The 57,671-nt window shown below is 39.1% G+C and carries 34 protein-coding genes, 2 pseudogenes and 1 riboswitch (1 of these 37 cut by a window edge); of the genes and pseudogenes, 18 read left to right on the top strand and 18 right to left on the bottom strand.

Going from position 1 to position 57,671, the window contains the following annotated elements; all coding sequences use genetic code 11:
- From lnt to I2F31_RS06745, 5 genes are all read left to right on the top strand, one after another.
- On the top strand, positions 1-966 hold the 3' portion of the coding sequence (gene lnt, locus I2F31_RS06765) for an apolipoprotein N-acyltransferase (RefSeq protein ID WP_195773643.1). 573 nt of this gene lie to the left of the window's left edge; only the last 966 of its 1,539 coding nucleotides appear in the window; its start codon lies off the left edge, out of view; it ends in the stop codon at positions 964-966.
- Between the two features lie 71 nt (positions 967-1,037).
- Positions 1,038-3,257, top strand: a complete 2,220-nt coding sequence (locus I2F31_RS06760) for a primosomal protein N' (protein WP_195773644.1) — start codon at positions 1,038-1,040, stop codon at positions 3,255-3,257.
- Positions 3,258-3,338: 81 nt separating this feature from the next.
- Positions 3,339-5,039 (top strand): ATP-binding cassette domain-containing protein, encoded by a 1,701-nt coding sequence (locus tag I2F31_RS06755; protein ID WP_195769444.1) that lies wholly within the window; start codon positions 3,339-3,341, stop codon positions 5,037-5,039.
- A 476-nt stretch (positions 5,040-5,515) separates the two neighbouring features.
- Positions 5,516-6,844, top strand: a complete 1,329-nt coding sequence (locus I2F31_RS06750; RefSeq protein WP_195769445.1) for a glycoside hydrolase family 68 protein — start codon at positions 5,516-5,518, stop codon at positions 6,842-6,844.
- A gap of 29 nt (positions 6,845-6,873) precedes the next feature.
- A complete protein-coding gene (locus I2F31_RS06745; protein ID WP_195769446.1) occupies positions 6,874-7,179 on the top strand; it encodes a phage holin, lambda family in 306 nt (101 codons plus the stop codon).
- A gap of 40 nt (positions 7,180-7,219) precedes the next feature.
- Here I2F31_RS06745 and I2F31_RS06740 read toward each other — a convergent pair whose 3' ends face one another.
- The gene (locus I2F31_RS06740; RefSeq protein ID WP_195769447.1) at positions 7,220-7,885 is read right to left on the bottom strand and encodes a LexA family protein; all 666 of its coding nucleotides are present in this window, start codon (positions 7,883-7,885) and stop codon (positions 7,220-7,222) included.
- A gap of 238 nt (positions 7,886-8,123) precedes the next feature.
- Here I2F31_RS06740 and I2F31_RS06735 point away from each other — a divergent pair, with 238 nt between their 5' ends.
- The 7 genes from I2F31_RS06735 to I2F31_RS06705 all read left to right on the top strand — a co-directional run bounded on the left by I2F31_RS06735 (position 8,124) and on the right by I2F31_RS06705 (position 15,951).
- On the top strand, positions 8,124-8,321 hold the full coding sequence (locus tag I2F31_RS06735) for an ogr/Delta-like zinc finger family protein (RefSeq protein ID WP_195769448.1): 198 nt from the start codon (positions 8,124-8,126) through the stop codon (positions 8,319-8,321).
- 500 nt (positions 8,322-8,821) lie between these two features.
- Positions 8,822-10,660, top strand: a complete 1,839-nt coding sequence (locus tag I2F31_RS06730) for a monovalent cation:proton antiporter-2 (CPA2) family protein (protein ID WP_195769449.1) — start codon at positions 8,822-8,824, stop codon at positions 10,658-10,660.
- A gap of 53 nt (positions 10,661-10,713) precedes the next feature.
- On the top strand, positions 10,714-11,586 hold the full coding sequence (gene hslO / locus I2F31_RS06725) for an Hsp33 family molecular chaperone HslO (RefSeq protein WP_195769450.1): 873 nt from the start codon (positions 10,714-10,716) through the stop codon (positions 11,584-11,586).
- A gap of 177 nt (positions 11,587-11,763) precedes the next feature.
- On the top strand, positions 11,764-12,525 hold the full coding sequence (locus tag I2F31_RS06720; protein WP_195769451.1) for a MipA/OmpV family protein: 762 nt from the start codon (positions 11,764-11,766) through the stop codon (positions 12,523-12,525).
- 82 nt (positions 12,526-12,607) lie between these two features.
- Positions 12,608-13,987 carry an aspartate aminotransferase family protein gene (locus I2F31_RS06715; RefSeq protein WP_195769452.1) on the top strand — a complete coding sequence of 460 codons (1,380 nt, stop codon included), beginning with the start codon at positions 12,608-12,610 and terminating at the stop codon, positions 13,985-13,987.
- A 9-nt stretch (positions 13,988-13,996) separates the two neighbouring features.
- Complete coding sequence (locus tag I2F31_RS06710) at positions 13,997-15,058, top strand: GNAT family N-acetyltransferase (protein ID WP_195773645.1); 1,062 nt, start codon at positions 13,997-13,999, stop codon at positions 15,056-15,058.
- Positions 15,059-15,069: 11 nt separating this feature from the next.
- Positions 15,070-15,951 carry a hypothetical protein gene (locus I2F31_RS06705; RefSeq protein WP_195769454.1) on the top strand — a complete coding sequence of 294 codons (882 nt, stop codon included), beginning with the start codon at positions 15,070-15,072 and terminating at the stop codon, positions 15,949-15,951.
- A 1-nt stretch (position 15,952) separates the two neighbouring features.
- Here I2F31_RS06705 and I2F31_RS06700 read toward each other — a convergent pair whose 3' ends face one another.
- From I2F31_RS06700 to I2F31_RS06685, 4 genes are read right to left on the bottom strand one after another with little or no spacing between them, the layout of a single operon-like run.
- Positions 15,953-16,342, bottom strand: coding sequence for a DMT family transporter (locus tag I2F31_RS06700; RefSeq protein WP_195769455.1), 390 nt, complete (start codon positions 16,340-16,342; stop codon positions 15,953-15,955).
- Positions 16,339-16,698 (bottom strand): EamA family transporter, encoded by a 360-nt coding sequence (locus I2F31_RS06695; RefSeq protein ID WP_195769456.1) that lies wholly within the window; start codon positions 16,696-16,698, stop codon positions 16,339-16,341. Before I2F31_RS06695 ends, I2F31_RS06700 begins: the two co-directional genes overlap by 4 nt.
- 9 nt (positions 16,699-16,707) lie before the next feature.
- The gene (locus tag I2F31_RS06690) at positions 16,708-17,526 is read right to left on the bottom strand and encodes an alpha/beta hydrolase (RefSeq protein WP_195769457.1); all 819 of its coding nucleotides are present in this window, start codon (positions 17,524-17,526) and stop codon (positions 16,708-16,710) included.
- Positions 17,523-18,224, bottom strand: coding sequence for an MtnX-like HAD-IB family phosphatase (locus tag I2F31_RS06685; protein WP_195769458.1), 702 nt, complete (start codon positions 18,222-18,224; stop codon positions 17,523-17,525). Before I2F31_RS06685 ends, I2F31_RS06690 begins: the two co-directional genes overlap by 4 nt.
- 230 nt (positions 18,225-18,454) lie before the next feature.
- On the opposite strand from I2F31_RS06685, the gene I2F31_RS06680 reads away from it, so the two are divergent.
- A complete protein-coding gene (locus tag I2F31_RS06680) occupies positions 18,455-19,213 on the top strand; it encodes a transporter substrate-binding domain-containing protein (RefSeq protein WP_195769459.1) in 759 nt (252 codons plus the stop codon).
- A 46-nt stretch (positions 19,214-19,259) separates the two neighbouring features.
- Here the strand turns inward: I2F31_RS06680 and I2F31_RS06675 are convergent, their stop codons facing one another.
- Positions 19,260-20,108 carry a Cof-type HAD-IIB family hydrolase gene (locus tag I2F31_RS06675; protein ID WP_195769460.1) on the bottom strand — a complete coding sequence of 283 codons (849 nt, stop codon included), beginning with the start codon at positions 20,106-20,108 and terminating at the stop codon, positions 19,260-19,262.
- Positions 20,109-20,394: 286 nt separating this feature from the next.
- On the opposite strand from I2F31_RS06675, the gene I2F31_RS06670 reads away from it, so the two are divergent.
- Entirely contained in the window at positions 20,395-22,578 is a 2,184-nt protein-coding gene (locus I2F31_RS06670) for a TonB-dependent siderophore receptor (RefSeq protein WP_195773647.1), read from the top strand.
- A gap of 32 nt (positions 22,579-22,610) precedes the next feature.
- On the opposite strand, the pseudogene I2F31_RS06665 reads toward I2F31_RS06670, so the two are convergent.
- From I2F31_RS06665 to I2F31_RS06650, 4 genes and pseudogenes are all read right to left on the bottom strand, one after another.
- Positions 22,611-23,840, bottom strand: a pseudogene (locus I2F31_RS06665) (magnesium transporter CorA family protein).
- An 88-nt stretch (positions 23,841-23,928) separates the two neighbouring features.
- Positions 23,929-26,016, bottom strand: coding sequence for a polyribonucleotide nucleotidyltransferase (gene pnp / locus I2F31_RS06660; protein WP_195769480.1), 2,088 nt, complete (start codon positions 26,014-26,016; stop codon positions 23,929-23,931).
- Between the two features lie 246 nt (positions 26,017-26,262).
- Positions 26,263-26,532, bottom strand: coding sequence for a 30S ribosomal protein S15 (gene rpsO / locus I2F31_RS06655; protein ID WP_092746390.1), 270 nt, complete (start codon positions 26,530-26,532; stop codon positions 26,263-26,265).
- A gap of 191 nt (positions 26,533-26,723) precedes the next feature.
- Positions 26,724-27,080 (bottom strand): DOPA 4,5-dioxygenase family protein, encoded by a 357-nt coding sequence (locus I2F31_RS06650; protein ID WP_195773648.1) that lies wholly within the window; start codon positions 27,078-27,080, stop codon positions 26,724-26,726.
- 746 nt (positions 27,081-27,826) lie between these two features.
- Positions 27,827-27,950: riboswitch (TPP riboswitch) on the top strand.
- Positions 27,951-28,048: 98 nt separating this feature from the next.
- Between I2F31_RS06650 and thiC the strand changes: the two are divergent.
- A pseudogene (gene thiC / locus I2F31_RS06645) lies at positions 28,049-29,833 on the top strand (phosphomethylpyrimidine synthase ThiC); the annotation flags it as partial.
- Between the two features lie 304 nt (positions 29,834-30,137).
- Here thiC and recD read toward each other — a convergent pair.
- From recD to nadA, 6 genes are all read right to left on the bottom strand, one after another.
- Positions 30,138-31,904 (bottom strand): exodeoxyribonuclease V subunit alpha, encoded by a 1,767-nt coding sequence (recD, locus tag I2F31_RS06640; protein ID WP_323127565.1) that lies wholly within the window; start codon positions 31,902-31,904, stop codon positions 30,138-30,140.
- A 96-nt stretch (positions 31,905-32,000) separates the two neighbouring features.
- Entirely contained in the window at positions 32,001-35,678 is a 3,678-nt protein-coding gene (locus I2F31_RS06635; protein WP_195773650.1) for a UvrD-helicase domain-containing protein, read from the bottom strand.
- Positions 35,671-39,339: an exodeoxyribonuclease V subunit gamma gene (locus I2F31_RS06630; RefSeq protein ID WP_195769465.1), complete on the bottom strand. Its 3,669-nt coding sequence runs from the start codon at positions 39,337-39,339 to the stop codon at positions 35,671-35,673. The genes I2F31_RS06635 and I2F31_RS06630 overlap by 8 nt, the downstream gene beginning before the upstream one ends.
- A gap of 267 nt (positions 39,340-39,606) precedes the next feature.
- Positions 39,607-40,317 (bottom strand): hypothetical protein, encoded by a 711-nt coding sequence (locus tag I2F31_RS06625; RefSeq protein WP_195769466.1) that lies wholly within the window; start codon positions 40,315-40,317, stop codon positions 39,607-39,609.
- A gap of 79 nt (positions 40,318-40,396) precedes the next feature.
- On the bottom strand, positions 40,397-41,917 hold the full coding sequence (gene nadB, locus I2F31_RS06620; protein WP_195773652.1) for an L-aspartate oxidase: 1,521 nt from the start codon (positions 41,915-41,917) through the stop codon (positions 40,397-40,399).
- Complete coding sequence (gene nadA, locus I2F31_RS06615; RefSeq protein WP_228285129.1) at positions 41,901-43,052, bottom strand: quinolinate synthase NadA; 1,152 nt, start codon at positions 43,050-43,052, stop codon at positions 41,901-41,903. Before nadA ends, nadB begins: the two co-directional genes overlap by 17 nt.
- A 282-nt stretch (positions 43,053-43,334) precedes the next feature.
- On the opposite strand from nadA, the gene I2F31_RS06610 reads away from it, so the two are divergent.
- The 3 genes from I2F31_RS06610 to I2F31_RS06600 all read left to right on the top strand — a co-directional run bounded on the left by I2F31_RS06610 (position 43,335) and on the right by I2F31_RS06600 (position 47,468).
- Positions 43,335-44,255, top strand: coding sequence for an NUDIX hydrolase (locus I2F31_RS06610; protein WP_195769469.1), 921 nt, complete (start codon positions 43,335-43,337; stop codon positions 44,253-44,255).
- A gap of 63 nt (positions 44,256-44,318) precedes the next feature.
- On the top strand, positions 44,319-45,167 hold the full coding sequence (nadC, locus tag I2F31_RS06605) for a carboxylating nicotinate-nucleotide diphosphorylase (protein WP_195773653.1): 849 nt from the start codon (positions 44,319-44,321) through the stop codon (positions 45,165-45,167).
- A gap of 219 nt (positions 45,168-45,386) precedes the next feature.
- A complete protein-coding gene (locus I2F31_RS06600) occupies positions 45,387-47,468 on the top strand; it encodes a TonB-dependent siderophore receptor (RefSeq protein WP_195773655.1) in 2,082 nt (693 codons plus the stop codon).
- A 169-nt stretch (positions 47,469-47,637) separates the two neighbouring features.
- On the opposite strand, the gene I2F31_RS13310 is transcribed toward I2F31_RS06600, so the two are convergent.
- Positions 47,638-56,751 (bottom strand): calcium-binding protein, encoded by a 9,114-nt coding sequence (locus tag I2F31_RS13310; RefSeq protein WP_266096541.1) that lies wholly within the window; start codon positions 56,749-56,751, stop codon positions 47,638-47,640.
- Between the two features lie 15 nt (positions 56,752-56,766).
- A partial coding sequence (locus I2F31_RS06540; RefSeq protein WP_213014828.1) for a hypothetical protein occupies positions 56,767-57,671 on the bottom strand: 905 nt, incomplete at its 5' end.

Raw genomic sequence — 57,671 nt, 5'->3', positions numbered from 1 at the left:
CTTATTCCAATCGTACTTGTAGTGCTTGGAGCATGGGGAGCAAGCCTACTGAATTTTGTCACTCCCAAAACAGAAAAACCACTGTCTGTGTCTTTAATACAAGGCAATATTCCACAAGACTTAAAATGGCAAGAAGCCTACCAATATAAGACCTTAGACATTTACAGTGCATTGAGTGCATCAGAATGGGGGCGTGATTTAGTCCTTTGGCCTGAATCATCTATTCCAATGTTACAAACATCGGTACAACCTTTTCTAGACCAAGTAAGCGAGCATGCCAAGCAAACGGGCTCGGCATGGGGTGCAGGCATGTTGTATTACGATGAAAAAGCATCTGAACATGCCAATAAATGGTTACTCTACAATGTACTCATGCTTACAGGTCAAGATGCCTCGGGCTTATACAAAAAACAACGCCTTGTACCTTTTGGTGAATACGTTCCTTTTGCAGGGCTACTCAAATGGGTACTGCCTGCATTGCAAAATGACCCAAGTGGTGGCGGACTTTCCGCAGGACAAGCCCCTCAACCACATTTAAATATTAAACATCATGCACTCGGTGTTGCCATTTGTTATGAAGTGGCTTACCCCAACTTAACCCGTTTAAATGCAATCGGCAGTGACTACATGGTGACTATTTCTAATGATGCATGGTTTACAGGTACTGCGGGGCCTTGGCAACACTTACAAATGGTACAAATGCGTGCCAAAGAAAATGGCCGTTGGTTCATGCGTGCCACCAATACCGGCGTCACCGCATTTATCAATCAACATGGTCAAATTGTGGCTCAAGCACCACAAGACCAAGCCTTAGTTCTACGCCATGATGTCCCTGCATTTACAGGACAAACCTTATATAGTCGTTTAGGTGACTATCCTGTCTTATTGTTTTGTGCTGTTTTATTGTTATTGGGCTTACATTATCGCCCACGTACCATTGATGTCTCTTTTAAATCAAGATGTTAATTGAACCAGCTCATGGCTTAAACACACGCCATGAGCACCCCCAATAAAACATACTGTTGGTTGATCTACAGATGAATAACCCACTGCCTTTTCGTATTCGTGTTGCTGTACCTGTCCCAATTCACGAATATTTTGATTACGAAGTATCTGCACAACAATATGCCGATATTCAAGCAGGCATGCGGGTCACTGTACCTTTTGGTCGCCAAACCTGTGTAGCCATTGTGATAGAAAAAGTGGCCTTAGATGTTCCACCATCAACACAATTTAAACTCAAAAAAATTATACAAATACTCGATGAACAACCGTTAATTGATCCACATATTCTCCAATTACTCACGTGGTCAGCCCAGTATTATATGTATCCGCTGGGCGAGGTCATACAAAGTGCCTTACCCACACGGCTTAGACAAGGTCATCATTACGATTGTGTCACCACGCAATGGCAACTGACTCCATTAGCCCATGAAGAAAATACACTCAAACAACTCAAACGCTCAGAGAAACAACGCCTTGCGGTTGAGTACATACAAACACACCCTCACGGCGTACTTGAAACTGAACTGAACCTACACGGTATAAGTACGGCCACGCTAAAAGCATTAGAAAAAAAACAATTAGTACAACAAAATGAAGTCCAGATTGACTTTAGCCGTAAGCCTGTCGGGTTAGCAGAAAAACAACTCACCGCCAACACAGAGCAATTACAAGCCCTTGAACAAATTGTACCTACACTGCAAAACTATGCAGGCTATTTACTTGATGGCATTACAGGCAGTGGTAAAACTGAAGTGTACTTACAAGTCATGTGGCAGGTATTAAAGCAAAATAAGCAAGTATTGGTTTTAGTCCCCGAAATTGGCTTAACTCCGCAAACAATTGCTAGATTTCGAGCACGGTTTGATTGCCATATTGCCTTATTACACTCAGGGCTAAATGACACAAAACGCTTACATGCGTGGCAACAAGCTCAAACAGGGCAAGCAGGTATTATTTTAGGTACACGCTCAGCGTTATATACCCCAATACCCGACTTAGGGCTGATTATCTTAGATGAAGAACATGACCTTTCATTTAAGCAACAAGAAGGCTTTCGCTACCACGCCAGAGATGTCGCACTGTATAGAGGCTATTTAGCCAAGTGCCCTGTGATTTTAGGGTCAGCAACCCCTAGTATAGACAGCTTTGCTTTAGCCAAACAAGGCAAGCTCAAGCACATTATGCTCAACCAAAGAGCAGGCCATGCTCGCATGCCCAAAATGCAGATTTTAGACTTAAAAATTGCCCCTAAACAGCATGGTTTAAGTCTAATCCTGATTGAAAAAATCAAAGCGACATTACAGCAAGGTCAACAAGTTTTGGTTTTTTTAAATCGGCGTGGCTATGCCCCTGTACTGATGTGTGAGTCCTGTGCATGGCAAGCCAACTGCCCCCGCTGTGATGCACATTTTACCTTGCACACCCAACCGTACCAACACTTACACTGCCACCACTGTGGTCTGATACAAACCTTGCCAAAACAATGTCCTGCCTGCCAACACCCCACCCTTAAACCGATTGGCTTAGGCACAGTTAAAATTGAAGAAGGCTTAAAAGAGCTTTTTCCTGAGCATGATGTATTACGAGTAGATAAGGACAGCACCCGCCACGTAGGCAGTTTAGAAAAAATATATGCACAAATTCATGCAGAAAAACCCCTCATTTTACTCGGCACGCAAATGCTGGCCAAAGGGCATCATTTTCCACATGTGAGTTTAGTGGCCATTTTAGATATAGATGCAGGCCTACTCAGTGTTGACTTTAGAGCCCCCGAACGTACTGCACAGCTCATCACTCAAGTGGCGGGACGTGCAGGGCGTGGCGACTATCACGGCGAAGTGATCTTGCAAACACTTCGGCCAGAACACCCTATACTGCACACATTGCTTGAACACGGCTACCGTACGTTTGCCGAGCAAACCCTCAAAGAGCGAGAAACCGCCTGCTTACCACCCTATCGCTACAGTATTTTAATTCGCAGCGATGCTAAAAATGAACAACACAATCTAGCGTTTCTCAGCCAAAATGCCAAACTATTGACTGACAATGCACAGCAAAGCGTAGATGTTTGGGGGCCAATACCCGCACCCATGCAACGTAAGGCAGGAAAATACCACGCACACATGCTATTACTTGCAAGTAGTCGAGTGCAGTTACACCACTACGTCAAACATTGGTGGCAATATGTGCGTGCAACCGCACCTTCAGATATTCGATTGTCTATTGATGTTGACCCACAAGAGTTTGGGTAAAATTGACTTTATTGGTATGTCTGTCATATAACTAACAACTGCCTCAAACAGACCATAGAAATATACAATAAAGGCGAGTCCATGAATAATAAACACCTGAATATTTATCAATTTTTCTGGTCACTGTCTAAACAAAGATTCACTCGAGCAAAACCCGCTTTTGCTTTATTACTTGTCATTATTATTGCGTCATCTGCTTTAAGTAGCCTTGTACCATATTTAATGAAAGACATTGTAAATTATAATGAAAGCACTCAAACCAATACACCATCCTACCTGAGTATGTTGTACCTACTCGTTATTGCATATGCAGTTGCATGGCTTATGGAACAATTAACTGAATGGACTAAAAACCTCTTATCTGCATATATTTTAGCTAACTTTGAATCAGCACTGATTTATAGCACTTTAGAACATTTCTTTCAGCTCACCTACAATGAACAAAAAAAGCTAAATGTAGGTATATTTAACTCAGATGTTCAGCGAGGAACGTCCGCTTTTGGCCAAGTGAACTACACATTTTTTCTGAGTATTTTACCCATTTTGGCACAGCTTATTTTTATGTGCATGGTTTTAGCAACCAGTATTAATACAATATTTAGCTTCGCTTTTCTTATCAGCATAAGCATTATTTTTTATGTAACCTATAGACTTAATAAAGCGTCCTCAAATGCATTCAAGCAAATATATGAGTCTAAAAACCAAGTTAATAAATTTTTTATTGAAAAAATAAGTATGCCCTATGAGATTAAAGTCAATCATTCAGAACAACATGAGCTAAACAAGTTTGATCTTTTAGTAAATACCTTTCGTTCAAAAACATTTCAAAGCAACAGCAAAATCAGCTTCATTATGATGCGCCAAGTGCTCTTTATTGGCATATTTCTATTATCGTTTATGCTTGTATCGGCATATCTTTTTCAAAATAAAGCCATTAATTCAGGTATTTTTGTTTTAGTCAGCACTTATATTATTCAACTCACCACGCCTTTTATACTTATATCTCAAACCATTATGCGATTAAATGGCAATTTAATTTCACTTGAAAAGTTATATGGCTATTTCCAATGTCCTAAAGATCATCCATTAAAAGCAGATCAAGATACCTTTGATCACACCATGCACCACCCTACTGTCTTCGAGTTTTCAAATGCAACCATTACGCTAGGTGATCAAACATTAACCACATTTAACCACCAGATTTTAGGTCAAAAAACATATGCTGTTATTGGCAAAACAGGCTCAGGCAAAACCTCTTTTATTAACTATTTACTAGGCATAGAAAAAATACATGCTGGGCATTTAAGTTATAAAGGCATTGATATATCTCAAGCTCATACACATAAAACCTATCAAGACATTGCCTTTGTGAGCCAAGATCCTAAACTCATTTCTGGAAGTTTCAGAGAAAATTTGGTCTACAACTCCACCCATAAAATCACTGATGATGACATCATAGCTTTCTTAAAGAGTTTTAATTTAGCCCACCTTCTAGCTGACAACCACATCACACTTGATGATTCAATTGACCTGATCAGCAACAATTTTTCAGGTGGTGAGCTACAAAGAATAAATATTATTCGAGCACTGCTCAAAAAGCCAAAAACCCTTATTCTTGATGAACCCACATCTGCCTTAGATCAATCTATGGCAATCAAAACCATTGAGATATTAAAACAAAATGTGAGTACCATCATTATTATCACCCATGCAAAAGATTGTATTAACTTGTGCGATGAAATCATTAATATCGAAGACATGAAAAATACTCATGCAATCTAAAGCCTCAAACAGGCTTACATTGATATTCCCATTTTTAATTTAACTGGCGTACTTCTACGGTTTAAAATACAAGTGGCCACTAAATTTGGCAAGACGAGGAGACTTTCACGGAAAAGCGATCTTACAAACGCTTCGGCCACCCCCATACATACACGGCTATACAGCATCTTTACGTCACCAATGATGAATAACGAGGTGCTACAATCAACATGGTAATATTTTCACCTACACAGCCATAAAATTGATAAATCACTGTATTCAAACCGATCAAAAAATTTAAATAAAATGATGCTATCAACACCAAAAAACAGCATAAAAAGCAATTTTTCGTATAAACATGTTGTGCCATAAATGGCACATCCAAATTGAATTTTTATTTTCCACATCTTGTTCTATTGTCTAAATGTGGCTTCGCAAACAACCTTAAACACTGCGATTTCACAAATAACTTATTGAACTATAGAAGGAAAATCAAGATGACAAACTTAAACTACCAATCAACCATTTGGACACGTGCAGATGCTTTAAAAGTACATGAAAACGATCCAACCACAACCCAACCGTTAGTTTCACCCAACTTTCCAGTCATGAGTAATGACGTATTCATTTGGGATACCATGCCACTACGTACCCTCGATGGTACGATTGTTTCTGTTAATGGGTGGTCTGTAATTTTCACACTCACTGCAAAACGTAGCCCAGAGGTATTTATTGCCAAAGATGGTACATACGATATTACAGCCGACTGGAATGACCGCCACGGTCGTGCACGTATTTGCTTTTGGTATTGTAAAGATGGTAAAAGCTGGATTTACGGTGGCCGTGTCATGAAAGAAGGGGTATCACCAACCTCACGTGAATGGGCAGGAACACCTATTTTACTCAATGATCAGGGTGATATTGATTTGTACTATACCTGTGTAACACCAGGTGCAACCATTGCCAAAGTTCGCGGTCGTATCGTAACAACAGACAAAGGGGTAAGTGTTGAAGGCTTCAATACAGTAAAATCACTCTTTCCAGCAGATGGTAAATATTACCAAACTGAAGCACAAAACCCTTATTGGAACTTTCGTGACCCATGCCCATTTATTGACCCCAATGATGGACGCTTATATATGGTCTTTGAAGGCAATGTTGCAGGGGATCGAGGCTCTCATAAAGTGGGCTCGGCTGAAATGGGCAGTACACCACCAGGCTATGACCAAGTTGGCGGTGCACGTTATCAAACAGGATGTATTGGTTTAGCCGTTGCGACTGATTTAACTGGTGATAACTGGAAAATTTTACCACCACTGGTGACGGCTGTTGGTGTAAATGACCAGACTGAACGCCCCCATTATGTATTTAAAAATGGGAAATACTACCTCTTTACCATTAGCCATAAATACACATATGCTGATGGATTGACTGGACCTGATGGTGTCTACGGTTTTGTCAGTGAAAGCCTTACAGGCCCATATCGCCCAATGAATAGCTCTGGTTTAGTGCTTGGAAATCCATCATCACAGCCTTACCAGACCTACTCACATTATGTTATGCCCAATGGTTTAGTCACCTCATTTATTGATTCTGTGCCTGTACCTACACCTAATCCCAAAGACTTACAGTATCGTATTGGTGGGACAGAAGCTCCAACTGTACGAATTGAGTTAAAAGGAGATACTTCATTTGTCATCGAAACACTAGACTATGGCTATATCCCTGCAATGCGTGATATTAAGTTAAGAAAGCGACGTAGTGGTCTAAGTAGTATTCTTGACGATATTCTTAACCTTAATTTAACTCAAAAAGAAGCGGCCTAATTGCTTTTGAGTCTAAAAGGGGGATATCTATGCTACTTCATGAACTATCGATTGTAGAAATCATTAAAACATGGTGGCAAGGTGATATGACATTTTATGGTGTCCTGATGTCTATAGTCATGGCTATACTTCGTATGATATATACAGGAGCTTCATGGACCATAACCATTTGCGAAGGCTTGCTGTGCGGTGCACTGACCCTTACCGCAGTATCAACAATGAATTACTTTAATGTACCATCTGACCTTACGGTTGCGATCGGTGGTTTTATTGGATTCATTGGGGTAAAAAAGCTTACCGTCTATATTCATCGTTTTTTAGATAAAAAGTTATAAACACTTTTACCTGTAAAGCTGGTTTGTTCTCAAGCCAGCTTTATCTTAAATTTTGAATATGCCGCACCACTACACCAATAATTCTAATTTTATGTTGAATCGAATTAATCTTTGCAAAGTCAGGGTTTAACGGAATCAATTCAAACAATTCACGACCGTATTCATCATAGCTGATCACTCGGTACTTTTTAAACGTCACTTCGTAATCACTATTTTCTGCAATGACAAAATCGCCAGGTTTAGCGCATAAATTAGGGTCAATAATAATGTGATCCCCTTCTGAAAACCGAGGGAGCATACTCTTCCCAACAATTTGAACACTAAAAATATCTTCAGGTAAACTGCCCTTATAATCACTATAAGTAAACCCTAGAATATTACTGCCATCATAAATGACTTCACGAAACTTCCCTGCTTGTACAAAATCCAATACTGGTATTTTGCTTAGGCCGTTATGATTATAACTCACATTATTATATGCATTTTTAACGTCAGGTACTGCACTATCCTCTTTTCCAGTTAATAACCATTCAATAGATACATTCAAAAGCTCAGCAATTGCATTTAGACTTTCTAATTTCGGTTGGTTTTCGCCACGTAGCCATTTGGTAACAGCAACGCTAGATTTACCTGTTGCCCTAGAAATATCAGCTTGTTTCAACTTCATTTCATTGAGCTTTTGCTGTATGCGCTCATGTAACAACATATTTAGTATCCTAGATTAACAATTGCTATCTTCTACAAGAAAAATTAACTTTAATTATATTAAACCAAATTATTGAAACTTAAGTTAGATAGTGATACCCTAAAATCTCAAATAAACCAACTTAAGTTAACTAAAGTGTTCAAATAGAGGACCGTTTTTCGATATAAAAACATTTGGTTCAAAAAAGTTAGATAAAAACACCTAAATAGCTCATATAAATAATATAGGATTTTTTGTTATGATGAAATGTCCCGTTTGCCATCATACCTCTTATACACGTACAAGTCGCTACCTATCGGCACAAACCAAAGAGGTATATTACCAGTGCCAAAATATGAGCTGCTCTACTACATTTAAAACCATTGAAAGTGTAGATAAAATCATCTCAGAGCCACTATTAAAAAAACAAACACGCATTCTTGAAACAAGCCAATGAATACCTATGTGGCATAGTTATTAATCTTAGATATGCCAAAGTGGCAAAATATATGGCAATGTAAAATGAGTTATGCAAAAAGTTATCGCAGGGAGATCAGCCTTCTGGCGTTACCATGAACATACTATTCGCTCTAACATTTTTTATAAATGAAAGACTCAAATTATGTGGGCTACAACGTGCTAAATCACTTCAAATTAGAGCCAGTATAGTTTGAGCAATAAGAGCTGTATTACGACAATTTCATAATGGAATGCTTTTCATAAAAAATAGTAAATACTAGCCAATACATTCGGTTAATTTTCGGGTGTATTACCCATATACTTGTGTCTATTTTTACTTAACCAGTCGACTGTTACGATCTAAAACATAATGTTGAATAAATACTTACAAAAGTTTCAACTTAACACCCCAATCATATCTATGTGACTATCTTATCTGCACACTTTCATTTTAAAATAACAATGACTCACATTTGCACGTAGTACACAGGCGGCATCATGTCTTTACTCCTCCAAATTACACTGTTTCTCGCAGCCAGCTTACTGATTGTGCCTTGTGCAAAACACTTCGGAATTTCTACCGTATTAGGCTATCTCATTACAGGGATTATGCTTGGGCCAAGCGTACTCAACATTGCACACGATGCCAATGCAATCATGCAACTGGGTGACTTTGGTGTCATTTTTTTAATGTTCCTGATTGGCCTAGAGCTCAGACCACAGCGACTTTGGAAACTCAGACAAGCCATTTTTATGATGGGAAGCTTACAAGTCACCATCACAGGTTTGGTATTGATGCTGATCATTTGGCTTGTATTCAAACAAAGTATTGCAGCCAGCTTTTGTATTGGCTTTGCACTCGCACTGTCTTCTACCGCATTTGTCTTACAGCTTCTTAATGAAAAACAACAGCTCAACACCAGTTATGGGCAAAATGCATTTTCCGTTTTACTCTTTCAAGACATTGCAGCGATTCCGCTATTAGCAGTTATTCCATTACTGGCAGGGACATCCAGTACCCATCATGGCATTGCTTATTTTGCAGCCATTATCGCGGTATTTAGTGGCTTATTCTTATTTAGTCGTTTTGTCATGCGTCCCTTCTTCCGCTTTGTTGCACGCAGTGGCGCAAGTGAATTACTGACTGCAGTTGCCCTCTTTATTGTCTTATCTACTGTATTACTCATGGATATTTTAGGCATTAGCACCACATTAGGCGCTTTTCTAACAGGGGTTTTATTGGCAGATTCAGAGTTTCGCCACGAATTAGAATCCAATATTGCACCTTTTAAAGGACTACTGTTAGGGCTATTTTTCATGACCGTGGGCATGACCACAGAACTTTCTGTCCTCTTTAGTCACCCATTTCTAATCATTGGCTGTGCCATTGCCTTACTGCTGATTAAAGCCACTGTCATGCTATTGATTGCACGGCGTTATAAAAACAGTTGGAAAAATAGTCTTTTATTGGGAACATGTCTTGCTCAAGGCGGTGAATTTGCCTTTGTGGTGTTTAGCGTTGCCCAAAGCAAAGACATTCTGTCAAATGCCATCACCCAACCTGTCACGCTCATTGTGACTTTATCTATGGTACTGACGCCCATTTTGTTTTGGCTCGTTTCACGCTACGTTATTCCTCGCTTTGACACCACATCAAATACAGCATTTGATGACATTCCCGAACACAATGCACCCATGATCATTGCAGGATTTGGTCGTGTTGGACAAATTGTTGCCCGTATTGCTCGACTACAGCACATTCCATTTACCGCCATCGACTCAAGCTTGCAACAAATTCAATTCGTTCGCCAATATGGTGGTACGCTCTACTATGGCAATGTCACACAGCCTGAGCTACTGCGTGCCGCAGGTATTGAGCATGTGAAAATTTTTGTGCTGGCCATAGACAATGTCGAAGACTCAATCCACACAGCAAGACACATTTGCCTACACTACCCACACATTAAACTCTTAGTCCGTGCTCGAGATCGTTACCACGTTCATTTACTCAAAGAAATTGGCGTGGTACACATTTGGCGTGAAACCTATTTATCGGCATTGGGTATGGCCTATCGAGCCTTACGAGAACTGGGTATTGATGAAACCGACGCCTATCAACACATTGAACTCTTTCGTGACTATGATGAAAAACTGCTCACAGAACAGCAAAGCATTGACCAAGATGAACAAAAAGTTTTTGAAACCCATAAAAATGCACTTGCAGAGCTAGAGCATTTGTTTGAACGAGACAGTGCCGTCACAGATGAAACATCATCGGTGAATTTAAAACGCAGTTGCAATACATCACGAGTAGATGTGTCAACAAAGGATCAATAGTCACTTGTGTTTTTACACAATGCCACCATCTACCGCTTAGATTGGAGAAAAATATGTCAAACTTACGTCAACGATTTTATATCGAAAACTGTCCTGTTCGTGGTGAAGTGGTACAACTGACAGACACGCTAGAAACCATTTTAAAACAACGTGATTACCCGCAAGCCATTGAAGTGCTCTTGGGTGAAATGCTCAGTGCAACAGCTCTTTTAGCAAGTACTTTAAAAATAAAAGGCAACATTAGCCTACAAATACAAGCACAAGGTACATTTAAATGGGCAATGGCAGAGTGTAATCATTTAGGACAAGTCCGAGCATTAGCAGACTTTGAAGCAGATGAACGTTTTGCTCAAGCAACAGATAGCAGTACCGTATTTGCAACACTGCAACAACCGATATTATTTATTAATATTGACCCTGAATTTGGTGAGCGTTATCAAGGAATTATTGCCCTTGACCAACCCACATTAGCAGGTTGCCTCATGCAGTACTACGCACTCTCTGCTCAAATTCCAACACATATTGTGTTAGCAAGTGATGAAAAAGCATCGGGTGGTTTACTCATTCAACTTCTGCCACGCACAGAAGAAGAGAAAGAGCATATCGATGACGATCTATGGCCTCGCCTGATTATGCTCACAGATACCCTTAAAGCAGATGAGCTCAAACAACTCGATGCACAAGAAATTCTTTACCGTTTATACAATGAAGAAGAGGTTCGCTTGCCTGAAGTCGAACAACTTGAGTTTTCATGCACTTGCTCACAGCAAAAGTGTAAAAATGCACTGATACAGATTGGTGAAGATGCAGTCAAAGATACCCTAAGTGTGCAAAATCCAATTGAAATGGACTGTCAATTTTGTAATGCCAAATATACTTTTAATGCCGAAGAAGCATTGGCTTTATTTGGTCAGCACTTAAGCTAAACTCAGTCACAAGACACATCATGGCTTAGCTTAAGACTAAAGTCATGATGTATTCTTTGGCTAACATATTAAAATAACAACAAAATATTTATATTTTTTTAAGATTGACCTAATAATGAAACATTAAATTTATATATAACTAGAAGTATATGCTAAAAATATGGTTAACACCCCTATATGCTAGATTATGTAAACCGCTTTAAATATACATTTGCGACTACAGCTGTGATGATGGTTTTGACAATCACCAGCGATGCACATGCCGACCCATCGCCAACATTACAAATTGGCGTAGCAGGTGCTATTGACATACAAGCGTATAAAAACAATAACTTTCCAGTGACCACTTTTCCAAGCATTTTCTTTGATTCAAAACACTTTTATATTGATGGCGATGAAGTTGGGGTATATGCCTTACATACAGAAAAACACCAACTCAAACTTAACCTATATTACGACAGCACCGAATTTAAACCCTCAGACACACTCAGTCAGCTGAATAAGAGACGCCCTGCACTGATGGCAGGAGGCAGTTATACATATATTAGCCCTTATGGTGGCTTTCAAATTTTAGCTGAAAAAGATGTGCAGTCTCGTCGGCATGGCTCATTTGCAACCCTCGCCTACCTTGCTGAAGCACACTACAAACAATGGACATTTTCACCAGAGCTTGGTGTGCAATGGAACGACCAACACTACAATAATTACTACTATGGCGTGAGTCACGCCGAAGCCGAACGTAGCCAAATTCAAGAGTATCGCCCTAAGCAGAGCATACAACCGTACTTTAGCCTAGATATTGGCTACCAAATTAACCCACATTGGACACTCTACACGAGCCACCAAGTCACACGCTTGTCGAGGCAACAGCAACAGAGTCCTATGGTCGACAAAGTGGCTGATGTGAGTAATACCCTAGGCATTTTGTACCGATTTTAAACACAACTTCTCTTTAATCATTTTATCATGTTTAAACACAATAAAAGATTAAAGACCTTTAAAGCACGATAAGGATTTACTTATGGCGATTAACGAAAAACAGCTCCTTTTGGACGAAGCAAAATACTGCTCACATGGTGACACAGTACACTATGTAGAACCGCCAAAAATCTTTACTAACTGCGAAGGCAGCTATTTATATGACGACCAAGATACACCATATCTTGACCTACAAATGTGGTATTCAGCGGTAAACTTTGGTTATAAAAACCCACGTTTAAGCAATCGTTTAATTGAACAAATTAACACATTGCCACAAGTGGCAAGCCAATACTTACACCCAACAAAAATTGAACTTAGTAAAGTCATTGCTGAAGATATTTTCAAAAAAACAGGTGAAGTTGGTCGTATCCACTACAACGTGGGTGGCTCACAAGCCATTGAAGACTCACTCAAAGTGATTCGTAACTTCTGTGGCGGTAAAAGCCGTATGTTTGCATTTGAAGGCGGTTATCATGGCCGTACTTTAGGTGCATCGTCAATTACATCAAGCTATCGCTACCGTCGTCGCTATGGTCACTTTGGTGAACGTGCACACTTCATTCCATTCCCGTACCCATTCCGTCGTCCAAAAGGTATGACCGCTGAAGAATACGGCGACAAATGCGTTGCAGAATTTGCCCGTTTATTTGAAACTGAATACCACGGTGTATGGGATCCAAAAGTAGGTGAAAGTGAATTTGCCGCATTCTACATGGAAACCATTCAAGGTACAGGCGGTTATGTTATTCCACCACAAAACTTCTTTAAAGGCCTGAAAAAAGTCCTCGATGACCACGGTATTTTATTAGTGGTTGATGAAGTACAAATGGGCTTTTACCGTACAGGTAAGCTGTGGTCTTGGGAACACTTCGGCATTACACCAGATATCACTGTATTTGGTAAAGCACTCACCAATGGTTTAAACCCATTGGCAGGTATTTGGGCAAAAGAAGCACTGATTAACCCAACGACTTTCCCTGTCGGTTCAACGCACTCAACATTTGCCTCGAACCCACTCGGTACTGCGGTAGGTCTAGAACTGATGACTATGTTGGCTGAAAAAGACTACGAAGCACAAATCATGGAAAGTGGTGCATACTTCCTAGAAGGCTTAAAAACACTCCAAAAACAACATGTTGAAATTGGTGATGTTGATGGTTTAGGCTTAGCATTACGTGCAGAAATCTGTCAAGCCGATGGTTTCACACCGAACAAAGAATTACTCGACAAAATGGTAGACATTGGTTTGTCTGGTACTTTAGAGTATCAAGGTCAAAAATGTGGTCTTGTACTCGATGTAGGTGGTTACTACAAAAACGTGATTACATTTGCACCATCACTTGAAATTAGCCGTGCAGAAATCGACCAAGCATTGGTGCTTTTAGACCAGCTCTTGACTCGTGCTAAAAAGGAAATGTAAAACCGACTTATGGACAATGGTTTTAATCATCTAGAGCCTAACTGTCTGGTGGATGCTTTTTTACAGCATCCACCACAAACTTTTAAGGCACGTACACTCGATGCATCTTTTTATGCATTTAGCACCCAATTTAACTTACTCACCACGCTCGATGCACCGCTACGTAAGAAAATCCAATCTTTGATTGGCTATCAGCACTGGCAACGACTGGTTCATTTCCCAACCCAATTTATTGGCACAACCGTTACCGAATATACCCCTCTACCCACACAGCACACACCTAAACAACTACTAGAGCAAATACAGCCGTACTGTAAACAACACAGTCTTACCATCATTAAAGACTTACCCATTCAGTCGCCACTCCTGCCCGAACAAGACAACCTATTTAGCAAACAGCTCATTCAAGAAGCACAAAAACAAGGCTTTTTAGCAGTAGAAGGGCAAGCTTTGGCCTATGTAAAAATAGACTTTAATGACCAAGATGACTTTTTAAGCCGATTTTCCAAAAGCAGACGCAAAAACTTTAAAAGAAAACTCAAGCATTTAGAAGAATTACGCGTTGATGTCAAACATACAGGCGATGACTACTTTAACAGCACAGACACCCTTAAACAGCTCTATGCGCTATATCTAGAAGTCTATCAACAAAGCGATATTCACTTTGACTTACTCAGCCTTGAGTTTTTTACCACCATTTTGCAACAAGCAAGCCAAAATGGTCGTGTGTTTATGTACTGGAAAGAGCAGACTTTAGTCGGTTATAACATCTGTTATATCTATAACAATGCTTTAATTGACAAATATATTGGTCTCAACTATTCCCTTGCACTCGATTACAACTTATATTTTATTAGTTGGTTTGTAAATTTAGACTATGCCAAAACCCATGCACTCGACGTATACGTTGCAGGTTGGACAGACCCTGAGGTCAAAGCACAGTTAGGGGCACAATTTACATTTACACAACACCTTGTATGGGTAAAATCGCCCATGCTTCGTTTTATACTAAAGAAATTCAGACATTTATTTGAGTCAGATGCCCATTGGCATCAGCAGCAAGAAACATAGGGCAAACGACCGTGACACGACCACCTGTTATTTTAAATTTTGATGACTCATCTGCTCAGCCCAATTCTTGGCAACGTATTGCACTGCAATCATGGCAAGAAAAAATTCGTTTTGGTTGCAAATGGCACGACTTTAAACAATTAGAAGCACATTTAAACACCCAACTACCCGCACCTGATCAACAAGGCTGTGCTTTACTGGGCAGTGGCGACTACCACCATCTAAGCTATTTACTACTCTCTCGTTTAAAGCAAGATGAACCAATTCACCTGGTGGTCTGTGACAATCACCCCGACAACATGCGCTACCCTTTTGGGATACATTGCGGCTCATGGGTGTATTGGGCAAGCCAACTACCACAGGTTGCACGTATAGATGTCTTAGGCATTAGTTCTAATGACATCAGTTTAAGCCATGCATGGGAAAACCATTGGTCACCGCTTAAAAAAGGTAAATTACATTATTGGAGTGTGCAGCAAAATGCCAGTTGGCTAAAACGCATTGGTGCAAAGCATGCAGCACATCATTTTGATTTCCCCGATGCACTCATGGCTGAATTTTTAACCACCTTACAAGCAGTTAATCTACCCATTTATTTATCGATTGATAAAGACATTTTATCTAAAGATGTGGTGCAAACCAATTGGGATCAGGGGCAATTTTTAGAACAACACCTACACACGCTTATTGATGCATGCCAAGGGCGTTTAATGGGTGCCGACATTACTGGAGATATTTCTTTATACCAGTATAAACAATGGTTTAAAGCATTTTTAAGCAAACTAGATGCACAAGAAACCATGCCCGAAGAACAGCTCACTATTTGGCAAGATCAGCAACAAGCCCTAAATACTCGCCTAATTGAACGTATAAATACCGCTTGGCGTACTTAAACTATTGTTGCTGTTGTTTATAAATTTTTGCCTCACCTTTGGCAAGAAATAACACACCAATGACAATCAGAGCCATACCACACACTTTAAATGCAGTTAATGGCTCATTAAACAACCATACTGAAAGTAAAGTCACGCTCACCAGCTCAATGTGCGATGCTGCTACTGCTGGGCCAATCGGTGCTTTTTCTAGTAAGGTCATCCAAGTAAAAAATGAACCAATATAGCCAATCAAAGCGCCATAAATCCACACATTACCAAAGACACGGAGTAACCATGGCACATCAAAAGTAAGTGGCATGGCATGGTTTGATGCGAGCTTAAAACTGACTTGAGCCAATGTATCAAATAACATCAACACAGAAAAACCAACCAAATAAAACAATCTCATAAGCCTAACCCAATCACTGCAACCCCTGCACTAATGAATAACACGCCAATCAACCGCTCTTTGGTCAGTTGTTCTTTAAAAAACAGTCGCCCTGCAATCATAATCACAACAATATTAATGCAACCAAGCATCACACCATCAGACAAAGGTACTAGCGACAAAAACGCAAGCCAGACCACAAACTCAACCACATAGCAGGCAATGCCTAGCCACAGCATGGGCATTTTCGCAAAAGCGAGCCAACGTGCTTTACCTTCATAAGCTAAGCCTTTAATCGCCAAAGCTTTGAAGGCCAACTGCCCGACAGTGTCTACAGCAATGGTAAACATCCAAACCATGACCACTAATGCATTCATATTGATATCCTAAACATTGGCTGGCGTATACTGCTCCATAAATGACAAGGAGTCTGTCACCACTTGCTCACGATCGTTATCAATAGTAATCATGTGATAGCTTTTTTTCAGCCAAACCAACTGCTTCGGCCCTTGTACTTGGTCATAAATCAGTTGGCTATTTCTACGGTGTGCCACATCATCATCATATGCATGAATGAGTAAACAGGGTGCAGTAATACGAGATAAGTGACTTCTCACCACTTTAGACAAACATTGTAATTGATATAATGAGTGAAATGGATTACCAGGCAGTCCTGCTTCGCTGCTATCGCCATGTTGCATAGAGTGCACAATGCGTTGTCTGAGTTTTTCGTTATAAATACCAAACGGCTCGGCTTCATCAAACGTGGTCTTTCTAAATAAGTTTAAGTGATAGCTTAATGGAAGTAACCACGGTGCGACGAACTTTGACCACCAAGGAATACCCCAGCCATCATATTTAAATGTGGGACTATAACTCATTACACCACTCACACGATGCTCACTGGCGTAATTCAGTGCAAGCAATGCCCCCATAGAAAGCCCTCCCACAAAAATATGGTCAACATGTTGCTTGAGTTGCTCAGCTGCATCACAGACACTTTTGTACCAATCTTGCCACGTGGTATTCACTAAATCCTCAACAGTACCACAATGCCCCGCAAGCTGTAGTGCCATTACAGTATAGCCTTTTTGATGAAAACGGCGTGCAAGACCACGCATTTCATTGGGTGTACCTGTCAAACCATGAATCAGTAAGATTCCTGTACGGTTTCCCTCTAGTAAAAAAGCGTGATCTGCTATCATAAACTGACCTTTGTCATCCCCTGTAACTGTACAAACTGCCCAAGCGAGGCACTAATTTCATCAAAACGACTAAATGCCACATGGCTAATTTTATTTTTTTGGCAATGTTTTAACAGTGATGTTTTGGCATATACATAATCTGCACGCTCAGATAAACAAAAATCTGAACGTCCATCGCCAATTAAAATGGTTTTATATTGTTGGTGCTGTTTAGACACTTTACACTTACACGTTCCCGACTGGGCATTACAACTTTTACTGGCATTTGGAAAGGCCAACTGCCAACGGTTTTCACTCACTTGCTGGAGTTGATTGGCAATCACAGGCACATGCATTAAATTATATTTTGCCAAAATATAACGAATCACTTGGTCTAAACCATCACTAACAATGGTCAGAGGTATACCATAATATTTCGTGAGCTTCACAAATTCTATAAAGCTTTCATCAATTTTTATATTTTGTACAAAAGCTTCTAGGTCTTTCTTACTGACATTCAAAAGTGCAATTTGGCGTTGCATACATTCTTTAGAGCCAATTTTTCCTTGCTCCCACAGCTCCTCTATCTCTTGCCAACCGTCATCGGCAAAAGTTTCAAGCAAAACATCTGTGGTATCTTGCAAACTAATCGTACCATCGAAATCACAAAGTATTTTCCAGTTGTTTTTTCGATACTGTTCAACATTCATCAAAAGCATATTATCGGCTCTACAGATTTCTTAGAAGCGACCTAAGCACTTTTTAGTAATTTAGGCTTTTATAGTATAAAGATGATTTATTAAGGTATGCTTATACTTTATAAAATATATAAATGAATTAACAAAAAATTTCAGCGGATACGTCAAATAACGTCAATCTAATGGTCTGAAAATTGCTTTCACCTAGCACATATTAAATTTTATTCAATACGTCATTCAAGAGTACCTCTATGAAAAAAATCATTTCACTTTGTTGCATCGCCTTTGCCACAACCCAACTACATGCCGAATCCCGCTTACAAAGTGTCATTAATAAGGGCACACTCGATGTTTGCACCACAGGTGATTACAAACCATATAGCTTTTTAAAAGCAGATGGCCAATATGAAGGCATTGATATTTCTATGGCAGAGTCCTTAGCGAAAAGCTTAGGTGTGAGAACTAACTACGTAAAATCGACGTGGAAAACCCTCACGCCAGACTTAGTTTCAGGAAAATGTGACATTGCTATGGGGGGTATTTCCGTGACCCTGACTAGACAACGCCAAGTGTTTTTTGCCAACCGTATAGATGTCGATGGCAAAGTACCACTCGTACGCTGTAATGACGTAAAGAAATATCAAACTGTTGAACAAATCAACAAGCCTTCTGTCCGTGTGATTGAGCCTGCAGGAGGTACAAATGAAGCCTTTGCGAAGAAGTACTTACCCGAAAGTAACTTAACACTGAGCCAAGATAACTTGGGTATTTTCCAACAATTGGTCGATAAAAAAGCGGATGTAATGGTTACCGAAGCCTCTGAAGCACTGTATCAGAAAAAGCACTACCCAAGCCTATGTGCGGTCAATACTCAAAAACCGTTACAGTATGGCGAAAAGTCATATATGCTCCCAACTGATGACATCACTTGGAAACTATATGTAGATCAATGGCTTCACCTTGCCAAAGAAACTGGAGAATATCAAAAAATTCTTGAAGGGTGGTTCTAAATCTCATGCACATGGTAGGCAAATATTGCCTACCATGTGTACTAAATTAATTGAGCTTGGCAAGCTGCTCCGCTAGCTGAGTATCGGTTTCACTGGTTAATACTGCATCTAATACATCAAGCACTGCTTCTTTTTCATTATGCCCGACCACATAATCTGCAACTTGTTTTAACTCAGGTATTGCATTATCCATTGCCAGACCAAATTTGGCCATTTTCACCATTTCAATGTCATTGTTATTGTCACCAATAACAAGCGTTTCATCTGCACTCACATTCCAACGCTGTTGCAAAAAGCTTAAACCAAACGCTTTATGTTGCTTTGGTACAATGAGATCTATAAAACCAAAACCACTCGACACCATTTTGACCTGAGCATTTTTAATATAAGACTTCTGATTTAAGGCCTGCGTCAGCTCATCAAAATCGTAGTTACTGGTATTAATGGTAATTTTACAGACGAGGTCATCCACTTGAAGTAAATCCTCTACACAAAACAGGCGTTTAAAATACTTATTGAGTTTCGGCATGTTTTCAGCAGGGGTTTGCTCATCAATATACGCACCCTCTTTACCACATAAAATGATACCTTCAGCATAATCCACCATCAGATCTGCCAGCATCACTTTCGCGACTTGGGGGTCAAAGTGGGCAAAATTGACTTCAGTTGTGCCATCAACGACAAAGGCACCATTTTCAGACACATATGCAATTTGATCTTGAATATCAGAAAAATAGTTTTTTAAGGTATAAAGTTGGTTACCACTGGCTGCAACAAAATGTATACCCTGCTGTTGAAGCTGAGAGAACTGCCTTAAAAAACGCTGTTTATTGTACTGTTTTTCTCCATTTAAAAATGTACCATCCATGTCTACAGCGATGAGTCTAACTGGCATTTTTACCTCTCGTGGGATCAATATTACATCACCATTATTTATCGTACTTGGTTTATTTGTTTAGAATTATCTTAGCAAAATATGACGCCATCATGAATAAAAAGCCACGATATATTACAAAAATTTAAGCAATTTTAAATAGTTTAAATTTTTGTGTTATAAAATTTTATTTTTAATGCCTTTACCTCTTATAACAACCTTTCATTAAACGAATAAGTTAAAGTAATTGATAATTAGTTTCATTTGGATAAAATATAGTTACATTTATTCACAGTTTCTATCAATTATGTCAGATTATTGTCAAAGTTTCTTATTGAAACCCTTATGTGCAAGTTTATTTGCAATCTCCATTCAAAGTTTTGCAGCCGAAAATACTAGTAGTGATGTAACTCAACTTGAAACCATTCAAGCGGAGTCAAACAAGTCTTCGAGCATGAAAACTGCAACAGGGCTTGAGCTCACTCAAAAAGAAACCCCTCAATCTGTTTCTGTGGTGACACAAGAACAAATTAAAGACCAAGGCTTAACCACTGTCACAAGTGCAATGAAACAAGCTACTGGTATTAATGTCATTCGTGATAGCGGTCGCTTCCGTTTTCAATCTCGTGGTTTTTATATTGACCAAATTGAAGAAGATGGTTTGAGTAGTACGGTGGCAGGTTCAGGCTCAAATCCTCTTAGAACCTCCTCAAGTTTCACCGACTTAGATATTTATGACCATATTGAAGTGGTGCGTGGTGCAACAGGTTTGACACAGGCATATAGTGAACCAGGTGGTACACTTAATGCTGTACGTAAGCACCCAACCAAAGATTTTCAAATGCAAGGCTACCTACAAGCAGGCAGTTGGAATAACTTACGCTCTGTATTTGATGTCTCTGGCCCATTAAATGCAAATAAAACTGTACGTGGTCGATTTGTTGCCATTGGTGCAGACAGTGATTCTTTCAAAAATAATGTCTCAAAAGACAACAAAACCTTTTATGGTGTTTTAGACTTTGACCTCACCCCTGCAACACTTTTACGCATTGGTGCAATGTATCAAAAGTCACATGAAGTGCCAGATTACTTCGGTATTCCTATGGCATCAGGTGGCGTAGATTCTGGTTTACCAGCAAGTACTTACCTCGGCTCAAGTTGGTCTAAACTCGACTTTGAAAAATATAATGCTTTTGCAGAGCTCGAGCACAAATTTAATGATGACTGGATATTAAATGCACAAATTAATAGTAATTGGAACAAGTCACTACAAAATGTAGGTGCTTTAGGACAATTAGGAACAAGCTATAGTGGCTTAACCAGTAGCAACCAAAAAGTGGCGATGAATAACTATCAATACTATGACAATAGTAGCGATGAACTGACAGCTAAAATCTCTTTAAATGGTAAATACAACCTATTTAATGCCACACATGATGTATTTGCGAACTTAAACTATGTGAGCACCTATGAAAAATCTGAGTGGCGTCGTATTTTAAACTCAACATCATATAATGTAACCACATTTGACCCAACATCGGTGGCTGCACCGAATTGGAATGGGGCTTTAAACTTAAATTGGTTCTACACCAACTATATTACGCAAACAGCAGCCACTTTAGGTACACGGGTTAATTTACTCCAAGACTTTCATTTAACTCTTGCAGGTCGCTACGCACAGTCTATTACGAATGGCAGTACTTACTATGCCCTTACTGGTGGTAAAACAGATGGTGAATATGCTAAAAACCGTGAAGTGAAGAAGAATAAGTTTATTCCATATATTGGTCTAACTTATGACTTAACAGACAATACTAGTCTATATGCTAGCCACACCGAGATCTTTAAACCGCAGTCTGCACGTAATTCATCTGGGCAAATTTTAGACCCTGTCGTGGGCAAAAATGATGAAATTGGAGTTAAATCTGAGCTGTTTGGTGGTCGCTTAAATACCTCTTTAGCCTTATTCCAAATTGAACAAGAAAATCGTGCGATTACCGATCCAAACAATACCAGTTTCTCAATCGCTGAAGGTAAAGTGCGTAGCCGTGGGGTAGATGTTGAAGTTTCTGGTAAAGTCACCAACGACTTAGCAGTTTTTGCAGGCTATACCTACAATAAAAGTAAGTATCTAAAAACTGAAAGTTCAAGCTATGCTGCAGGTACAAACTTTAGTAAACACACCCCTGAGCATATGTTTAAATTGTATTCACAATATCAGCTTCCTGGGGCACTTGAAAAATGGTCAGCAGGTGTAGGTGTGACTGCACAAACGGATACCAATAGTTTGTATAACATTTACCAAGGAGGTTACACCCTTTGGAATGCGAACATTCGTTATAGCTACTCAGAAAACCTATCATTTAACGTGATTGGCGATAACATTACCAACAAACGTTACTATGAAAACAACCGTGTACGTATCAACGGTGGGAACAACTTCTTAGGTAGCCCAGCCAGCGTATTGGTTCGAGTAGACTGGAAATACTAAGTTAAGCCCCTAAACATAGCGTGCAGGTCATGCTATGTTTTACCTACCCCTTTGGCCATCTTTTCCACTTCTTTAATGGTCTTTTTAATGGGTTCAACCCCTAAAATGGCAAATAAATTAATATTTTTCTGATTCGACTGCGACAGCATATCCACTACACTTTTCTCTCCTCACCCAACCAAATGGCGACGGTAAAAGTAAAATGTCAGTAAAAGTGTTGTTAACAACATCGCAACGAGCATCACCCAAAACCCCTCAGGTGATTTCAAACCGGGAATCGACTCAAAATTCATACCATAAATCCCCGTAAGCAACGTCAGCGGTGCAAATATGGCTGTAATAATGGCTAAAATACGCATATTTTCATTAGTTTGATTTGAGATTGCAGAAAAGTGTAAATCTATAGCCGATTGAATCGATTGGCGTAAGCGTGACGTATGCTTTTGTATTCGTTCAACATGACTCACCAAATCATTAATTCTGACCAAAATTAAATCTAAACTGTCTACAGATGATGGTGCATCATGTGCATGATGGTGATTTTCTACTACCTCATCTCTCAGCTCTTGTAAGGTTTCAATTTGCTCTTCACACAAGTTTTCCACTTGCTGAAATGCCATATTTTCTTGCAACAATTGTTGCCACTGCTTGAAGTAGTGCTTACCTTGAAGCAATTCTGTTTGCCAAAATTCGACCCGACGCGTTAACGGTGTACGTAATCCTAAATAATCATCAATCATGCTATTGAGTAAACGCAGTGCTAAATTTAACGGTGTGCTTGGCAAACGTCTTAACTTATGCTGTTCAGCCACGTTTTTTTCTAATAATCCACAAAGTCGGTCTAAATAATTTTGCATCGACTTATTGCCACGCTCTCGTACCGTAATCAGGTACTTCCCTGTAATAATAAAATTAACAGGTGTGGTAAATAAGCCAAACTCACTTTGATGTTGCTCACCCGACAAACTGTCAAAAATTTGTTGATCTTCAGGCGTCATAATTTTACGAAACGTTAAAAAATCATACTCTTCCATGGTGTCAAAACCACAAGGGTGTTCGATATTTAAAATATCTGCAATATGAAATTCATTTAACACCAAATTGGTCTGAGTTTTTATTTGCTCTTGCCAAACATCTACCGTATGTACAATATCGTCTCTTAGACAGTCAATCCAAATAAAGTCAGTGTGTTCTTGGTGAGAATGCTGTGATACAGATAAAACCCCTGTGTCTTGGTGACGATAAAAATAGTAGCTTTGCATACATTCAATCTTATTTATTTTGGAATATACATATTGTGGAGCGAAAAAAAGCCCGCATCAAGCGGGCTTTTTCAGTTTAAGACATAAATTAAGCTTGTTCGATGTCTTTCATAGATAATTTAATACGACCACGGTTGTCTACATCTTGCACTTGTACTTTAATTTCTTGACCTTCAGTCAATACGTCAGTCACGTTTGCAATACGCTCATTTGAGATTTGTGAGATGTGTAATAGGCCATCCGTACCTGGCATAATATTTACAAATGCACCAAACTCTACAATACGAATCACTTTACCTTGATAAATTGTGCCCGGTTCAATTTCAGCTGTCAGTGCTTGAATTTTTGCAATCGCTGCACGTGCAGCCGCTTTCGTTTCACCAAATACACGCACTGTACCATTGTCTTCAATATCAATGGCTGCTTTCGTTTCTTCAGTAATTTGACGAATGGTTGCACCACCTTTACCAATCACATCACGGATTTTATCAGGGTTAATGCTGATCACTTCAAATGTTGGTGCATGTGCAGAAATTTCAGGGCGAGCACGAGAAATGACTTTATTCATTTCATTCAAGATATGCATACGACCTGCATAGGCTTGATTTAATGCAACTTCCATAATCTCTTCGGTAATCCCTTCGATTTTAATGTCCATTTGCAGTGCAGTGATCCCGTTTTCAGAACCTGCAACTTTAAAGTCCATATCGCCTAAGTGATCTTCATCACCTAAGATGTCAGAAAGAACCGTAAAACGCTCGCCTTCTTTCACTAGCCCCATTGCAATACCTGCAACTGGTGCTTTTAATGGTACGCCTGCATCCATCAGTGATAATGATGCACCACATACAGAAGCCATAGATGATGAACCATTTGACTCTGTAATGTCAGATACAATACGAATCACGTATGGGAAACGGTCAATCGGTGGCAATACGGCTTGTACACCACGACGAGCCAAACGACCATGACCAATTTCACGACGTTTTGGACCTGTTTCACGACCTGTTTCACCTACAGAATATGCAGGGAAATTATAGTGCAACATAAAGTTGTCAGTTTTTGTACCTGACAATGTGTCCACCATTAAGGCATCACGCGTGTTACCCAAAGTCGTTGTTACAAGTGCTTGTGTTTCACCACGAGTAAATAATGCTGAACCGTGTGCACGGTCTAGTACACCCACTTGTACATCTAGACCACGAACAGTTTTATTGTCACGGCCATCAATACGCGGTTTACCAGAGACAATATTGTCACGTACAGTACGGTATTTAAGGTCTTCAAATAAGTCATTTAACTCATCTGCAATACCGCTTTCATCATTTTCAGGAACGAACTGCGCCACTGCTTGCTCATAAAGCGCACCTAGTGCTGCGTAACGATCTTGTTTTACAGCAATGGTATATGCTTCTGAAATTTTTGCTTCAAATGCTTCTTTCAGTTTTGCACGTAGCTCTTCATTTTGTGTAGGAGCAGTCCACTCAGTTTTCTTCGTACCGACTGCAGCTGCAAACTCATTAATTGCTTGTACTACAATTTGCATTTCGTCATGACCGAACAATACAGCACCGAGCATTTGGTCTTCTGACAATTCTTTAGCTTCAGATTCAACCATTAATACCGCAGATTCTGTACCTGCAACAACAAGGTCAAGATCAGACTGAGCAAGTTGCTCATGTGATGGGTTTAAGATGTATTCACCATTCACCAAACCAACACGTGCAGCACCAATTGGGCCACGGAATGGGGTATCTGCAATAGCAAGTGCTGCAGATGTACCAATCATTGCAGCAATGTCTGCATCCATGGTTTTGTCTGAAGATACAACTGTTGCAGTCACTTGTACTTCGTTGTAATACCCTTCAGGGAACAATGGGCGAATTGGACGGTCAATTAAACGTGAAATGAGTGTTTCTGCTTCAGAAGCACGGCCTTCACGTTTACCATAGCCACCAGGAATACGACCTGCTGCATATTGTTTTTCTTGATAGTTTACAGTCAATGGGAAAAAGTCTGTTCCTGCTTTTGCAGTCGGTTGAGCAACCACTGCAACAAGTACAGTTACGCCACCCATAGTGACTAAAACAGTATTGGCTTGACGTGCAACACGACCTGTTTCTAGTACAACTTGGTATTGGCCATATTGAAATTCTTTACGAGTCACATTAAACATTGACATATATTGTTATTTCCTAATTAATTTATTCTAGTGGAGACCCCTAAGGTTTGGCATTTATAGTAATACAGTTTCATGTTTTATAAATGACAAAACTTAGAAGCCGACCTCACTAGATTTTAAACACAAAGAAGGAGCGATCATTCGCCCCTTCTTAGATTGCTTAGCAAACTAAGCTATGCTTCATTTTCAGCGCGAATGTTATAAATAACATACGTTGTACCGAAAAATCGCTCAATCGAATTAACGACGTAAGCCTAAAGCACCAATTAACGCAACATAACGACCGTGGTCTTTACCATTTAGGTAGTCAAGAAGTTTACGGCGTTGGTTAACCATACGAATCAAACCACGGCGACCATGGTGATCTTTTTTGTGTGCTTTAAAGTGACCTTGCAAGTCATTGATTTGAGCAGTAAGTAAAGCCACTTGAACTTCTGGTGAACCAGTGTCATTTTCTGCACGTGCAAATTTAGCAATGATTTCTGCGCGATCTGTAGTTGTTAAAGACATTCGATTTCTCCGAGATGCTTAAAATTTAAAAAATGATATAAAACAATTTATAAAAAAACTGCCTGCCATGCATCACTACAGCAAGTGCATATTTTAAGTGAAAAGTGTACAAATTGCAAAATGCTTTTATCAATTGCGTAGAATTAAGCAATTTATATTTTTGTATAGTTGCTTTTGCTTTTTAGCTTAAATCATCTCTTACTTAAGTATTCCAACCTTAGTGGAATTTTTTTACCTATCCATATTGAACAATCTGTATGAGCAAGCACTTCATCATCCAATTCAGGATGAATAAAAATACTATAATCTTTTTCATATTGTTTAAAAAACAATATAATTTCATTTACAACGTCTTCAGAAAACTCCAGCATAAACATTGGCTTTGGTAAAGGCCCAGCTGGAGGTAATAACAAAGGGAAAATTGTGGCTAAATGAGATATTTGACTTGTTACCTTTTCATGGATCTTTTTAATATGTTGAACCTCAACCAAATCAAAAAAGAAATGTAAATGGTAAATTACGGATAATTTCTTTGGCGTATCATTCATAGGGCTACTACTATTAGATATTTATAAAATAAATATTAGGTAAACTATTCAAACCACAGACATAAATCTAGACTTATTCGAACCATTACACTAACATCAATAGAGTTGAGCCAAAAAGCGTAAAAAGCATTTTATTTTGATTCCTCTATTATATAAACAATCATCTTTATAGCACAGCATACTTTTTGATACACCACCAAGTATTAACATTTAACGAACATCTAAAACTTTATGCGAGTATATATTCTACTCCTTAGCGTCAAATATATGTCTAAAATGGACAGTCTTAATATAAAAAAGCCCAAGTTTCCTTGGGCTTTTTTATTGCGCTATATTGTTATTATAATTTTGACTGTTTTTGTGTTTTAGTCGTTATGCTTTATTGTGTTCCTGTGTTGTTTTACTTTGTTCTATTTTGTTCCCACATCTTTATATTGCCATAATAAAATCAGCGTTATAGTAGTTTTTGACTGTATTGTTTGTACGAAATAACTTACACAAGAACATATGAATTAAAACAGATTCCTAATACTGTATTTACACAGCAAACAAAGTCATACTAACCATTACATTCCCCTCTATTTATGACAACTATTACCTGTTAATGTCACCAAAAATAACTCAAGATTACTGTCAAACACACCTATACATGCCCCCTACATTTAGGTTAACGCTATTTTTTTAACATGCTCCGATATTTATTTTAAGTTCATGCAACATTAGCAATTAAACCTGCTACTATTAAGCAATGCTTGACGGAGTGCGAGTAACAACTCGCTGAGATCACCCTAGAAATATACTTTCTTAATGGTGAATACCGTTGAACCTGATCAGGTTAAAACCTGCGTAGGAATCAAGCCACCACAAATTGATACCCTCTATTGCCTATCTATTGACAAGATCAGGCAACCATTTGCATTCACTTTTTGGCAGTGCTTGATTCGTTGATTTTCATAAGGATCATTGCCATGAAGCAATTAACGAATCTGTCTAACAAACACTCTCACATTGAGCAAGATGCTCAAGACCTCACCCGTATACTCCCTGCGTCTCAAAAGGTCTATATCGAAGGCTCAAACCCTTCTATACGTGTACCAATGAGACAAATTACACTCTCAGATACCCCAGAAGGTTTAGGTGGAGACTCAAATGGTGCAATTTTAGTCTACGATACATCTGGAGCATACACAGACCCTCAGGTAAACATAGACCTAAACAAAGGGCTTCCTAAAGTACGTCAAGAGTGGATTGAACAACGACAAGATACTGTGCAACTCAACGGTTTAAGTTCATTGTTTGGCAACCAACGTGCTAAAGATATTCGAACTGAAGACATTCGCTTTCAACACATCCAAAAACCAAGACAAGCCAAGCCCAGTAAAAATGTCACACAAATGCACTATGCACGACAGGGTATCATTACCCCCGAAATGGAATTTATTGCCATTCGTGAAAATCAACGCCAAGCAGCTTCGGTTAATACCCAACAACATGCAGGTCAAAATTTTGGGGCACAAAATATAAAGCAGATTACTGCCGAGTTTGTACGTCAAGAAGTGGCCTCAGGTCGTGCAATTATTCCTGCCAACATTAACCACCCCGAAAGCGAACCAATGATTATTGGGCGTAACTTTCTGGTGAAAATTAATGCCAATATTGGTAATTCTGCTTTAGGCTCATCTATTGATGAAGAGGTCGCTAAAATGACATGGGCCACCCGTTGGGGTGCAGACACCATCATGGATTTATCTACAGGTAAAAACATTCATGAAACACGTGAATGGATTATTCGTAATTCACCCGTCCCTGTAGGTACAGTACCTATTTATCAGGCACTTGAAAAAGTCGATGGCATTGCTGAAAACTTAACGTGGGATATCTTTAAAGATACCCTGATTGAACAAGCCGAACAAGGGGTTGATTACTTTACAATTCATGCAGGTGTTCTGCAAGAATATATCCCGCTTACAAGCCAACGCTTAACAGGCATTGTGTCACGTGGCGGTTCAATTATGGCCCAATGGTGTATGACACATCAAAAAGAGAATTTTTTATATACGCATTTTGACGAGATATGCGACATTATGAAGTCGTATGATGTATGTTTTAGTTTAGGTGATGGATTACGCCCAGGCTGTATTCAAGACGCCAATGATGCAGCACAGTTTAGCGAACTTAAAACCCTTGGTGAACTCACACAACGGGCATGGGCACATGATGTACAAGTAATGGTTGAAGGCCCAGGCCATGTACCTATGCACATGATTAAAGAAAACATGGACTTACAACTTGATGTCTGTAAAGAAGCTCCTTTTTATACCTTAGGCCCACTGACTACAGACATTGCACCAGGATATGACCATATTACCTCAGCCATTGGTGCAGCCATGATTGGTTGGTATGGCACAGCCATGCTCTGCTATGTCACACCAAAAGAACATTTGGGGTTACCCAACAAAAAAGATGTCAAAGATGGCATTATCACCTACAAAATTGCAGCCCATGCCGCTGACCTTGCCAAAGGACACCCCGGTTCACAGGCCAGAGATAATGCACTGTCTAAAGCACGGTTTGAGTTTAGATGGGATGATCAATTTAATTTAAGTTTAGACCCAGACACCGCACGTGAAATGCACGATGAAACACTTCCAAAAGAGGCACATAAATCAGCACATTTTTGTTCAATGTGTGGGCCTCAGTTTTGTTCGATGAAAATCAGTCATAAGGTGAAAAATATTGCTCAGCCTGTGACTTAAAAACTCACAATGCCACACAATATGGTCAGATATTCAAGTATCTGACCATTTAATTCATTTTATACCAGTAAAAGAAAAGCCTTTTAGTCTCTCCCAAAACTAAAAGGCTCAGTAGCTTTTACACTTATTTGATTAACCCACGCTTCATTGTAAGTTTGCAGTCTTTCGAATATTTATAGTTATTCTCTGCATTGTTATTTGATCTTTCCCGATCAAACTTATTGTGTAAACCAATCATCGCAAAAAACCCACAGACGCACTATTGGTCAATGGCTCTATTTCTTGTACGCTATTTCGTACATTATGTATCAATAAAATCAGCCAAACCACTGTGCCGTGTGGTTTGATGACTCAGTGCCCGAGCAAATGCAGTTTGATCGACCAACAGTGTCACCACTTTTTTAGCACGAGTAATGGCCGTATAAAGCAATTCTTGGCTAAGTAACTGTTCGGCCGCAGGCTCTAGCACAACAGCGGTATGCGTAAACTCTGAACCTTGTGATTTATGAATGGTCATGGCAAATGCGGTTTGTATATGTTTAGGTAAGCGTGTTGCCAGTACCCATTTCGCTAAACTTGGAAAATACACTTCAAATTGCGTTGGATCTTGTCTATGTTTAAAACAAATGCCTACATCACCATTTGACAGTCCAAGCTGATAGTTATTTTCAGTCATCATGACAGGACGACCAACATACCAATCACCACTGGCTTGCGTATATGCCACCAAATGCTCTAAAAGTTTGGCCTGCATATCATGATTTAACTGTGTCACGCCAAAGGTTCCATAACGCATGGCCGTCAAAATACGGTAGTCATCAAAAGCCTTTAATACCGCCTCTTGTTCAGGGCTTAAATCTGTATTTTCAGCATAGGTTTCAGATTGAAAATACTGCTCTAATGCTACGGCATAACCTTGAAAACCATACCAGAGCGACTGTAAATGCTCGTGTGTTTTCGCAGATGTCACTTTGGCTGTGTCTTCGATATATTGGAGCTGAATCAGATCTTTTTCTAGCATAGAGATCTGTATAGGTCTGAGTTCACTCGGCTGAACAATTTGCTGTTCAAATGCAATAACCACATCATGACTTGCGTTTTGTGGCTGTTTTTGCTGTTGAATAAATTGAGCCATACGTCCAATCTGTGCATCACCACTAAAACGGCGACTATATTTTAATTCCACCACATGAGATTCTAATAGCTGACTTCGTTGTAAGTCACTCAGTACCGTACCCACATCTACAGAAGACAACTGATTTGCATCACCCAATAAAATTAAGCGCGTACCTGTAGCAATCGCTTCAAACAGTTGTGTGGCAAGATTAAGGTCTAGCATTGAGGCTTCATCAACCACTACCACATCATAAGGAAGTGGCTGAGCTTGATTAAACTGTGCTCGGCCTTTTTGCCCAATTTTCAGTAATCGGTGCAAAGTCACAGGTTGTAGTAGTTGCAACTCAGGAGTCATTAAACGAGGCTCTAAGTCTGCAAATGCATTTTTCAATGCCTCTTGCATACGCTGTGCTGCTTTACCTGTAGGGGCAGCCATCGCAATGCGTAAATGTGCCACGCTGTGGTTGAGTGCGGCAATAATACGTGCCAATGTGTAGGTCTTTCCTGTACCTGGCCCTCCTGTAATCAGGCTCAAACCACTGCTTGCAACCCATTCAAGGGCTTGCTTTTGGTGGGGGTCTTTGAGTAGCCCATCATAAGCTGCACTGTCTACCACCACCACCGACTGTTGACTTAGGCGGTGTACTTGCTGTGCCAAACGTCGCTCAAGTGCATAATATCTGTACAAATAGAGTCGATTATTGCAAAAAACGAAGGGGCTGATCTGGCTTTTATCTGCAAAAGACAATAGACTACGCAACCTCTTCGCATGCAGTGCTGTTAATTCTAAACAACTGTTTCCTTGAGACGCGGCAAAGAGTACGGCATGTATTAGGTTTTGAGCAGCGATTTTATCATCTGCGTTGGTAAAATCAGCAGCGTTTGTCAGATAATCTGACCACTGTATGACCCACGGCTCTAACTGCATTTCTTGTTTTTCTAGGTTATTCACAGACATATCCTCAAGGTTATACACATAGATATCAACAGGGTTATACTCAGGTTTTTCCACAACATAATATATTGATTTAAAATCATAAATTTAGAATTATTCGATCGTATCATCATAACCTAAAGTCGCATCAAGCCGTAAAATTAACTCAACATCGGGTTGCCAATATAATACGCCATAACCTGCCACACCATGCATGCCTCTTAAATACAAATAACTCGCCCCACCTAAATGCTGCTCAATGGTATAACCCTGTAGTTTTTGTTTTAAATAACGATGCAATGCCACCAAATATAAACATGCCTGTAACCAATAACTGCTTTGCGACATATTTTTAGCGATTTGCTCGGTCGTATAGGCCGTAATTGACTCCCCTAAAAAGTTACTTTTATAATCGGCAATGTAATATTTACCTTCAAATAAATACACCAAGTCAATTGAACCATTCATAAACCGTGCCGACTCAGCTGCATTTAATGTGGGAATGGTTATGCCATACTCTTGCAACAAACGATAGATTCGCTGTGTAGCAAAGACACGGTCAGACAATGCCAAGTGGAAAGGAAATTCCGACAAATAGTCTTTACGAGCTAACTGTTGTAAACAAAATTCCCCATGCATTGGGGTCTGTACAATCGCCTGCAACCAATCAATGACTGCCTGAATCATCTGCTGTTCAGGTTGCTCAGACTGTGTTTGGTAGTACTCCAGTAACGGTTGGCGTAATGCCACATAGTCATTTTTAAAACGGCGTTGTATCTCTATGGCCCAATCTTGGCTGTTTTGAAAGTCAATTTGCTCAAAGATTTCATGTAAAAAATTACCTGCCTGTGTCCCCATAGGAAATTTCATGGCAATGCTTGAAATGGGCGTAGGTTCAGCATCCATCACTGTGACAGATGGCACAGCAATTTCATCATCGGCAGGGTGTTGTATGCTGTCTTGCTCAACCAATAAGTCTTGTGCCTGTTGACGGGTCAAGTGTTGTGCCAAGGCTGAAAAACTGGTGCGTGAACGGGGGTACAACCTTAACTTAGGCAACGGCTGTGCATGTATTGCAATCACTTCATGCGTTTTTTCACGGTAAGCGACTGGAGCACTCAAAATCTCATCGGCTTGCATGCTGTCCACATGCTCAAAGGGCACGCCTTGTGTCCAAAAGCTCACGCCTGCGGGATTTTTAGGCTGCGTCATCACCACATACATACGATGACTGGCACGGGTTAATGCCACATACCATAAACGATTTTGCTCTGCTTCGGCACGGGCTTGGTGTTGTGACAACGCCTGTTCTTGTAAATGTGCTTGGTCATTAATTTCAACCACACGTTGCGTTTTAGCGTTGGTATCCGTCACTTCAGTGGTTGAAAAATTTAAGGTTTTATTTTTTTCACTAAAAGTAGAGTCTGCATTGATTAAAAAAACAATTTTAAACTCTAATCCTTTCGACTGGTGTATGGTCATGAGCTGTACACCTGCCACGCTCGACAACGCCCGTTCTAGCTCCCATTCTCGCTCACTGGGTGCAGCCACTTGTTTAATATACCACTGGTATAAATTGTGTGGCCCTTGATAATGCCGACTCTCATTGCTGAGTAAATCACTCAAGTGTCTTAAATCGACCACGGCCCGCTCATTGTCACGCGAGGCATATTTCACGATGCTTTGCCAAATATTCAGTTCATTCAATGCAAACTGCCAAGCGGTTAAGAACTGCCGTGTGAACCACATTTCACGAATCTGATCAAACACAGCAATGTATTGCCCCAAACCATCGGCTTGCGTTTCCAGCTGAACCAAGTCCGATACGTTAAAACCCATTAACCGAGTCGCCAAAGCCCGTTTGACCAGACGCTCATCGAAAGGGTTTAAAATTGCCGCTAAAAATGCAGCCACATCTTGTGCCATACGGCCTGCAAAGACACTGCGTTTGGCAGGACGATTTACTCGTATGCCTAAACGCTCTAACTCGTATTGTACTAAGTCTAAGTTGTGATGATTTTTAGACAGCACCGCAATATCATCGAGTTGTATGGGCTGTTGCTGTTGGTCTTTTTGCGTATATAACAGACCGTGTTGTGCCTGTTGTAATAGGGTAGAAATTTGCCATGCCACTTGTATGTCTGCACTGACGTGTTTTTTATCGCTGATGGTTAGCCACCGTAGTGGTGCGTGGTTTTCTCCCACAGCATCAACCAAACTTGGGTGTGGTCGTGTACCTGCTTCTACAGCCTGATAAATCACTTGCTCACCAAAATCTGGGCGTTGAAGTAGCAAAGCATCGACTGCCTGTACCAGTGGTTTGACTGTTCTATGGTTGTATTTTAAGCGGTAGTATCGACCTTGTTTGGCGGTCACATCTTGCTGTGCTTGTATAAAGGTCAGCATGTCACCACCACGAAAGCCATAAATGGCCTGTTTCCGATCTCCCACCATGACCATACAGCCTTGCATATAACGCTGCTCATCACGCCAGATTTTCGCCAGCATGTTGTCTTGGTCTTGGTTTGTGTCTTGAAACTCATCAACAAAAATCAGTGGATAACTGCGTTGTACAAAGGCTGCAAAGGCTTGACCTTGACTGTCTTGCAATGCATCGGACAAAGTTTTAATTTGCTGTGCAAAGGTGGTTTCACCCTTGTATTGTAATAACGCAGGTAAACGCTGTTTCACTTGTTGACACAGATAAAACTTAAAGTAGGTTTCTGTCTGTTGTAGTTGCTGCTGTATCTCAGCAAGTTGTGTCAGCACCTCAAAAAAGCGGTGCAATTCGGAATCATTGTAAAATGCCTCTGCTGCATCTGTGGGGCATTTTTTAGTAAACAGTTTTTGTGCATGAAATTGCTGTTGTAGCTTATATAAAGATGCATGGTCTTGGCTAAAAAAGGCCTTGCCATCGTCTTTTAAGAACGCGTTTATTGCCGTTGGTATTGCCACTTCAAAAAGAGCGGTAAATTTACTTTTATCTCTATACAGCGTACCACTCACCCCCTGTATATACTCCCCTTCAGCGGTGTAATATGCTGCAAGATGTGCCACTGAAAGCCCACTGAGTTTACGTTGTAATTGCTCAATTTCCTCTAATGCCAATTTAGGTGGCATGGGTGAATTAAACTGAGCATTGCTAAAATTGAGTGTATCTTCTACCAATTTCATGTAGTGTTCGGCAGGGTGTAAATGCCCTGCAAAGTACATAAAATCGATCTGCTGTTGGCTTTGTTGTTGTAGCCACTCTCTGAGTATGTCGTGAATCAGTTGTTTAATATAGTGTTTCGATTGGTCTGTAATGTCTGCACGTTCTATTTTGCCACTTTCAAAAGCAAATTCTCTGAGTAACTTTTGGCTAAAGCTGTCGAGTGTACCTACAAATAAATCATCAAGCTGTGAAATCACCACATTTAAACGTGAGCATAAGTAATCTATTTTATTGAAATATTGGCTGAGTAAAACCACATATAATGGGTCTGTACCTTGGGTTTTTAGCATTTCAAGCCATGTCAGGTTTTCTTGTTCGGCATAGCCTTGACGCTGCTTAAAAAAGTCGAATGCTTCAAGGAGTCGTTTACGGGTACGTAGTTTTAACTCGGCAGCCGCCGCACGGGTAAATGTGGTTGCAACTACCTGTTTAGGCAGATACTTTTCAACCAATGCCCGTACAATCAGGCTAGATAAAGTAAACGTTTTGCCCGACCCTGCCGATGCCTCAATCCAATGTAACCCTGTAAATTGAATGTCTTGAATCGGATCAAATGACACGGCTGTGCTGTTATCCATGCTTACAAAGCTCCACATATTGAAGATACATTGGGGCATACAAACGATATGACCACGTTAAGCAAGCATCTTGTAATAAGGCGGTGCGATCTTGCTGTTGTAAGATAAACTCCCAATCTTGATGGTACTGTGAGGCTTTATCTTCACTAACTGCAAATGCACCGTATTCATAGTTGTTTTGCCATGCTTTGAGCAATAACTGCATACTCTTTTCATCAAGTACATGCTGTTCATCGACCTGTTGCCATGTTAGTGCTTTGCTGTCTTCTATTATCGGTTTCAGTAATAGTGCTGCAGGCAACACTAACGGCGTTTGCTGTGCAACGTGCCATGCTTGCCACCAATCAGCCAAATAGCTTTTGGCTTGACTAGAGCTGACACCTTGGCAAATCATGGTCTGATTACTAAAAACCACCACCCGTTTTAAATCTGTACCGCCGTCTGCAAGGTCTAAATAACTGAGCCATAATAAATACTCCAGCCACACTTTGGTGCATCGTTCCGCCCGTGCACTCGCTGCCTGCAAACTCACCCATTGCTGTGCACCTTTTTCAGCAATACGTATGCGTATATACAGCCCTTCTTCAATGCATAAGGTATCTTGCGTGGTTTTTGTGGGTTCAGTGGCATAACGGCGTAGCTCAACCAGTAGGTCTGTATGCTCTTGCTGTGCCTGTTGCCATGCACTGTGCTGTACTTTTCCGACGGGCAAACAGTCCATGAGTAAGTCTGCATCTGGCAGATGTTGTTGCTGTTGTAAAAAATCACGGATCTGATAACGGCCTAAACCATCTAACAATAGCGGTTCACTGTCTTGTATTTCATCTGCCAAACGTAGGTTTGCTAGACCTAACGCTTTTAAATATAACTGTGCAGGAAAGGTGACATCAGACAACCACTGTTGTTGCTCAAGCACTCGAAGCGTTTTGGCAGAGGTGTTGACTTCGGCATCAACCCACGCAGGACGTTTTGCCGTATGGTTTTGTAACTGTAGTGCGACATCAAACCACTGATTTTTGTATTGTGTCGAGCCATCTTGGCTAAAATAATCAAGGTCAAAGGGCTGTAAATAATGTAATTGATACAGTGGTCGCAGATTCGGTGAAATCTCTAAACCACGATCATCAAGTGGCATCGGCTGCTCTGGCTCTGCCACAATCAATTGTAGATGATCAATTAACTCTTGTAATACCGCAGATGGTGGGCGAACATCACCGCCATTGGCATCAAAGCCATTATAAAACAACCAAAGGGCATCTTTAGCCAACAACAAGGCATCTAAAAAAGCCCCTTGGTCATCTTCAAGCCGTGAGCGGTCGCCTAAAATGGGGCGTAACACTTGCATCAAATCAAATGGAATATGCCGTTGCTGACTTGGAAAAATACCGCTGTCTAAATTCAGCAACACCACCAAACGATATGGCAGTGGACGAATCTGCCCAATTTCACTAAAAGTAATGGCACCACTGGGTATGGCTTGCTCGACATGGCTTTCTATGGCATTGCTAATTTCTTGAATCACACTGGCCAGTGGCAAAGTTAAATCACTTAACGCCGCAAGGTCTTCGGTTTTGGCATGCCGTTGCTCATAGTTGGCTGTTAAGGTGAGCATACGTATTTGTTTTTGTATGACTTCTTTAACACTACGTAAAACCGTTTCACCCTGCTTTTCAAAGGCCGTGACTTCATCAAGGAGTTTAAATAGCCACTGCTCAACGGTGGTCTGTGTGTATTGCTCACTATACAACCAATCACGGCGTTGATTAAAATCGTTGTATATTTGAATGAGCACCCCCACCAAAGCAAAATCTTCGGGCATTAAGTCTTCAATACTCAGCCCATCTAATACCATCACATGCTCAGGCACAGCCACGCCCTTCACTAAACGGTCTAAGGCAAATTTAAAGGTATAACGGTAATCTGTGTCTTCAGGCAATAATGTACGCTGTAAATGGGTGGCATCTAAACCACGCTTAAATCCTGCGTGCTGTAATAGCTGTAAAATACGCTCAACCGCCTGATAATCTAAGTCATAAAAACGCTGTGTAGCAAGTAGACTCAACCAATCTGAAAAGTCATCAAATTGAAAACGACCATCGGGTAAAGTGATTCGACCCAAAACTGCTTGCCATGCATTATTTAAATCAAACTGCATGACCCCTGCCATTTTTATTGGCAGATAGTCATCTTGCAATTTACCCTGATGGTTCGGCATCGGGGCAAATACACTGCGAACCAAAGGTTCTATGTCGGCAAGTGCAGGGGTTAAAATTAAAATATCATCTAAACGCCGTGGCTGTGTTGGGTCTTTTTCTGCAAGCCACGCGACCAGTTGTGTTTTTAATACTTCAAGCTGACGCAATGTGGTGTGACACACATGAATTTGAATAGAGTGGTCATGCTCATCTAGTGCATACCCATTGGCTTCAGGCTCCATTAAATACAAAATATCTGCCTGTAACTGATGAAGTAAACTGTCTGTATCAATATCAATAAACACATCGTCCCACTCGCCTTCTTCACCTGAAGATAACCCTGCAAGCAGTGAAAAGTGATCTCGTGCCTGTTTACCAAAACGCGTCAGTAATGGGTGTCTAGACTCTCGTGATTCAGCATTAAAGTGCTGATTAAAACTTCTGAGAAAATGGGCAATATCATCATCAGAGACCGCTTTGCCCTGTTGCTGATTTTTTTCAATAAAACGCTGTTTTACTTTTGCGTCGTAACTTTTTTTCCATTTTGGGTCGACACTGTCTGCCCAATACTCTTGCGATGGATTGTAGTGATAAATGCTAATGTCGATGTATTGTGCCAAACGGCGTAAAAAATGCAGTTGAATCGGTGGTAAATCTAACAATGTAAATACAATCACCTGTTGCGGTAATGCATCACGACGCTCAGGCTCTGTCATCTGCTCTAGGCTTTGCCAAAAAACATCATCAATGGCCTGTATATTTAAAAAATCGTCGTGAAAAATATGTTGCCATAGCCAACTTTGCCATGTTTCTAAGGCACTGGCTTGCTCTAAATTATATAAAGACAACTGTTGGTCAGACGCAATCAGGCTTTCTATGTCTAAATGTTGTCCCTTACCCCACTTTGCCAACCAATTATGGGGACAGCTACACAGCAAACTGCCATGATCTTGGTTACAGTAGCCCCGATACGCCATATAGTGGCTAAAGAGTTTCGATACATTTTCTGCCACCCAGTACCACATGCTTTGCTGTTTTTGTTGCTTTTGCTTGGCGTCTGTTAAATGTGAAGCACTGTCTTCAATACGCTGAATAAACGCATGCATGGGGTGGTCTAAAGGTAGCTTCGCTCCCTGCTCGCTTAACTGCGACAACACCGTATAAATACGCCACTTCATGACTAAACGCGGTAAATTGGCTTGGCGAACTTGGTCTTTATTGGTCAACACATGCTGATAAATAAACCACTGAAAGGCCTGAATCCGATGATGAAACACATGATTAGCACTGATGCCATGTTGCTGTGCAATATACTGGGTGAGCCAATGTTCAATGGCAGGATTAGGCACAATAAAATGCTGGCTTTGCAATGCCCCCAATAAGTTTTCAGAGGGCTGATTCAACTGTGCCGATAAAATTTGAGCCAATACCTCTAGCTTTTGGCTTTGGCAAACATGAATCGCCATTGATGCTCTCCTGAATTATTATGAGTATGATCGCCAAACAGATTATAACCAGATCTACTCATTTAAGTGGTGGTATACGCAAAAGGGATTCAATACCTAAGGTGTAATTATTTTATAAGTTTCATGAGATGGTAATTTTCAAGCTAAATTTCATACCGTAAGTCGTTAAATGCTTATACTTACATGGTATATAATTTTCACCTCTATAGAGTTTTTATTGGTTTCACTGACTACAGACAGGTTGTAGCCATTCATATTTTTTTAAATTTACGACTCATCAACTTTCTCTAATGCCAAGAATTTCTTTGCTTTAAAGGGCTTAAGTAGCGGACTCAAAGTCATCAGTGCAAGAAAAGTACAACCTAAAAATAAAATACCTTGTGAAATTAAAAAGCTACTAGGTATTTTATTGATACTTTCTCCATTAACTAGATACAAAAACAATAGCCAATACATTGGGAATAATGAACCAAGAGCAATTATAAAATATACCCATGTTCCTAATGTACTTAATTTCTCGGCATGCTTTGTTCTCCACCCTTTCTTCAAAATATATTGTTTGGTATTTATATCTTTCTCTAGATACTGCTTAGCAGATTCATAATAAAAAATTGCTAAACGGGTATCTCTGCAACTAAGAATATATTCCAATAAATCTCGGTCAGGGTGTGAGTAATTAAGTAATCTATTTAATTTAGCAACATTCAAATGATATAGAATTTTCGCTCTATGATTCTTAAGTGACTCATCATGAGTTAAACCCTCTTTATCTTTTATTTCTGCTTGAGTTCTTTTTACTTTATAATTTTGGTATTCTATTATTACGTTAAAAATCCCAGACTTGATTAGAAAAAAAATAAGTGTTACTGCTAAAATCAGAACAGCACCTATACCCAAAATGATTAGGCCATAAGAACTCTGAAGCATTAAATTCAATAATGGATTCAAGTTTAATTCTGAATTCAAACTCACTGACATTTCATTAAACCTTTGTTTTATTTGTAAAGACCGCAATTATTAATAATAACTTACTTTATCTAAAAATAGATAACTGCTCCTAGACCATATTCAACGAATACCTCCCCTCTTCTGTAACCTTTGGATAATCTTCATTAAAATGTGCCCCTCGACTTTCTAAACGACCCAGTGCACCAGTCACCATCAGTAATGCAACAAGAATTAAATGCTCTGTAGGGTACTTGGTCTGCCATGCTTTTAACTGCAAATATAGTTGTTCTAAACCTGCCTGAATCCGTACACCCCCCATATAGCGACTCATCCATTTTTGAAGTGTCGAGTGGGAAAAAGTATCTGCTGATACATTCGCTACAGGTACAGATAATGGCTTAAAAGTATGCATCTGACCCACAGTCGGATATGCCCATGCACTCTGCGAAACAACATCTTGTGCAATATTACGTCCAACCACCACACACTCTAATAATGAATTACTCGCTAAACGATTTGCACCATGCAAACCTGTACATGCAACCTCACCTACAGCATATAAATTTTGAATATCTGTATGCCCTACAGCATCTGTCAGCACACCACCACAGCTATAATGAACCGTTGGTGCAACAGGAATCATCTGATAGCAAATATCTAACCCTAAAGCACGGCACTTCGCATCAATTGCAGGAAAATGTTGTTGAATAAACGTTTCATCTAAATGCGTCATATCTAACCAAACAGGCTGGTTGTTTTGCTTCAGCATTTCTGTACATATTGCTCGTGCCACAATGTCTCTTGGTGCAAGTTCCGCACGTGCATCGTAATCTGGCATAAAGCGATGCCCACTGGCATTACGCAATATTCCACCTTCGCCACGCAATGCTTCAGAAATCAAAAAACCGTCTGCATTGGGCAGAGCAAGTCCTGTCGGATGAAATTGTATACACTCTAAGTTTACAATACGGCACCCTACTTTAAACGCCAATGCAAGGCCATCTCCTTTTGCACTCACAGGGTTTGTAGTTCGTTCAAAAAGCTGTCCAACACCACCTGTTGCAAGCACTGTATGCTGTGCAATAAAAGTATATTGCTCGTGACCCTGTCTACAACGCAAACCATAACACTGTGTATTTGTGGTCAGAATTTCTTCTACCTCATGCCCCACCAACTGGTCAACATTAGGTGCATGTTCAAGCTGTTTCACTAAAGCCTGAATGACTGATTTCCCCGTATGATCTGCCACATGCACAATACGGCGATGATCATGCCCACCCTCTTGGGTCAGGTGCACACGTTGAGTATTCACTTGATCACAATCAAACACCACGCCTTGTTGCTGCAACCATGCAATCGCCTCAGGGGCTTGCGCTAAAATTTTCTGTGTATTTTTCACATCACATAAGCCCGCACCTGCGTTCAGGGTATTTGCAACATGATTTTCCACGCTGTCTGTTTCAGCTAAAACAGCCGCTATACCCCCTTGCGCCAAATAACTCGCACTAGTGAACAGATCATCTTTTAATAACAACGCAACACGCAAATGCTTTGGCAAAGACAGCGCAACGGTTAAACCTGCTAAGCCTGCCCCAACAATAACAACATCATACTCACAACGCTGTATCATCCGACTGCTCCATTAACCATGTATTAAATGAATGTGCACCTACGTTTAAATCATGCTTGCTTTCTTGACTAAACTTTTGATACTGCGCTGAAAAAGCCAACATTTTTAAAATCGGGTTTTCAGCATCGATGATTAAATTGGCATCTAATTCAACACGCTGATGCTGATACTTCAAAACATTCAAACATGCCTCCAAACCATTCATGGCCATCCATGGACAAAAAGCACATGATTTACACGTTGCGCCATTGCCTGCGGTTGGCGCTGCAATAAATTGTTTCTCGGGGGCTTGTTTTTGCATTTCGTGCAAAATTCCCAAATCCGTCGCCACAATAAAAGTCTGATTTTCATATTGTGTAACAGCTTTCAATAGCTTACTGGTTGAGCCAATCACATCTGCATAGGCCACAACTTCAGCAGGTGATTCAGGATGCACTAAAACCAATGCATCAGGATGCTTTGTCTTTAAATGTTCAAGCTCAATACTTTTAAATTCATTATGTACAATACAAGAGCCCTGCCATAACAGCATGTCTGCACCTGTTTGTGCTTGAATATAACTGCCTAAATGACGGTCAGGCCCCCAAATGATTTTTTGACCCTGTGCATGTAAATACTGCACGATTTCAATCGCAATGGAAGATGTGACCACCCAATCTGCACGCGCCTTCACTTCGGCACTGGTGTTGGCATAGACAACCACTGTACGGTCAGGATGCTCATCACAAAATTTTGAAAAGGCATCTATTGGACACCCCAAATCTAGTGAACACGTGGCTTCTAAATCTGGCATCAATACTGTTTTTTGTGGGCTTAAAATTTTAGCCGTTTCACCCATAAACCGAACCCCTACCACAAGTAAGGTTTCTGCAGGGTGTGACTTACAAAATTTTGCCATTTCAAGCGAATCGCCCACCATACCGCCTGTTTCTAAAGCCAAATCTTGTAATTCAGGTTCAACATAATAATGTGCCACCATGACCGCACCGCGTTCTTTAAGTAAGGTCTTGATCTCTACAATATAAGACTGTTGTTGTTCTTGGCTCATCAGCTGTGGCACTTTTGCCCATGCTTGCTGCAACGTACAGCTATTTTCTACCTGTTCGGCTTTGGCATCGACTAAATACGTGTGCATGAAATCCAATGATGGCTTTTCATAGTGATAATGTTCTATGACGTTTCTCATGACATTCATCCAAATTACGGCTTTAGTGATTATGCTCATAATGAGCATATAAATTCAAACTATTTCTACTCAACTTGAGCATAAATAAAATAAGATATTGTTTTATATAGATTTAATTTTTAACTACAGAATTGCTGTAATTTATAGCGAAACATTCAAGAATATTCACTGTTTCGCATACAATAGAGATCAGATATCTACCCATTTAATATAAGAGAACACAAAATAGATATGGTTCAAGAAACAACCACCGAACTTGTTGCTGTACTTATTGCCGTCACACACTTTTCAGCACGTGTTTTAACCATCAATGAAGGTCATTTACTCCCTTCAGGCCCCTTGCAAGTGATTCACCACTCACTACAAGCAGGTGCTCGCACATGGGTACAACAACAAACCAGACAACCTTTGGGATATATGGAACAACTCTACACCTTTGTAGATGTCAAACGCTCTCAACATATTGGCTATCCTATGGTGTATGTCAGCTATTTAGGATTGGTCAAAGAAGCCGATGAAGAAAAATTAGCTTTAGATGCAAAATGGAATGACTGGTATAACTACTTTCCATGGGAAGATAAACGACAAGCCAAAAACCAAGAAAAAATTGTATTAATTATCAAAAATATACAAGACTGGATTGACTCATCGGCAAGTGGTGAAATACGCACGCAACGCATCCAACGTATGAATTTATGTTGGGGGCTAAATGGCCATGAATGGCAAGAAGAACATGTGTTATTGCGTTATGAACTCATGTATGAAGCAGGGTTGATTGCAGAGTCACCTTATTTTAATCAACAATTGCCTGAAAGCATTACAGGGCAACCCATGCACAATCATCATCGTAGAGTGTTGGCCACAGCCATGACACGCTTACGTGCAAAATTAAAATATCGCCCTGTGATCTTTGACTTGATGCCTTCTGAATTTACCTTACTTCAATTACAAAAGAGTTTAGAGGCGCTCACAGGCATTGAACTACATAAACAAAACTTTCGACGCTTCATACAACATCAAAACCTGATTGAAGCGACAGGAAAAGAAGCACTTGTTGAGCGAGGGCGGCCTGCTCAACTGTATCGCTTTAAAAGCAATGTATTACAAGAAAGCTTACTTTCAGGCTATAAACTCCCAACAGCCAACAACTAAAAAGATTGCATCTGCATAAATTTCCGACATATACTCTATATGAGCATATATTGGAGATTTACGATGCATTACCCACTGCCTGATGTCATTTTACAACTACTCGTAGAGAGTGCTTTACGAGAAGATTTGGGACGACGTGGTGATGTAACCTCTGCAGCTGTCATTCCTACTCAAAAAGAAGCACAGCTCCATATTGTGGCGCGTGAATCAGGTATTTTATGCGGTATAGATTTAGCTCGCCTGACATTTAAAACCATGCATCCTCATTTGGTCTTTCATGCTCACCTAGAAGATGGTGCGACACTCACACCCAATACCGTCATTGCTTCGATTCAAGGCAATGCACATGCCATTTTAAGCGCTGAACGTACTGCACTGAATTTTCTGACCCATTTAAGTGGTATTGCCACCACAACACATGAAACTCAGCATCTGATTTCACATACCCCAACACGTTTAACCTGCACACGTAAAACTATTCCTGGTTTAAGAGATATTCAAAAATATGCAGTGCGTACAGGTGGTGGAAGAAACCATCGCATGGGCTTAGATGATGCCATCTTAATTAAAGATAACCATATTGCCCTTGCTGGTGGAGATATTATTTTAACCATTCAAAAAGCTAAAGCTTATGCAGGACATCTGATTCCTGTAGAAGTTGAGGTCGACACACTAGAGCAACTTGAACGTGTGCTAGAAGAAGGTGTGTCATTGGTGTTATTAGATAATATGTCACCTGATGTATTGAAAAAAGCTGTTGCAATGTGTCACGGAAAAACGGCCACCGAAGCTTCAGGCGGCATTACGCCCAACACTGCCAAAGCAGTTGCAGAAACAGGGGTTGATTTTATAGCTTTAGGCTATTTAACCCACAGTGCACGGTACTTAGATATTGGCTTAGACTACATATAACCTATCAAACTCAATCTGGGAATAATGCTTTGTTATTCCCACTGTGTAATACCTACCTAAATAAAGCCCTATACTTGATTACACATTATACAATAATGCAATATGTTGTCTTTACATACAAACACGCTAAAACCACGCCTCTATTCAAGCGAATCTATACAAAAAACTTCCCAACCTAAATAGTAATAATTATAATTATCGTTTATTTAGGGGTTCATTATGCAGGTCAAACGCTCTTTTTTGGCATTATCTATTCTTGCCACCACTTTCCCAAATGTCTATGCAGCATCTGAAAACAGTACAGTCCTTCCATCTATTCAAGCTCAAGCTGAAAAAAATGACCAAGACCAAAAAAACTATGCAGCGAAAACAGCTTCTGTGGTCAAAACGGGGGCATCACTGTTTGAAACAGCGCAGTCTATTAGTGTCGTAACCCAGCAACAAATTGAAGAAAAACAAATGCAAAGTGTCACCGATGCCTTACAAGGCGTAGCTGGTGTGAACTCTGCCCCTTACGGTCGCCGTGGTTGGGATGACTTTATTATTCGCGGACAAATCTCAAGTGCACAAACCTATGTTGATGGTTTACGCACCCAAACATCAACCAATGTTTTAAGATCTGAAGACATTGCAGGCGTACAATCTGTAGAAGTGGTTAAAGGCCCAACTTCTGTCGGTTATGGCTTAGCTCTGCCCGGTGGTTTAGTCAATTTAACCACCAAACGTCCTGAAGATAAAACATTTGTGAACAGCAGTTTAACATACGGTAGTTATGCGCTTAGAGAAGCTGTGATTGACGCGAACTATGCGCCAAATGAAGACAGTAACAAAGGTGCAGTACGTTTAGTCGCTAAAGCCTCATACCAAAATGACCCAACGGACTACGTTTACTTTAAAAACCAATATGTGGCTACATCATACAACTTTGATCTCGGCGACAAAGATGAATTGTCTGTGATTGCAAGCTATCAGCATCGCAACTACATACGTAACCAAGGCATACCAAGCAACTATCAAGGGTATAGCCGTAAAATATTTATTGGTGAACCTGACCGTGGCTATGACGTAGATGTATACCGTTTTGGTAGCAACTATACGCACTATTTCAACAACAACTGGAAGTTTAACCAAAACTTTGCGGCAACGCGTAATACCAGTTGGAGTAACTCCGTATTTTCAGCATCTGGAGCGAAATTTCCAACCATTACCCGCCAAATCAACTACCAAGACAAACAAGACAGTAACTTTGCACTTGATCAAAACCTACAGGCAAACTTTAACCTAGGTGCTGTCAATTACGATGTGATGCTTGGGGTAGATATGATGCGTGAACGCAGCGATTATTACCAACGTGTAGACACAATTAATTCCCTCAATGCCAATAAGCTTGTTTATGGTGTGACCAGTATAAAAACAGGTACACCTTCGTGGAACTTAACCTACAACCAATACACAGGTTTATACTTAAAAAATAATTTTAAATTTAATGACAGCTGGTTATTAAATTTATCGGCACGTCATGACTGGACACAGGTTAAGGTCTATAACTTTTTAAAAAATAGCACCATTAAAAACTCGGACAATGCCTTCACAGGTAGTGCGTCTTTAATGTATGAAGTAAATGACCACTTTGCACCATACACCACCTACTCCACTTCATTTATGCCAGTAACAGACACTGGGGCACAAGGTGAATTATTAAAGCCTGAGCAAGGTAAACAGATTGAAGCAGGTGTAAAACTACAAGGCTTTGACGGTCGCTTACAAGGTTACATGGCATACTACGACTTAGTACGTAAAAATGTGACTGAAACAAGCACTACTGGTACTTACTCTATTCAAACAGGTGAGCAAACCACCAAAGGCTTTGAAGCTGAATTGTCTGCTGCGATTACACCACAGTTGAATGTTTCTGCTGCTTATAGCTATATTCCAACTGCAAAAATTACTGACAGCATTACCAAAGCAGACATTGGCAAACGCATTAACCACGTACCTAAAAATGCGGCATCGTTGTCTACACAATATTACTTCGACAGTGAAAAAATGGGTTGGAACATTGGCGGTGGTGTACGCTACCAAGGCAATGCATCAGCACAACGCACCACGTACTATGTTTACATTCCAAGCTACACCCTATTTGATGTAAATGCCGGCTACGAAGCAAAACATTGGGCAGCAAACTTGAGCGTGAAGAATCTATTTGATAAAGAATATATTCAAGGCACTACGCCAAATGCACAGCTGATTAACTTTGGTAACCCACGTACATTTATGTTTAATTTGAAGTTTAAGTACTAGATAGCCCAAATCATCAATGAAGTAGTAAAAAAGGTAGTTGGTACCATTTAGGAAAGTCCCCACATAGTCCTAAATTCTAATGGCAATCTTCTCCAACAATGCAATAAAGACTCACTTCATGGGACATCTTAAAAAAGGCGCATAAAGCGCCTTTTTTAATCTAAATTATTTATGTATTACTCACTAGCAATGTCGTTACACCGTTCATATTTGGGGAAGAAATCAAAGGTGAGCTAGTGCCTGTGTTTGAGCTTGTAGCCATTGCATTTTTCATTGCATTTAAGTTACTTGCAACTGAGGGGTCTGTCTTACCGATCGCTTTAAAAATTTGAGCAGATGTCATCTGATCACCTGAAGAAAATTTAACGGTTGACACAACATTTTCTCCACCTTTTAACCAGTTCTGCACGGTAATTTGATCTTTGGTATTTTTAACCTTAATTAATAAGTCACTTTTAACTACACTAAACGCCACTTCATTGTAATTAATACCATTAAAATAAATTTGGTCATTACCACCACCCACATTATTTAAAATATCTTGACCAAAACCTTTGTTAAATAGGTATGTATCATTACCCTTACCGCCAAAGAGCGTATCATTACCCTTACCTCCATCCAGAAGGTCATTGCCTTCACCGCCATCTAGAAGATCATTACCATCACCACCTTCTAACTCATCATCACCTGCCATACCATATAACTTATCATTTCCTGCTAAACCTTGAATTAAGTCTGCCTTGGCTGTGCCTTGAAGCTTGGCATCATTTCTCGCTGTTCCTACAATTTTATTTTTACTTGGAATTATTGGTTGTATCGGTGTTGTGCTCACTTGACCAGGTAGCGTTGTCAGTAGTTTTGGTATTTGAGTTGCCATAATGGAGTAACCATCTTCAGGTTGAATATAGCTAATAGCTTTATCATTTCCTAAAAAGTGTTCTTTAATACGTACTTGTTGTTTTAAGTCCTTATCAATTAAAATTACAAGATCGTTCTTATCTTGATGGTAGCTTAAACGGTTAGCTTTAACATTCATAAAGAATACACCATCATTACCGCCACCTGTATTGTCAATGGTATCTACACCATTATGTTCAGAGTAAAGGTATGAGTCATTTCCTGTCCCTCCAATCAATAAGTCATCACCATCTTCTCCAGCAAGAATATCATTACCTGCACCTCCAACGAGGGTATCATTACCTGTATTTTTATCAATACCATTACCACCCGATAAATAGTCATCTCCATCACCACCATCTAAGTAATCATCACCTGAAAAACCATAGAGATAATCGTTGCCCGTAGAGCCTTGAATGAGGTCTTTACCACTTGTCCCGACCAGTTGCTCACCCTGTGAGTTTGTACCTGTAATCACTTTATCGTAACCATTGGCACTCGGTTTTGGTGTAGGAACAACAGGTGTTGTTGGTTGTGGATTTTGAGGTGTTGGCGGTGTGACTGGTGTTGTATCAGTTGTTTTAAATTGTTTAGCAATATCACTGGCTAAAATAGCATATCCACCATCTGGCTGTACCATCGCAATTGCCTTTTCACCGCTTAAGAAATGATCTTTAATACGTACAGATTGCTGTGGGTCTTTGTCTACTAACACGACTAAATCATTAGTGTCTTTTGTAAAACTTAAACGATCTTTAGTAATACCATTGGTAAAGAATACAATGTCTTTACCACCACCTGTTTGGTTAATAATATCTTGCCCATCACCTAAGCGGTAAACATATTTATCATCACCTGTGCCACCATCGAGTATGTCATTACCCAATCCACCATAAAGCGTGTCGTCACCTGAACCACCATATAAAGTATCGTTTCCTTCACCACCATCTAGGTAATCATTGCCTTCATATCCATAAATAGTTTCATTTAATCCTGAACCAAAGAGGTTATTGTTATTTTTATCTCCTCTTAATTCTAAAATAGAATGATTAATCCACTCTTTAGAGATAACATGGTTGCCTTCACTCAACTCAATATGAATAAAGTCTGCAGCATTTTCTTTAAAGTAATTTCGTAAAGTAATTTCATCATTACTGTCACTACCAAAAGATAACTTCAAATCATTGCCTACTTTATTTGCTTTTATATTGTTTAGAAAATAGCCCTCTATGAGCAACGTATTTTTTTGTTGTGTTGAGGTATCGAAAGTAATGGTATCTTTATTACTCCCATTGGCATAGTGAACCGTATTTTTACCTTTACCAGCATAAATGTTGTTATTATTACTATTTAACCAGAACTCATTATCTAAGTTATTTCCAAAGACAGTTTTTGCATCTCCCTTTAATATAATATTTTCAATACCATCTGGTATATAAGTATACGTACGATCTTCGCTACTTAAATCGTATGGGTTAATTAAGATTAAATCTCCCCAAAGCTCTAACGTATCAATACCTGTCTGACCATTTTCTATAACTTTATCACCGTAAACAACTTTTAAATTGCCCATTTCATCCTTAGCAATATGATCAAAATTTTTCATTACATAGTAATCACTCCCCTCACCACCATATAAAATGTCGTTTCCTTCGCCACCATCTAAGTAATCATTACCATCACCACCATATAAAGTGTCGTTTCCTTCGCCACCATAAAGCTGATTATTCCCACTATTCCCTAAAATCTTATTATCAAGTTGGTTGCCAGTAACCTGACTATTTTTTTGTCCTATGAGTTCAACTTCCTCAATATATAAACCCGTAGTATCCAAATTATTTTCTGTGATAACTTTATCATAGCCCCCATTTTCTTGTTCTAGATCTAATCGTACGGTATCCCACTCATCAATTACATACGTATCATTGCCCAAACCACCTTGTAAGTAGTCAGCACCTTCTCCACCATCTAAATATCCCCCATCATTGCCTCCAATTAAAGTATCATCCCCCTGCCCTCCATAAATGCGAGACCATTGATTTCCAACGTAAATTCTATCATTTCCGTTTCCACCATAGATTTCATCTGAAGTTGAATATTTATTGTTTTTATCTTTTTCAATCACACTGTTAAACGTATAAATGATGTCATTTCCTTCTCCACCATAAACCGTATCATGAGCATTTATATCTGGTGTCACGATTAAATCATCACCATCTTCACCATAAACTGTGCTGCCACCTAGTCCTGTATCAACTTGGTCATTTCCTGCCCCTGCATAAATGATATCCCCCTCATAATAATATGTACTTACACCTTTAATTACATCATCTTCTGAACCATATGTTTGCTTTACTGTTCCTTGATTGAGAAATTCATCCATAGTGATGACAGTATCAATAAATTTCCTTGTATAGCTATTTGTACCAGAAAAATCATATGTGTTATAAAATCCTTTTGGATTAATAACAGATACTTTAAAGTTTTTTAAACTGTCAATTTGCTCTATATTTTCTATACTAAAAACTACATCCTTTACTGTGTATTTAGTTTCAGCTCTTAAAGAATATGATACTGTAATACCAGAAGAATCTTGCTCTAAAGAAACCTCTATTTTTTTATTTTTTGAGTTAAAGTTAACCGTCGTATTACGCTTGGTATCTGAATTAACCGCATATACTGTATCAAATTTACCTTGATCAATTAACCTGCCTTGTTTTGGATAAATATTATCATTGGAGTGGTCTCCTGTTTGAACAGTATAAAAAGGAGCAAAATTTAATTCAATCGTGCCTGTTAAGTCTTCATCACGAATAATTGTATTTTTTGCACCATCTTTAAATGTATAAGTATCATTTCCTTTACCACCATAAAGATTTACACCATCTTCCGTTGCGATTAAATGATCATCACCATTTCCACCATATAAGGTGTCAAGCTTTCTTCCGCTTAAACTATCATTACCATCTAAACCCCAAATATCGGTAATATATTTTGTCTTATTATACAAATAATCATTTTGGTCTGTTCCAGTCAAAATTTGTTTAAGGTGCTTATCTAAATCTATTGCACTCCAACTCGCATTTTTAAATTCAACAATATTAATATTTGAATTCTGTTTAAATCCCTGTACTTTAATCTCACTATTATTTTCACCATACTTAATGATTAAATCATCATTTTGAATGATAAAAGATGCGTTTTCCCATAAGGTATCTTTTAAAACAAGTTTTATTTGCCCTTCGGTTGAAATAGTATCTTGACCATCACCTTGTTGAAAAATATAAGTATTTAAATTACTTTTATTATTTTTTGAATTGAGCATATCATTACCTTTACCACCTGTAATAATATGATTTCCTGCCTGTGTTGTAATAATGTCACTACCTGAACCTGCAATAATTTCACTATTACCTGTACCAACAGTGACTTGGTTATCTCCATCACCTGCTTGGATTTTTTGATCACCATCTTTGGTAGTAATTACATCATCGCCTGAACCCGTTCTAATATAATTTTGTCCTTGACCCACTTCAATGTAGTTATTTCCATTACCAGTATAAACTTTATTATCACCACCATTTAAACTAACTTTATTATTGCCATTGAATAAGTGTATTTCCTGCTCTTTTGTTCCATAAATCAAATTACTATTTTCATTACCATAAAAAGTAACTTCAGTATTACTTAGATAAGCACCTTTATAAGCTGCATTTAATGTCATACTAGTCTGAACATTTTCCATGAAAAACTTCTTTTTAAACTCATCCACAGAAATTTCTTTTTCTTGAATAACTATTTTAGAAAAGTTCTTCAAATCAAATTCTACTGTATTCTCACCATGATGAAGCTTACCTTCATAGTAATAAGCAAAATCTTCAACTAATTCAAAATTCAGTTTAATAATATTATTAAAATCATTTTCTATAATTTTATCATGTCCAAATTTTTCATTAAAAATATAAGTATCATTCCCTAAACCACCAGTTAAAGTATTGTTTAGCTGATTACCTAAGATGGTATCGCTCTCACTACTTCCTATTGCATTTTCAATTTCTGTACCGTAGCCAATTACTAATTGGTCTTTATCTAAGATACTTTCAGATTTTTCCCCAACATAACTCCATCCACCTTGATTTAAATCTAAATGCACAGGTTTAATTTGTGAAGTTGCACTTAATGTATCAATACCAGCACCATCATAAATATAGTTCGTATCAAACTCATATATATTATCTTCAGGTTTTAAATCAGAGCGTATACCATGTAAATAATGTATAGCAGCAATATCATACATTCCAAGAGTAACGTCATTTTTCTGATTTGATGTATAAGACATGATCGTATTGTTTTGATTGTTCTCTTTTTCAGGCAAAACAGGGGCTTCGAACGGATGTTCTAAACCTAAAGCATGTCCAATTTCATGGAGTAACACCTCAAAACCATATTCGCCTTGGTTAAAAGAGCTCGCTTCTTTATATATATTAGAATTTAAATGAATTTCACCTGTTTGGGCACTGGCGTAGCCTGCTGCCGCTCCGGCTTCGGCACTCGTTAAATCATCTAAATAAAATTTAAAATCGACTTTGTCACTTAATTCTGTTACTTGCTCAAATTCGATATTTGTTATTCGGCTATATTCTTTTAATGCAAGTGTGACTGCATCTTTTTGTTGCTGAAAAAAGTTTTTAGAATTAGATAGTTTTTCATCAAAAAAGAACCCGTAAGTCACCGTATTTTTACCTTTTACTTTAATATACTCTTCAGTTGCTAGTGCATTGATAAAATAAGGTAAGTCATCCCGTCCTGTTTTAATATCCTCTAAATGCTCTGGCGGAGGTGCCATAGCCATAATATCTGCTGTGTTCCAAACTGGGCCATTTACAAAGCGAATTTCTGAAATCTCAATTTGTTCAAATTTTTCTGTATTTTCTAAATAACTATGGTTACTTTTGTTACTTATTTTATAATAGTTTTTAACAGTAATTTGGTCATTTTCTCCATACTGTACAACAAGGTCTACATCATTTTGTCTTGAAACGCCTCTAACTTGACTTGGATCAAACTTAAACAATATGTAGTTTTTTGTATTTAATGAGGCGATATCACTAACTTCTTCTTGAATAATATCTTGGCCATCACCAATAGAAAAGGTATACAAATCTGAGCCTTTACCGCCCGTTAATATATCGTTACCTTTTCCTCCATCAATAATATCATCGCCAGCACCCCCATAAATTCGATCAGCACCCTCTCCCCCATAAATAATATCATCTCCTTCATCACCAAAAAGCATATCGCTTCCTGTACCACCGTAAATTAAATCATTTCCTTCATTACCAAATAAGGAATCGTCTCCTTCATCACCAAATATAAAGTCCTCACCTTTACCGCCATAAGCTAAATCATTTCCATTCCCACCAAATAAGTAGTCATCACCATCTTCCCCCCATAAATTATCATTACCATTGTCACCATAAACGAAATCATTACCTTCATTTCCATTTACTTTGTCATTATCATCCCCTCCGTAAAGGAAGTCATCTCCATTATTTCCATAAATAGAATCTTCCCCACTTCCTCCATATATTAAATCATTTCCAAAACGTGAAATATCATTACCATTTGGTGGTGCATCTGTACCTAGTAAATTAATAACATCTCCATTAATTTTATCATCGCCAGCTCCACCGTAAATAATATCTGAATCATAGTCACCGGAAATACGATCATTGCCCTCACCTCCAAAGATGTAATCTTGTCCGATACCTCCAGATATTTCATCCTCTCCCTTTCCTCCATATAAATGGTCATTTCCAGCAAGTCCATATAAATAGTCTTTGTCATCTCCCCCATATAAATGGTCATTGTCACTAGAACCTATAATAAAGTCATCTCCAGCACCCCCATAAACAATATCTGCACCTTTTTCTCCAATCCCTTTTTCATCAAAAGAATCAAAGGTATCTGACAGCTTGAGACGATTATCTCCAGATTGAATGTAAGGCTTTAAAATAGGCATTAAATATGGCGTACCATTCATGAAGTATGAATAGCTCTCACTTTTCTCATCAAACTCTTTATAATATTTTAAACTCATATCCCATTGATAGTTATTATCATATTTATATAACTGATCAAAAATTTTTGAGATTTCCTCTTCTTTTTTTTCTTCTTGTTTGGGATTGCTAGAAATAAATTCAGCTCTTTCATAATGAGTTTCCCAGAAGAAACTCGCTCGATTTGCACCGCGTTCCTTATTAGAGTTTGCACTTAGAATAACATCATCGCCATTCCCTCCATATATTTTATCTTTTCCTAAACCGCCCCAAATATAGTCATTTCCATTACCGCCATATATTTTATCTTCGATTGAAGACCCCATAATAAAATCACTACCATTTCCTCCAAAGGCAACAGCCGCCTCATATGAATTCGCAACAATTACATCATCGCCTTCTCCACCTAAAAGATCTTTTGGTGGGTTAACAAAATTATTTCCTTCTGGGCCAGAATTATTCTCTTGAGGTGCATTTTCTATACTTGGTGCATTGGAAAAAGTTAATCCTAAATCGCCATTCTTTCTCCATTTACTAAGATAAATGTTATTTTTAAGCTCACCTTCTTTAAAAATAACGATGGTATATTGGTTACTATCACCTTGTATCTTGTTAATAATGTATTGTTTGTCAATGCTCCGCCACGCAGAAATCTCTTCATCATAGTTACCCACCTCAATTGGCTTACCATCAATTTCAAGCGTACCATCTTGGTCTGCAATTAATGTTGTGGCTGTAGATAAGTCTGTAGAGTGAAAACGGTAAATATCTTCTCCCTCTTTTCCATCAAGTACGTTGGTTCCTTTATTTCCTTCTAAGATGTCTTTGTCTTTTCCACCGACAAGATAGTCATTTCCTTCACCGCCTTTGAGCTCATTTTCACCATCATGACCTTGTATGTAGTCATTGCCTGCACCACCATCAATACGATCTTTGCCTTTACCCCCTTCAATATGGTCATTTCCTTCATTACCTTCTAGTGTGTTTTCGCCATCGGTTACAGTAATAACATCATTGCCTTTACCGCCTTTCACTTCAGCTTTAGAATAAGACTGACTCAAAACGGCAACAACATCATTGCCGTCCCCTGCATCAATTTGAATATTGCCATCTCCACCCACAATCAAGTCATTGCCTTGGTCGCCATACAGTTGGTCGTTGCCTGTTCCACCATAAATGAGATCATTTCCGTGACCACCGTAAATGGTGTCGTGACCTGCACCACCATAAATAATATCGTCTTTATCTGTGGCTGTAATGGTATCGTTACCATCGCCCAATACATAAATACGGCCACTATTTTGTACAAATTCTTTTTGTTTATCTAACTCAGGGAAAATTGAAACAGCATATGCTGCAACATATGTACTGCTAGACAACTCTATAGGAGGTAAATTTTTCAGATACTTATCTATCTTACTTTGAATATCTAAGTCATCTTGTTTAGAACCATAAACAATAAGTTTGTTATCTTTCCTATAAATGGCATTGACAATACTAATGATCTCATCTAAACCATTAATTAACGCAATTATATTGGGTCTATCTGTTATACCAAAAATAGAACTCTTTAAATTATCTAACTCTTTTTTTTGAGCATGCAATGTGGGTAAGTTAGCAGAAGTTAAATCATATGCTTGCAAACGATCTTTGGTACTTTGATCATATTTAAGTTCAACTTGGCGCCCAATCTTAAAAGGGTCAATAAATGGTTCTGTTATTCTGTTGGTTTTACCTGCCAAACCATCACGGCTTTCATAGTCAAAGTTATCGTCTATAGGTACAACACGTAAGTTTTCAATCCGTGGCTGACCACTCTCATCTATAATAAACTTAGTGTCATCACTGAGTGTGAATTGCATAGAACCAAAGACATAACTTCTTTGTAAATAGTCACTTGAGTCAATATCTAAGTTATAGTTGGTTAAACCCAAGATTCCCTGAGCTACTTTATATTCATTATCAATGACATTTTCTGAAGCACTTGGATTTTTTTTAATGAATTCAGCTTTAAATGCTGTATATTTTTCACTATTTTTATCAATAACAACGACTTTTGTGAGTAATTCATTAAAACTATAGCTTTGGCCTATTGTTAACTTTTCACTATATTTCCCTTCTAAAAACTTGGTTACAGCTAAAAATGCCCCTGGTTGTATGTAACGCCCTGCACCTTGGGTCATAAACTCGACCATATCGATCGGATGGTCGAGCTGTCCCTTTGCATCTTTATCTCTTAGCCATTTGTCATCTTTTAAATTGCTAGGTATTTCTTTTTGACCAAACAAATATAATGACAAGATTTCTTTAATGCTAATTTGTGACATGGTTATTTCCTCTTATTACTTTAAATTTATGCTGTGACAGGTATCTACAGTGTCTGAATATTGATGGCCGTACTTACCCATTTCTTCGACAGGTGTACTTTTTCCTGCTAAGACATAATCTTTTGTTTCAAAACGCCCGATTTGTCCAATCAGTTCGATATCACTGGTTTGTCGAATTAAATTTGGGTTGTTTTTAGTTGCTGTTGCAATATCTGGAATATCTTTTAGTGTGTAAATCATTTCTTCGGGCTTAGCTGCACGTGCCATTCTTTGTGTATCTTTGATATCACAACAATAACGATAAAAAGGAAACTTTAAGTAATGGGTTAAATACTTCATAGGTGGGTAGGGGTCTGCCTCAATGTCGGCTTTTTCTTCAAAGGTAATTAAACCGTCTTGTAAAGGAATAAACTTGATTGGATTAATTGGATCTTCATCATGTAAGATACTAAACTTACGTAAGTTATTCTTAAAGAATGTGATGTAATCTTCACGGCTCACATCTCGATTAGCAATGAAATAACGGACTTTTCCACCATCGTTAATGACCCCTGCCACAATTTTAAAGTTTTCTTTTAGGCTTTTATGAATGTCCATACCTTCAATTAAAGTAATAAACTGTTTATAGTCCTTGGCACTTAAAGGTGACAAATACATGGCACGAAAAGACGGGACAAAGTAACTCATTCTTCCACTCTTGGTTTCTCTAGGCCGTGGCGTTACATGATTCAAAACTCGATCAAACAAATAGATCCGACTTTTATCCATAAAATGGTCTTTGTTGGCCACAATATCTATATTGGGTGGGTTGCCACAATTTTTTCTATAGGCATGATGTGCGATTTCTTCTTGCTGAAACCGGTAGTATTTAATGGCTTTATGAATAAAATAATACGCAGTCAAACTGACGCATATTAAAA

Origin of the sequence: Acinetobacter rathckeae (assembly GCF_015627125.1) — a bacterium.
Classification (GTDB): Bacteria; Pseudomonadota; Gammaproteobacteria; order Pseudomonadales; family Moraxellaceae; genus Acinetobacter; species Acinetobacter rathckeae.
The sequence above is the reverse complement of the archived record's forward strand: the minus strand, read 5'-3'. Positions and strand labels throughout refer to the sequence as shown.

Coding starts and splice junctions, on each gene's coding strand:
- nadC (WP_195773653.1), top strand. CDS start 44,319: ATGCATTACCCACTGCCTGATGTCATTTTACAACTACTCGTAGAGAGT.
- I2F31_RS06630 (WP_195769465.1), bottom strand. CDS start 39,339: ATGGCGATTCATGTTTGCCAAAGCCAAAAGCTAGAGGTATTGGCTCAA.
- I2F31_RS13310 (WP_266096541.1), bottom strand. CDS start 56,751: ATGTCACAAATTAGCATTAAAGAAATCTTGTCATTATATTTGTTTGGT.
- I2F31_RS06635 (WP_195773650.1), bottom strand. CDS start 35,678: ATGGATAACAGCACAGCCGTGTCATTTGATCCGATTCAAGACATTCAA.
- nadA (WP_228285129.1), bottom strand. CDS start 43,052: ATGCACACGTATTTAGTCGATGCCAAAGCCGAACAGGTAGAAAATAGC.
- I2F31_RS06735 (WP_195769448.1), top strand. CDS start 8,124: ATGATGAAATGTCCCGTTTGCCATCATACCTCTTATACACGTACAAGT.
- rpsO (WP_092746390.1), bottom strand. CDS start 26,532: ATGTCTTTAACAACTACAGATCGCGCAGAAATCATTGCTAAATTTGCA.
- I2F31_RS06720 (WP_195769451.1), top strand. CDS start 11,764: ATGCTAGATTATGTAAACCGCTTTAAATATACATTTGCGACTACAGCT.
- pnp (WP_195769480.1), bottom strand. CDS start 26,016: ATGTTTAATGTGACTCGTAAAGAATTTCAATATGGCCAATACCAAGTT.
- I2F31_RS06740 (WP_195769447.1), bottom strand. CDS start 7,885: ATGTTGTTACATGAGCGCATACAGCAAAAGCTCAATGAAATGAAGTTG.
- I2F31_RS06700 (WP_195769455.1), bottom strand. CDS start 16,342: ATGAGATTGTTTTATTTGGTTGGTTTTTCTGTGTTGATGTTATTTGAT.
- I2F31_RS06670 (WP_195773647.1), top strand. CDS start 20,395: ATGTCAGATTATTGTCAAAGTTTCTTATTGAAACCCTTATGTGCAAGT.
- nadB (WP_195773652.1), bottom strand. CDS start 41,917: ATGATACAGCGTTGTGAGTATGATGTTGTTATTGTTGGGGCAGGCTTA.
- hslO (WP_195769450.1), top strand. CDS start 10,714: ATGTCAAACTTACGTCAACGATTTTATATCGAAAACTGTCCTGTTCGT.
- I2F31_RS06610 (WP_195769469.1), top strand. CDS start 43,335: ATGGTTCAAGAAACAACCACCGAACTTGTTGCTGTACTTATTGCCGTC.
- I2F31_RS06715 (WP_195769452.1), top strand. CDS start 12,608: ATGGCGATTAACGAAAAACAGCTCCTTTTGGACGAAGCAAAATACTGC.
- I2F31_RS06685 (WP_195769458.1), bottom strand. CDS start 18,224: ATGCTTTTGATGAATGTTGAACAGTATCGAAAAAACAACTGGAAAATA.
- I2F31_RS06675 (WP_195769460.1), bottom strand. CDS start 20,108: ATGCCAGTTAGACTCATCGCTGTAGACATGGATGGTACATTTTTAAAT.
- I2F31_RS06600 (WP_195773655.1), top strand. CDS start 45,387: ATGCAGGTCAAACGCTCTTTTTTGGCATTATCTATTCTTGCCACCACT.
- I2F31_RS06695 (WP_195769456.1), bottom strand. CDS start 16,698: ATGAATGCATTAGTGGTCATGGTTTGGATGTTTACCATTGCTGTAGAC.
- I2F31_RS06755 (WP_195769444.1), top strand. CDS start 3,339: ATGAATAATAAACACCTGAATATTTATCAATTTTTCTGGTCACTGTCT.
- I2F31_RS06750 (WP_195769445.1), top strand. CDS start 5,516: ATGACAAACTTAAACTACCAATCAACCATTTGGACACGTGCAGATGCT.
- I2F31_RS06650 (WP_195773648.1), bottom strand. CDS start 27,080: ATGAATGATACGCCAAAGAAATTATCCGTAATTTACCATTTACATTTC.
- I2F31_RS06690 (WP_195769457.1), bottom strand. CDS start 17,526: ATGATAGCAGATCACGCTTTTTTACTAGAGGGAAACCGTACAGGAATC.
- I2F31_RS06680 (WP_195769459.1), top strand. CDS start 18,455: ATGAAAAAAATCATTTCACTTTGTTGCATCGCCTTTGCCACAACCCAA.
- I2F31_RS06760 (WP_195773644.1), top strand. CDS start 1,038: ATGAATAACCCACTGCCTTTTCGTATTCGTGTTGCTGTACCTGTCCCA.
- I2F31_RS06730 (WP_195769449.1), top strand. CDS start 8,822: ATGTCTTTACTCCTCCAAATTACACTGTTTCTCGCAGCCAGCTTACTG.
- I2F31_RS06625 (WP_195769466.1), bottom strand. CDS start 40,317: ATGTCAGTGAGTTTGAATTCAGAATTAAACTTGAATCCATTATTGAAT.
- I2F31_RS06710 (WP_195773645.1), top strand. CDS start 13,997: ATGGACAATGGTTTTAATCATCTAGAGCCTAACTGTCTGGTGGATGCT.
- I2F31_RS06745 (WP_195769446.1), top strand. CDS start 6,874: ATGCTACTTCATGAACTATCGATTGTAGAAATCATTAAAACATGGTGG.